Consider the following 57,671-nt stretch of genomic DNA (forward strand, 5'->3'; position numbering starts at 1 on the left):
AAATTGCCCATACTTTATATTTAGTTGGAGATGCTGGAAATGCCGACGAGGAACAAGCACAACAAACTCTTGAACTTTTGCGCAAAAGGCTCCAAAACTCAGATAAAAACGCAACACTTTTATTTTTGGGAGATAATATTTATCCATATGGATTTCCTAGTAAAAAAGATCCGGATGCTACTGCTCTTGCAGAAAAAAAACTAACAAATCAGCTAAAATTAACTAAAGGTTACAACGGAAAAACAATTTTTATCCCTGGTAATCACGATTGGTATAGCGGAATTGAAGGAATGGAACGTCAATCTAAATTTATAACAACATACTTAAACAATAAAAAAGCGTTCTTACCACAAAAAGCCTGTGCTATCGAACAATTAAAAATAAATAACCAAACCACTTTAATAGCAATAGACAGTCAATGGTTTCTAGAAGACTGGGACGACAACCCTACTATAAATGACAATTGCGATATTAAAACTCGTGAAGCATTCTTTGAAGAATTGGAAAGCCTTTTAAATAAAAACAGAGAAAAAACTGTTCTTATAGCAATTCACCATCCTTTAATGAGCAATGGTACACATGGAGGTCAATTTTCGTTAGAAAAACAAATATTCCCTTTAGAACAAAAGATCCCACTCCCTGTTATTGGTTCTGTAATAAATTTACTCCGCAAAACATCAGGAGTAAGCCCTCAAGACATACAAAACAAAGTCTACACACAATTTGTAAAAAGAGTAAAAACCCTTTTACAAAGCCAGGATAATGTTATTGTTATTTCTGGTCATGACCATAATTTACAGTACATCAATAAGAACAATATTAAACAAATAATAAGTGGGGCTGGTTCAAAATCTGAAGCAGCAAAAGCTGTGTATCCTAATGATTTTTCATATGGTGGCAATGGATATGCTGCATTAACTCTTTATAAAAACGGAGATGCCAGACTTGCTTTTTATGGCAATGAAAATAAAAAAGAAAAATTACTATTTGATCAAAATATCATCACCGTAAAAGATACCGTGTATCATGAAAACTTACCATCCAAGTTTAATGCAACAACAAAGGCTTCTATTTATTCGAGTGAAATGACTAAAAAAAGTATTTTTCATAAATTTTTATTCGGAAAACATTACAGAAAATATTACAGCATGCCTATTGAAGCCAAAACGCTTTCTTTAGACACTCTTTTTGGCGGTATAACTCCAAAGCGTGAAGGTGGAGGACATCAATCAAAATCATTACGAATTGTATCTAAAGATGGAAAAGAATATGTGCTGCGTGCCTTGAAAAAAAGTGCTTCACGTTTTCTTCAATCTGTTGCATTTAAAGATCAATTTATTCAAGATCAATTTGATGCTACATATGCCGAGAACTTTTTACTAGACTTTTATACAACTTCTCATCCATATACTCCATTTGCTGTAGGTAATCTGGCAGATAAAGTTGGAATATCACATACCAATCCTGTTTTATATTATATTCCTAAACAAGAAATTCTTAAAGGATATAATTATAATTTCGGAGATGAATTGTACATGGTAGAAGAACGTCCATCTAGCAGCCAGATAAGTTTAAAAACTTTCGGAAAACCGCTAAACATAATCAGTACTGATGATGTAATGAAAAATCTTCATAAAGATGAAAAATATACCATTGATGAAAAAGAATACATAAAAGCCCGATTGTTTGACATGCTTATTGGTGATTGGGACAGACATAGTGATCAATGGCGTTGGGGTGAATATCGCGAGGGAAACAAAATAATTTACAAGCCAATTCCCAGAGATCGAGATCAAGCATTTACAAAATACGATGGTGCATTGCTTTCACTTTTAATGCATATGCCCGCATTACGTCATATGCAATCTTTTAAAGAGGACATAAAAAATGTAAAATGGTTCAACCGTGAACCTTACCCTCAGGATATTGCTTTCTTAAAAACTGCCCATGAAAAAGACTGGATTGATCAAGCCAAATACATACAAGAAAATCTAACTGATGCAGACATAGATGCTTCCTTTAATAATTTACCAAAAGAAGTACAAGATGAAACTCTTAAAGATATTAAACGCAAATTAAAACTACGAAAAAAGAAACTCCAAAAATATGCTACAGAGTATTATAAAGTGTTACAGAAAACAGTTTTAATAGTTGGCACAGATAAAAAAGATAAATTTATAATTACACATAAAGAAAAAAACAAACTTGATGTCGAGGTATATCGCATCAAGAAAAATGGTGAAGAATTAATTTACAAAAAAAACTTTACGAGGGGTAAAACAAAAAACATTTGGGTTTACGGACTAGATGATGATGACGTTTTTGAAGTAAAAGGAGATTTTAATTCTCGAATAAACATTCGTTTAATAGGTGGTCAAAATAATGATTCGTATATAATTAGCAACGGAAAAAGAGTGAAAATTTATGATTTTAAATCCAAAAAAAACACTTACGATTTAGACTCTAAAACAAAAAAAGTACTTACAGATGATTATCAAACCAATCTTTATGATTATAAAAAAGTAAAATACAATGCTTTCTCAGGCCTACCATTTGGAGGCTATAATCCTGATGATGGTGTGAAATTGGGTATCATTGCCAATTACACAGTAAACAAATTTAACCAGAATCCATATACTCAAAAACACATATTAAAAGCTAATTACTTTTTTGCAACTGATGGATATGAACTTATTTACGACGGGCATTTTCCAAAAATTATGGGCAAATGGGATTTTGATGTACAATCAATTTTAACCAGTCCAAATTTTACGATAAACTATTTTGGCTATGGTAATGAGACTGTAAACAATGATAAGGATTTAGGGATGAATTATAACCGTGTTCGTATGCGTGCTATAAAAATAGCCCCCTCTATTAAAAAAATAGGGAAATACGGAAGTGAAATTAATTTCGCTACATCTTTTGAGAAAATTAGAATTGAAGAAACTTTAGGTCGATTTATAAACACGCCTGATGAAGTCACTCCTACTATTTTTAAAAGTCAACAATACGCTGGTGCTACAGTAAAATATAGTTTTGAGAATTACGACCTACCATCATTCCCATCAATGGGATTTGGATTTTCAATAGCTGGAATCTGGAAAATAAATCTGGACGATAGCAAACAAAATTTCCCAACATTAGAAAGTAAAATTAATTTCAATCACAAAATTGATTCAAATGGTAAATTGGTTTTTGCAACTATAATCAAATCAAAAATACTTTTTAATAATAATTTCGATTTTTTCCAAGGCGCAACATTAGGCGGTGATTATGATTTAAGAGGCTATCGAAATCAACGTTTCTTAGGAAACCAATCTTTTTATCAAAGTAGCGATGTCCGTTGGAATTTAGGAAAAATAAGAAAAAGTATCTTACCAATGTCTTATGGAATTCTTGGCGGATTTGATTATGGTCGTGTTTGGACTACTGGAGAAATCTCAGACAAATGGCACCAATCTATTGGCGGAGGCTTATGGCTCAATGGATTAGATATTATCACTGCCAGACTTACTTATTTTAAAAGTATCGACGAAGAAGCTAGAATTGCATTTGGTATAGGATTTGGGTTTTAATTATTTTTTAAAACTAAACTCATATACTTTACCACCAACTTTTTTCGTCTTTTCATCAGCTATAAATAATGTTTTATTGTCTTTAAAAACAACGGCTTCTTTTTGAGAAAAATGATCAAGATCAATCTCCGTTTGTGTTCCTTTATGAAAATCATCTCCTTTAAAACCTTGGAAAAGTATAATTTTATCGTGACATAAAACAACTACTTTTTTCATGTCTGGACTAATTGCAGCACTAGTAATTGCACAATGATTGTAATTACTACATGTTTTAAACGTACCTATTAAGGTAGCTTTTTGTGTTCCTGCTGCATTTGGTATTTTATAAATAGAAGCTGTACCGTCAAAGTTTTTACTTCTGTTTTTAGTAAATAAATAGAAATTATTTTTAAATTCAAAGAAACCTTCAACATCATAAAACATTTGAGTTTTCTTAGGAGGAAAATCTTTTTGTTCAGGATATGCAAATGAAATTTTATAACTAGAAACAGCATTTTCTTTTCCTAAATCTGATTTATCTATTCTATAAATACATAAATCTTTGCGCATGTTATCATTATTTCCAAAATCGCCAACGTATAAATTACCCGCTTTGTCTTTGGTAATATCTTCCCAATCTATATTTGTAGCATTTGTAATTGTTACTGTTTTGGTAATTTCACCCTGAGTATTTAATCCATAAATTTTATTAGCATTACCACTATCTTCTAAAGCCCAAAGCATATCTGTTTCAGGAAAATAGGCGATTCCAGAAACTTCTTTTAATTTTTTAGGCAATGGGTATAATGTTTTCAATACACTGGAATCTTGCTGGCAAGCCAACAAAATAAATGCAACAATAAGTGAGATATAATTTTTCATACAATAAATTTAAGATTCTATATCAAGTTCGTGTTTTTGAAATTTCTAGTAATAAAACCAAATGCAGCCGACATAATATGCCCCATTGATTTTGCGTTTTTAAAATTCAAATCATTAGTATAACGGTATAATTCCATTTTTAGTTGATTTAAATTTGCTTCTGTTGAAATAGTATCTTCACTCATAATATGCAATAATTTTTTAATTCTGTTATCCGCAGAGTGAATACGTTTTGCCAAGATTGCACGCTCCTCATCTTTATATTGCACAATCGAACGATCTTCTAGTTTATCTTTAATCAATTCAATCATTGGATAATTTTCTTTAAAAAACTGTGGCCTATATACTTTAAAATTCCCTTCGTAACATTGCTGATCAAAATCGATTGGACGAATTTTATATACTACTTGATCAAAATCATGAATTGGAACAATTACATAATTATATGCCCGCATATCACCTAAAAGCCTAATCATACAGCGTTCATTGAATTTTACAAATTCTTTAGCAATTTGAGATTTTTCTGTTTCGGTACAATTTTTAAGTAATGTACTCATGAAAATATCACCCGGAATACCAATTATATGCTCTTCGATTAAAGTATCCTTATACACTAAAAAGTTTATTTTATCAGGAGATAGTATTTCTTCTAATTCAAGACCATAAATTCGAGAAGCATCCGCCTTTTTAATATAAAAATGAACATAATTATCATTTAAAATATTTCGAACTTTAATTCTGAATGGTTTTGAATTACCGAACGTACAATAATCAATGGCATCAACATTCAAGAATTGGATAATATCCGTATTACCATCAGAATGCAAAAGTGAATAGATTTTCTTTAGATTCAAATCAATTTCATTTCTCTCAAATTCATTATAATAAACACGGATCCATAAAGTATCTTTATCATTTTTATCATACACATTTATAGCACCTGAAAAACGCAATAAATCATCATAAAAAACGGAAACTTTTGAGATTCGTTCAAACCGTTCTAAATAATCCAATAACATATTTGTCAATGGATATGATGGTTTTTTAAAAAACATTAAAGATTCACTCATTTTGAATATATTTGATGCAAATTTACATTAAATATAAATATTTAGTAACAAAAACTAAACTGAAACGTCTTACTAAAAACTAAAACTGCAAATAATTTGGAAACAATACTCACAATACAAAACCTCCATAAAAGATATGGACGAGTTCAGGCCCTTAAAGATATTTCTTTCGAAATAAAAAAAGGTCGTGTTTATGGAATTCTTGGCCCAAACGGAAGCGGAAAATCTACAACATTAGGCATAGTTTTAAATGTAGTAAATAAAACTTCTGGACGATACAGCTGGTTTGGTGGAAAAATACAAACGCATGACGCATTAAAAAAAGTAGGCGCTATCATCGAAAGACCTAACTTTTACCCCTATATGACTGCTGAAGAAAATCTTAAATTGGTTTGTAAAATCAAGAATATCGATTATTCTAAAATAAACGAAAAATTAGAATTAGTAGGTTTAAACGAACGAAAAAACAGTAGGTTTAGTACTTTTTCATTAGGAATGAAACAACGCTTAGCCATTGCATCAGCCTTATTGAATGACCCCGAAATATTAATTCTTGATGAACCAACAAATGGTTTAGATCCACAAGGAATTCATCAGATTCGTGATATCATAAAAAAAATAGCCTCTCAAGGAACAACTATATTACTTGCCTCGCATTTATTAGATGAAGTAGAAAAAGTATGTACCGATGTTGTCGTTTTAAGAAAAGGAGAAATTTTATATTCTGGTCCTGTTGGTGGTATGTCAGCAAATGAAGGCTTCTTTGAAATACAAGCCGATGATACCGAAAAATTAATTACTGTAGCAGAGACACATCCAGCAGTAGATCGGATTGTAAAAGAAAAAGAAATGATTTTAGTTTATTTAAAAAACGATTTAAATGCAGCAGATTTAAACCGATTTTTATTTTCGCAAAACATTACATTAAACCATTTAGTAAAACGTAAAAATAGTTTAGAAGAACAATTTCTAGAACTAACCAATAACACTGCTATAAAAAACAAATAAATCATGAACAGACTTCTATCTATAGAACTACAAAAAATTTGGAAAAATAAAGCCAGCCGTGTATTAACGTTAACTTACTTTATTCTTCTTTCATTTATTGCATTAATTGCCTCAATAAAATTTGACTTAGGGGTTTTTAAATTTCATTTAGCAGAAATGGGGATTTTTAATTTTCCTTTCATTTGGCATTTCAATACCTATATCGCAGCTTGGTTAAAGTTTTTCTTAGCAATAGTAATTGTATCTATGATGGCAAACGAATATAGTTATGGTACTTTAAAACAAAACCTTATTGACGGCTTAAGCAAAAAAGAATTTATTTTATCGAAGTTCTATACTGTAATTTTATTCTCTTTTTGCTCTACTATATTTGTATTTGTAATGAGCTTAATCTTAGGATTGTGCTTTTCTTCTTATACCGAAATTGGAATTATTTTTTCGGGTATGGAATATCTTTTTGCCTTTTTCATAAAACTAATAGGATTCTTTTCTTTTTGCTTATTTTTAGGAATATTGGTAAAACGCTCCGCATTTGCATTGGGATTCTTACTGGTTTGGAGTATCCTAGAAGGTTTTATAAAAACAATTTTTGCATTCATACTTTTTCCAGAAAATAAAATTGCTGATTATTTTATCCGATTACTCCCTTTAGAAGCTATGTCTAATTTAATTGTTGAACCTTTTACAAGATTATCAGTAATAAAGAATATTGGAGTACAAATGGGAGTTGAAAACATAAAAAACTATAATGTTGATTACATTTCAGTTGTAATTGTTTTGATCTGGACATTCCTTTTCATTTTCTTTTCATATAAATTGCTAAAAAGTCGAGATCTATAGTATATTTGTTTATACTTTTTTTTAGTAAATAATGAAATCATCAAAAATAATCATCACGGCAATTTTTATAATTTATCTTGGAATAAAAGCCAATGCACAATATATAATTATTGACGATACCCGAAATCCACAAAATTTAATAGAAAAAGTATTAGTTAATAGTTCCTGTGCTACAGTATCCAACCCACAAATAACTGGTGACGAACATTCACCTGGACAAAAAAGTTTTGCTTATTTTAATGCTGGCACAAGTGATTTCCCTTTTAAAGAAGGTGTCGTACTTAGTACCTGGACCAGTAACAACTCGATTGGTCCTTTAAAAAAAGATGATCGCGGTGGTGGAAGCAGCTCCTGGTTGGGTGATTCAGATTTAGATCAGATATTAGGCATAACATCTGTAAATGCTACTGTTTTAGAATTTGATTTTAGACCATTAACAAATTTCATTAGCTTCAATTATATTTTCGCATCTAATGAATACCAAAAAGCATATCCGTGCGAATACTCTGACGGATTTGCTTTTCTTATAAAAGAAAAAGATAGCGGTGAACCATATAAAAATTTAGCCGTATTACCAAACAGCAATCTACCAGTTTCATCTATGACTGTTCGTCCAAAAATTGATCCAATTCCAAACAATATAGGTGGTATGGATCCTGGATGTCCAGCAGCAAATGAAATTTATTTTAACGGATTTAACATCGTTGGATCCGGAGCTACGAATTACGCAGGACAAACTATTGTGATGAAATCTGAAACCAATGTAGTTGCTGGAAAATTGTATCATATAAAATTAATAGTAGCCGATGATAGAAATTTATATTATGATTCTGCTATTTTCCTTGAAGCTGGAAGCTTTACTTCAAAATTAGACTTAGGGGAAGACCGAGAATCAACCACAAATAATCCGCTATGTTATGGAGACGAATTAGTATTAGATACAAAGTTATATTCGCCAGTAGGGTCTAATTACATCTATGAATGGTATAAAGACGGCACCAAAGACAATGCAGCAACTGAACCTACATACACCGTTAAAGAAACTGGAACCTACAAAGTAAATGTTATAATGGCTCCTTCAGCCTGTTCTGCTTCTGATGAAATAAAAATTGAATATTCCCAAGAAATTACAGCAACAAACACTACGTTATTTCAATGTGAAATAGACCCAGCCACTACTCCTACATTTAATTTAACTAAAGCGGATCTAAAAATAAAGAACAACAACCCAGATTTAAGCATCATATATTACAAATCATTAGCAGATGCTCAAGCTAAGTTAAATCCAATTTCCAACCCTAAAAACTATACTAAAAATTCACCTACAGAAATTATTCATGCGAGAGTAGAAAATAAAAATGGCTGTGCTAAATATGCTGAACTTCAATTAAAAATATCAAATAATACTATCCCACCACAAAATCCTATCGAAGTTTGTGATGAAGATAAAGATGGATTATATGAATTTAATTTAAAAACTGAAGTCACTCCACAACTCACAAACGGGCTACCTCCAGGATTGCTAGTAAATTATTATCTAAACCAAAACGATGCAATTACTGAGTCGAATCCTTTACCTAATAATTTCAAAAATACAACAGCATTTAATCAAACAATATATGCTCAAATTATTAATGGTCCAGACTGTTACGCTGTAACTCCAATTGAATTAGCAATCAATGTATTTAACCCTCCTAATTTTGATGCTGAAACTATATTTTTATGTAAAGATGCAACAATTGATTTATCTGTCGCCACAGGATTTGAAAGTTACAACTGGAGTACAGGATCAACCTCAAATACAATTTCTGTAAATAGCGTAGGAAATTATTCTATTACAGTATCTGATATAAATGGTTGCGAAAAAACCAAGAAATTTAATGTTGTAGCCTCAGATCTAGCTATAATTACTGGAACTAAGATTAAAGATTTTGCTGCTAATGAAAATTCAATTTTAGTAGAATATACTGGAATTGGAAATTATGAATTTTCATTAGACGGAATAAACTATCAAGACAATCCTTTATTTAAAGGCATTTCTGCTGGTATTTACAAAGCCTATGCAAGAGATAAGAATGGTTGCGGAACGACTATATCATCCGATTTTTACGTTCTTGACTACCCTAGATTCTTCACCCCTAACGGAGATGGATATAATGACACTTGGAGAATCAAAAATCTAGACGATATGCCAGATTACACTATCTCTATTTTTGATCGTTATGGGAAGCTAATAAAACAAATGAACTCCACAAGTACAGGATGGGATGGTAATTACACCGGTCACGAACTACCTTCAGATGATTACTGGTTTACTTTGATATTTGAAAATGGAAAAGAAGTAAAAGGACACTTCAGCTTAAAAAGATAATCTATCTACAAAAAGTCATTAAACATTCTGAAACTTGTCTTTAGTTTCAAAATACATAAAACAATAATTATCTAAAAATTACGAGCATAAAAAAAGCCACTCACAATGTGAATGGCTTTTTTAGTACTATATATTCTGATTAGATTTTAAATCTTTTTCTATCAGTCTCTGTCAAATAGATTTTTCTCAAACGAATAGATTTTGGAGTTACCTCTACATATTCATCTTTTTGAATGTACTCTAACGCTTCCTCTAATGAGAAAATAATTGGAGGGATGATTCTTGCTTTTTCATCATTTCCAGATGAACGAACGTTAGATTGTTTTTTCTCTTTAGTTACGTTTACACACATATCGTCAGCACGAGAGTTTTCTCCAATTACCTGACCTTCGTAAATTTCAGCATTTGGTTCAACAAAAAACTTACCACGATCTTGTAATTTATCGATAGAGTAAGGAATAGCTTTTCCTTTTTCCATAGATATCAATGAACCTTTGTTACGTCCAGAAATTTCTCCTTTGTAAGGCTCATATCCTATAAAACGGTGAGCCATAATAGCTTCACCAGCAGTAGCAGTAAGCAATTGATTTCTTAAACCAATAATTCCACGTGATGGAATATTGAATTTTATAATCATACGCTCACCCTTAGTCTCCATACTCAACATTTCACCTTTACGAACTGTTACGAACTCAACTGCTCTACCTGAAAGATTTTCTGGTAAATCGATTGTTAATTCTTCAATTGGCTCACATTTTTTACCATCAATTTCTTTGATAATAACTTGTGGTTGTCCGATTTGTAACTCATATCCTTCTCTTCTCATTGTTTCAATAAGAACAGATAAGTGAAGTACTCCACGACCAAAAACCATGAATTTATCAGCAGAATCAGTTTCACCTAACTTCATTGCTAAGTTTTTCTCTAATTCTTTTGTCAATCTTTCTCTAATATGACGAGAAGTTACAAATTTACCCTCTTTACCAAAGAAAGGAGAGTCATTAATTGTAAACAACATACTCATAGTAGGCTCATCGATATCAATTGTTTTTAAAGCTTCTGGATTTTCAAAATCAGCGATAGTATCTCCAATTTCAAATCCTTCTACTCCAATAATCGCACAGATATCACCTGCAATAACTTCTTCTACTTTTTTACGACCAAGTCCTTCAAAAGTATGTAATTCTTTAATTCTTGTTTTTATAACTTTACCATCTCTTTTTACCAAAGAAATTGCCATACCTTCTTTTAAAATTCCTCTTTCAAGACGACCAATAGCGATACGACCTGTAAATGCTGAGAAATCTAAAGATGTAATCAACATTTGTGGAGTTCCTTCAGAAACTTTTGGAGCAGGAACATTAGCAATTACCATATCTAGTAAAGGCTCTATGTTTTCTGTTTGATTTCTGAAATCATCAGACATCCAGTTGTTTTTAGCTGATCCATAAACAGTTGGAAAATCCAATTGCTCTTCTGAAGCACCTAATTCAAACATTAAGTCAAAAACTTTTTCATGTACTTCTTCTGGAGTACAATTTTCTTTATCAACTTTATTTATAACTACGCATGGCTTAAGACCTAAGTCAATTGCCTTTTGCAATACAAAACGAGTTTGTGGCATTGGTCCTTCAAAAGCATCTACTAGCAAACATACACCATCGGCCATGTTTAGTACACGTTCTACTTCACCACCAAAATCGGCGTGACCAGGAGTATCAATAATATTGATTTTAGTTCCTTTATATTGAACCGAAACGTTCTTAGAAGTAATAGTAATACCCCTCTCACGCTCTAAATCATTATTATCAAGAATTAAATCACCTGTGTTTTCGTTGTCACGAAATAACTGACAGTGATACATAATTTTATCAACCAAAGTGGTTTTACCGTGATCGACGTGGGCAATAATTGCAATATTTCTAATAGATTCCATCTGAGATTTTTAATGGGTGCAAAGGTACACTTTTTTTTAATATAAAAACTATTTAGGGAATAGTTTACATATTCTTAACTGATTACGTACGAAAACTAGCTTTATTTCAAAGCTTTCAAATATCTTATAATTGATGTTTAATAATTTGGTAATTATTAATTATATTTGAGTAATGAAAAACAAAACCAATCAAATTACATTAATTTACTTTGTCATTTCTCTATTTCTGGCAATCATTTGCCACAAATACCTGCTTAACAACATCTCAAATACTCAATACTACTATTTCAGTTTTATAAAAGACCTTATTTTCATTATTTTAACAGGGCTACTCTACAGATACATACTATCAAAAAACGACGCCAGAAACATCACTGTATTCGAAAAACTAAAAAAATCGAACGATGAAATTAAAGAATCGAACGAGAAATACAACATAGTTGCAAAAGCAACCAGTGACACAATTTGGGACTGGAAAATTCAAGAAGACAACATTACTTGGAACAAAGGAATCGAAAATGTTTTCGGATACAAACAAGAAGACGTTGGCGACAGCTCGAGATGGTGGTTTGAAAAAATCCATCCTGAAGATAGCATCAGAATGTCAGTAAAACTATATTCATTTATAGAACAAAAAACAGAAAAATGGCAAGATCAATATCGCTTTAGATGTGCTGACACTACTTATAAATACATTCTTCACCGTAGCTTTCTCTTAAAAGATGAAAACGGAAGAGCTATAAGAATGATTGGTGCCATACAAGATATTACCAAACAAAAAGAAGAAGAGCAACGATTAAAACTACTTGAAACCGTAATTACTCAATCACGAGACTCCATCCTAATTACTGAAGCCGACTCACATGATGGTAAAATTCCTAAAATCGTATACGTGAATCCATCATTTTCAAAAATGTCTGGATATCAATCTGAAGAGATAGTAGGCAAATCACCTAACATCTTTAAAGGACCAAAATCCGACTCTAGCGAACTTCGAAAACTAATAAAAGCTATAAAAAACAAAGAAGAGTGTTCAATAGAAACCATTAGCTACACCAAAAATAAAGAGGAATATTGGGTTCGCTATTCAATGATTCCTATTTTTAATTCCGAAAACGAGGTTTCTCACTGGATATCGATACAAAGAGACATAACCGAAGAGAAAAAACTAGAAAAAGAAAAAGAGCATCTTATTAGAGAATTAACTCAAAACAACAAAGACTTAAAACAATTCTCCTACATAACCTCTCACAACCTTAGATCACCTTTATCAAACCTAACAGGATTATTAAATCTCATAGAAGACATTCCGATAGAAAATGAAGAACTAAAAGAAATATTAAACGGATTCAATAAGTCAACTCACCTACTAAACGAAACTATTAATGATTTAATAAAAGTTATCATAATTAAAGACAACCCATCAATACAAAAAGAAGAAGTTTTACTAAACGAAGTTTTCGAGAATATATTCAATCAGTTAAGCTTTCAAATTGAATTACATAAACCAATAATAAAAATAAATTTAGAAAAAGTAACAATATTAAACATCAACAAAGCCTACCTAGAAAGCATATTATTAAATCTATTAACCAATTCTATTAAATACAGATCTAAAGACCGTAAATTAAAAATCACCATTTCAGCCAATCAAAGTGAAGATACCACAATACTAACCTTTAAAGACAACGGAATCGGAATTGACCTTGAAAGGAACAGAGATAAAGTCTTCGGACTTTACCAAAGATTCCACAATTACCCTGACAGCAAAGGTCTTGGATTATATCTAGTAAAATCTCAAGTAGAAACAATGGGAGGAACAATCAGTATAGACAGCGAGGTTAACAAAGGAACATCATTTACTCTAATATTTAAAAACAAATAAAATGTTTGATCAAATTTTATGCATAGACGACGACCCCATAGCACTAATGTTATGTAAAAAAGTAATCACAAAAGCTGAGTTTTCTAAAGAAATAATAACTGCACAAAACGGAGAAGAAGCTTTACTATACTTCAACTCCCTTAAATATAACACTAAACCCACAGATCTTAACAATAAAAAACCACGACTTATCTTCTTAGACTTAAACATGCCCGTAATGGGTGGCTGGGAATTCTTAGATCACTTCTCTACATCTAACTACTCCGATTTCAACACTACTAACATAATCATATTATCCTCTACAATTGACCCAGAAGACTTAGAAAAGGCAAAAAACTACCCAATGATACTTGACTTCCTCTCAAAACCAATCACTCTACAAATGCTTGAATACATAAAAAACAAAATGAGTATTTAACATAAAAAACTCCTTGAATAATTAAAAGTAATTACCTAAGGAGTTTTTTTTAAGCATAAAAAAAAAGCCCTCTAAAAGAGAACTTTTTAATATATTTTAAGCAAATTGTATGATTACAATTTAGCTACATGTTTCGTTAATTTAGATTTTAAATTAGACGCTTTGTTATCATGAATGATATTGTTTTTCGCTAATTTATCAATCATAGAAATTACAGTTGATAATTTTGAAGTAGCATCTTGTTTATCAATAGCTATTCTTAATGCTTTAATAGCATTACGAGTAGTTTTGTGCTGATATCTGTTAAGAACTCTTCTTTTTTCGTTACTTCTGATTCTTTTTAATGCTGACTTATGATTTGCCATTTTTTTTTAATTTTAGATGTAATAATTATAAATACTAGTTAAAAAAGAAAAGCCTCCCACAATTGTAAAACAATCACTTTAGCTTTAACTAATAAAACAAAAACCGAGACACCAGTTTCTATTTTACAAAACTTATTCACAACTAATTTTAGTAGTCCGTAAGGGAATCGAACCCCTGTTACCAGGACGAAATCCTGAAGTCCTAACCCCTAGACGAACGGACCAGAATCTTCTAAGTTTTTTCAATTTAATAAAAATTGAATTTGTAGCCCGTAGCGGAATCGAACCGCTCTTACATGGATGAAAACCATGCGTCCTAACCGATAGACGAACGGGCCATTTTATTATTCAATCTTCAAATAACTTTTAACACGCAAAAAAAGTAGTAGCCCGTAGCGGAATCGAACCGCTCTTACATGGATGAAAACCATGCGTCCTAACCGATAGACGAACGGGCCTGCTTCCCTAATGCGGATGCAAAGATACACCTATTTTTTAGTTGCACAATAGCTAAAGCAAAAAAAAGCAAAAAAATTAATATGCCTTCGCAAAAAGCACTCTTCTAGTAGAAGAATTACCAGTAAAGACACAGCTTCCCACCTCTTCTACTCCATCCAAAGGAATACATCTAATAGTTGCTTTCGTCAAGTCCTTAATCTTCTCTTCTGTAGCCGCAGTTCCATCCCAATGTGCTGATACAAAACCACCTTTATTCTCTAAAACCTCTTTAAATTCTTCAAAATTATTTACTTCAGTAATATGCGAATTACGATAATCTAATGCTTTATTATACAAATCAACTTGAATTTGAGCCAATAAATCATTTACATAAGTAACAATTCCTTCTTTTGAAACTACCTCTTTTGTTAATGTATCTCTTCTTGCAATTTCAAAAGTTCCGTTTTCTAAATCCTTAGGGCCTACTGCAATTCTAATCGGCACTCCTTTTAATTCATACTCATTAAACTTAAATCCTGGTTTCTGTGTCGTTCTGTCATCATATTTTACAGCTATATTCAGCTTTCTCAATTGAGAAACCAATTCATTAACCACTACCGAAATTTCAGTCAACTGCTCATCTGTTTTATGAATAGGAACAATCACCACTTGTATAGGAGCCAAATTTGGAGGCAGAACCAATCCCTTATCATCAGAGTGTGTCATTACTAAAGCACCCATTAATCGAGTAGATACTCCCCAAGAAGTTCCCCAAACATATTCTTGTTTTCCTTCTGCATTAGCAAACTTCACATCAAATGCTTTCGCAAAGTTCTGACCTAAAAAATGTGATGTTCCTGCTTGCAATGCTTTTCCATCCTGCATCAATGCTTCGATACAATATGTCTCTTCAGCACCTGCAAATCGCTCTGATTCTGTCTTAAGCCCTTTCACAACCGGAATTGCCATAAAACCCTCGGCAAACTCTGCGTACACATTCATCATTTTCTCAGACTCCTCAATCGCTTCACTTCTTGTAGCATGAGCAGTATGCCCTTCTTGCCATAAAAATTCAGCCGTTCTCAAAAATAGTCGAGTTCTCATTTCCCAACGAACAACATTTGCCCATTGATTAATTAACAAAGGTAAATCACGGTATGATTGCACCCATCCTTTATAAGTAGACCATATAATAGCTTCACTCGTTGGACGAACAATTAGCTCTTCCTCTAACTTAGCATTAGGATCTACCATTAACTTTCCAGGTTTATCTGGATCATTCTTTAATCTATAATGCGTTACAATCGCACACTCTTTTGCAAATCCTTCGGCATTTTTTTCCTCAGCCTCAAACATGCTTTTAGGAACAAATAAAGGGAAATAGGCATTTTGATGTCCTGTTTCTTTAAATTTTCGATCTAATTCAGCTTGCATTTTTTCCCAAATAGCATATCCGTACGGCTTAATAACCATACATCCTCTAACTCCTGAATTCTCGGCTAAATCCGCTTTTACAACCAGCTCGTTATACCATTTTGAATAATCTTCTGATCTTGTAGTAAGGTTCTTACTCATATTGAATAGTTTGGCACAAATTTTGTTTAACTTAATTTAACTAAATAGTTCCACAAAACTAACTATTTTTGTATTGTCCAACAATAAAAAACCCACAGATATGAAAACTAATATTTTTTTCCAAAAAAACACAGCGCTTTTTTCAATTACAGGTTTACTGTGTTTACTAGTGACTTCGTGTGGTTCTTATCAAAATAGCTCCTATTACGACAATGATGGAATATACGGAGCATCATCTAACAATTATACTGAAAGAGTCACAACAACTGGCACCAACAATCAATATAAAGAATATTTCAGCTCTTTACAAAACAATGACGAACCTACTGAAATCTTCACAAATGTTGATAATTACGGTTCTTACAATGAATCTGATGACAGTATAGCAAACTCAAGCATTAGCTATGCTGGCTGGGGAAGTAATGTTCAAGATGTATCTGTAAATATATACCCTAATACTTGGGGATTATCTTTTGGCCTAGGATTGGGCTATCCTTATTACGGAGGATATGGTTACGGATATGGCTACGGATGGAATTACCCTTATTATGGCGGCGGATTAGGATGGGGCTACCCTTCATACTATCCTTACTACGGCTACAGACCTTATTACGGATACCGTAACAACTACAACTACTCATACAATGCTGGCCGAAGAGGGGCTATGTATGACAATGGCATCAATCGTAACAACTATTATTCTAATAGAAGCTACTCTACTAGAAATTCGGATTACTCTGTGAACAGAAGAGGCAGCACAAACAGCAACTACACAGACAGAAGAAGTAATTCTCAAAACTCAAACTTCACTAACAGAAGAGGAAGTAGCAACACTAATTATACAGATTACAGAAGAAACGACTCTTATAATACAACTAGTAGAAACAACGGTAATTCTAATTACACTAGGAGAGATCAATCTTCAAACAGCACTTACACACCAACACGAAGAAATCAATCATCGGGTTCACAAAACAACACTTATACCCCAACACGTAGAGACAACAGCAACAACAACACTGCACCTACTAGATCTTACAACCCAAGCAGCTCAAACAGCGCACCTACTAGATCTTACACACCTAGTTCATCAGGTCGTTCATACGATGCCGGTGGTGGCGGAAGAACTTCTGGCGGTGGCGGTGGAGGAAGATCTTCTGGCGGAGGAAGAAGATAAAACATTCCATCTTCTTTTAAATAAATTAAAACTTATCTGAACTATAATTATGAAAAAGTATATATTTCTAATCCTTACCGGACTATCTATTAGTGCAATACAAGCTCAAGACATCACTGATGCAATGCGCTATTCACAAGACAACCTGAATGGAACGGCTCGTTTCCGCGCTATGGGAGGTGCATTTGGAGCACTGGGTGGTGATTTATCTTCACTGAATATTAACCCAGCTGGTTCTGCAATATTCGCAAACAATCAATTTGGCGTAACATTAAGCAATTACAACACTAAGAATAATTCTAATTATTTTGGAACAAAATCCAAAGATAGCGACAACTCATTCATATTGAATCAAGCTGGTGGAGTTATGGTTTTTAAAGATCCTAACCCAAGCAGCAACTGGAAAAAATTATCTGTAGCTGTTAATTACGAAAACACCAACAATTATAATAATGATGTTTTCTCTATGGGAGTAAATCCAACAAACTCTATAGATCAATATTTTTTAAGCTATGCAAATACCGGCAATGGTGGCGCACCAGTACCCCAAGAATTTGTTAATGACCCAAATAGAACAATAAGCAGCTTATATCGCCACCTAGGCAATAGTTTACCAAGCTTTCAATATCCTGGTTTAAGCGGTCACTCAGCTCAACAAGCAATGTTAGGATACCAAGGATTTATAGTTGAACCAACAGATGAAACCAACCCAAACAGTTCATACTACTCACTTGTTCCTGCTGGAGGAAATTATTATCAGGAAAATGAGATTCACACTAATGGCTATAATGGAAAATTATCTTTTAATGCCGCTACATCTTATAAAGACAAATTATTTATAGGAATAAATTTGAATTCTCATTTTGCAGATTACACTAGAAACACTAGTTTTTACGAAGACAATGCTAACAACACAAGTGCAGTTGACCAAATAAACAGATTACGTTTTGACAATCAATTATACACTTACGGAAATGGTTTTTCTTTTCAAGTCGGTGCTATTGCAAAAATAACTAATCAGGTACGACTGGGACTTGCATACGAATCAAATACCTGGTACAAGCTTTATGATGAAACTACACAAAAATTAGTAACCGTGAGAAGCAACAACGTTGGAGAATTAGGTCCTACTATAGTTGATCCACAAATTATTAATGAATACAAATCATACAAACTGCAAACTCCTGGAAAATGGACTGCCAGTTTTGCATACATTTTTGGAAAAACTGGATTATTAAGCGTAGATTATGCTATAAAAGATTATGGCAACACGAAATTTAAACCAACTAATGATAGCCACTTTAGAGGTGTAAACAACATAATGAGTAATGAACTAACTAGCAGTAGCGAAGTACGAGTTGGTGCCGAATACAAGATCAAACTACTTAGCCTAAGAGCCGGTTATAGATATGAACAAAGCCCTTATAAAAACAGCACTACCGTTGGCGATTTAAATGGTTACTCAGGAGGTTTAGGATATAATTTTGGCGCAACCAAAGTAGATCTAGCTTACTCTTATGCCAAAAGAAACTCTCAACAAGCATTCTTTAATCAAGGATTTACAGATGGGGCTAATATTAATACAAAATTTAACAATGTTTCATTGACTATGTTATTTGAATTATAATTAAATACTAACACACCTATATAAATCCGTCTGGTTCTTTAGCAAGACGGATTTTTTTTAACCTTATGTTGTTAGCCATCAAAAGGAGCACATCCTTTTTATGACTGTAGCCAGATAGAAAAAGATACAATACGCATCCAGTAAATACCCTCAAGACAGACAACACCAACTTCAGAAAAAAGGAGGAATCATGGTGTTTCTAGGAATAAAAAATGTAATTTTGCACTCCAATTTATAAAAGTATGAGAACCAAGTCTTTAAAAAAGAATAAAATCAACGTAATCACTCTTGGGTGTTCGAAAAATGTATATGATAGTGAAGTACTTATGGGTCAACTTCGCGCTAACGGAAAAGAAGTAACACATGAAGCTCCTGCTGCCGAAGAAGGCAATATTATTGTTATAAATACCTGTGGTTTTATTGACAATGCTAAAGCAGAGTCAGTAAACATGATTTTAGAGTATGCCGACAAAAAAGAAAAAGGATTAGTAGATAAAGTTTTTGTGACAGGATGCCTGTCTGAACGATATAGACCTGATTTAGAAAAAGAAATCCCAAATGTAGATCAGTTTTTCGGAACTACTGAGTTACCTCAATTATTAAAAGCATTAGGAGCCGATTATAAACATGAATTATTAGGAGAGCGTTTAACAACTACTCCAAAAAATTACGCTTATTTAAAAATTGCAGAAGGTTGTGATAGACCTTGTAGTTTTTGTGCAATTCCGCTTATGCGTGGAAAACACGTTTCGCAAACCATTGAAAAATTAGTAAAAGAAGCTGAAGGCTTAGCTAAAAATGGTGTGAAAGAATTAATCTTGATTGCTCAGGACCTAACTTACTACGGTCTTGACATATACAAGAAAAGAAATTTAGCCGAATTACTTGAGGCTTTAGTAAAAGTAGAAGGTATTGAATGGATTCGTTTACATTACGCCTTCCCTACTGGTTTCCCAATGGACGTTCTTGAAGTTATGAAACGTGAACCTAAGATTTGTAATTATATTGATATTCCGTTACAACACATTTCGGATTCGATATTAAAATCAATGCGTCGTGGTACAACTCAGGAAAAAACAACTCAATTACTAAAAGATTTCCGCAAAGCTGTTCCTGGAATGGCAATCAGAACTACGCTGATTGTAGGTTACCCAGGAGAAACACAAGAGGACTTCAATATCCTTAAAGATTTTGTTCAAGAAATGAAGTTTGATAGAATGGGCTGCTTTGCTTATTCACACGAAGAGAATACACATGCCTATTTACTAGAAGACGATGTTCCTGACCAAGTAAAACAAGATCGTGCTAACGAAATCATGGAATTACAATCTCAAATTTCATGGGATTTAAACCAAGAAAAAATAGGACAAACCTTTAAATGCATTATCGACAGGAAAGAAGGCGCCCATTTTGTGGGAAGAACTGAATTTGACAGCCCTGATGTAGATAACGAAGTATTAATTGACGCATCTAAACATTACGTAAAAACTGGAGAATTTGTTAATATTAAAATAATAGAAGCTACAGAATTTGATTTATACGGTGAACCTGTTTAAATTTACAATACATTTTTTGATTTTTTATTCTAAAATATAAGATATGAAAACAATTCAAGCAGCAATAGTATTTGCATTTATGTTATTTTTTGCCAACCCAGTTTGTGCACAATACGGAAATGGATATGGAAATGGCTACGGTAATGGATATGGTGGTGGTGGCTACGGAGGAGGCAGAATGAGCCAAGGTATGGGTGGTATTGGTCCATCTGCCAATACATCTAAACCAAAGGAAGTTCCTGTTGAAGAAACTGTTTCCAAAATAATGGAGAACATGAAGCCTGAACTTAATCTTGATGCACTTCAAGAAATTGCAATATCAAATGTTTTTATAGAAAGTATTAAAGAACAAGGAATACTTTTGAAAAATGAAAGTAGTAGCCAAGATGAAAAAGTAAAACAAATTCAAGCACTTTCAGAAGTTACAAACAAAAGAGTATCTGATTTTTTAAACAAAGATCAAAAAGAAAAATACACTCTTTATATGGAGCAGCTAAAAAATCAAAGTGGCTCTAAAAAATCGAAGAAAAAGAAAAAGTAAATATTTTCACGAAACATAAAACATTTTTTAAAATATGAAAAAGTATTTTTACTGTTTGGCCATAGTGATTACAATTGCTTCTTGCTCAACGAACCCATATAAATCGAGCGAAAAAGTATACGACCAGCAACTTAAATCTCTTGAAGATAAAATAACCAGTAAAGAAGCACAGCCTATACCACCACCTAGTACTACTATAAGTATAGACACCTCTTACGCTAATCAGTTACATATTTACAAGGATTCACTTTCGAAAACTGGATCTACAGCTTTAGAAAACGGCATTAATACACAATGGATAGGTACCGTAAACTTTAATTTACGTAAGCCTAACTTCATCATTATACATCACACCGCACAAGACTCTTTACAGCAAACTGTAAATACATTTACTAAAACAAAAACACAAGTAAGTGCTCATTACATTATATCTAGAGATGGTAAAGTTGTTCAAATGCTAAATGATTATCTACGTGCTTGGCATGCTGGTAATTCTACTTGGGGAAAAAACACTGATCTTAATTCATCTTCATTAGGTATCGAACTTGATAACAACGGAATAGAACCTTTCTCTGAAACACAAATGAACAGTTTAATCGCGCTTTTAACGAGATTAAAGAAAGAATACAATGTACCATCACAAAACATCCTAGGTCATGCCGATATTGCTCCGGGAAGAAAGCAAGACCCAAGCAAATTATTCCCATGGAAAACACTTGCAGGACTAGGATTTGGAATTTGGCAAGATGAGATACTTGAGGAAGCGCCATTTGATTTTAAAATTGAGCCTGCTTTGCGAATTATTGGATACAATACTAAAAATCTCACAGCTGCAATTACAGCTTTTAAACTACACTATATTCAAACTGAAGTTGATGGAGTCTTAGATAGAAAAACAATAAACACTATTTATTCTATTTATAAAAAACAATAAAGAGTCACCAAATAAACTTCATATCATATAAACACACGCTTTAGACAATTCTAAAGCGTGTGTTTGTTTTTGCTACAGAAATGATTTAAAAAAAACTGCCAAAACATTTTAATGCTTTGACAGTTCAAAAAAAAAATATCAATCTTAATATCTTAAAAAGAATAGGTAGCAGCAACTAATCCAAAGACCATCTTGCCGGTTGGAACAGAATTACGGTCAAGAAAAATATCTTCAGAAGCACTATCTAATCTTATCTCTGGAATTATCGTCATATTTCCAACTTTGTAATTAAGAGATACAGTATTTGCAAAAACACTTGAACCTGCAACTGCACCTAAGCTAGCTGCAGCGTCTTTTGCATCAAAATATTCTATTCTATAAGCTAATCCAAGATTATCTTTAAATTTATAATAAGCATATCCAACTAATGAAAACCATTCTCCATCAAGATTACTATCATAATCATTTGTTGTTTTAGCATAAGTAGCATTAATTCCTAAAGAAAATAAATCATTAACTGCCTTAGTTCCCGCAAAATCAAATTGTATTTTATTATCACCTGTCGGTACAACCTTAGTTTCAGGGGTAGGATTTGTACTTCCTGATGTAAAATTTAAATAAGCACTTCCTGTATCAGCAATATAAGCCAACTGCCCTACATATGTTTTTTGACTAGACCCCGCTTCCATTGCAGATTTAAAATCAGTAGGATTAGTAATCCCCAACATAGCACTAAATTTTCCAGTTGTATATTGTGCCTTTACTCCTGTATTAAAGAAAGGTCCAAATGAAAACGCATACGACATACTATAATTTTTATTATCAACGGCATCTAATAATTCATATCCAATATGTGTTCCAAAACTACCTACTGTTACAGAGAAATTATCTGATAAATCATATTTAAGAAATAACTGCTTAATTAAAAAAGAAGCCTCATTATTATTATACTCATTATAAGAGAACTCTGTTGCCCTTTTCCCAAATCCTAAATCTACAAAAGCAGAGGCTTTTCCAAATTTATGCGAAGCTTCAATAGATCCCATCCCTAATTCGAACGAGTCTTGTGAATTTGTAAAACTAGTTAAACCGTTTTGTTGTTTAGAAAAATCATATTTATAATAAACGTCTGCTGAACCTCCAAATACTGTCGCTGGGGCTGTCGTTTCTTTATTTTCTTGGGCAAAAGCAAAAGAACTCGTTAACATCAAAGCTAAAATATGTATTACTTTTTTCATGTGTAAATGGTTTTAGTTAGTAATTAGTTTGGTTATTTTTTTATGAATGCCATTTATATTCTATATAATATCAAAGAACTGCAGTAATAATTTATACCAATATATAGCCTTGGTAAAACATTTTTATGAGGCGAATTTATTAACTTTTATATTAGATAATCTTATAAAATTTATTTTTTTGGCTTATTTCAGAAAGAATTATGGATTACAAAAATTACAATAGCTAAATATCATTATATTATATTTCAAAGGCATGTTTTTAAAAAATTTAACAACTGGGCAAATACATAAATTTAAAAAAAATAAAAAATAAAACACAGACTAATTAAAAAAAAGGGGCTAACATGAAAATAATCACCAAAAAATATCACACACCCCCATTAAAAAATACATATATATAAAACATAAACTAAAACAAGAAAAACAACTATAAAACAAAAATAAAATTAAAAAGAAACTAAAGTGTTTATAAATTCGTACAAAAAACATTTCAAAAAAACAATGATCCCTTTTAATAACTGGTTAAAACAAATAAAACGCAACTAGCTTTAAAAGAAAAAAACTATCTGTTTTTAGTTTAACACTTCCAAACTAAAAAAGCGCACCACAACTAATAACGCACTGAAGCTTCTAAAAAACTACGTATTCTAAAATGAAGATTATACTTTACCAGAGCAGGTTAAAAAAGGAATATACCCTATAGAAAGGAACCACCAGAAAGAAATACCATCAAATATTACAGACGCAAAAAAAAGCCCCAATCCGAATTCGGATTGGGGCTTAATAAATTTATTTAAAACTTACTATTTCTTTGCCAAAGCTGCACTCATTTCCATAGAAATTGCAGAACGCTCCATCTTTAACTTTCCAGACATAGTTTCGATAACTACAGTTGTTTCCGCAAGTTCTGATACTTTTCCGTGAAGACCACTTTTTGTTATAATTCTATCACCTATTTTTAGGCTACTTTCAAATTCTTTTTCATTTTTCGCACGTTTTTGTTGCGGTCTAATCATAAAGAAATAGATCACTACAAACATTAATAGAAAAGGTGCAAATTGAGTTAATTGTTCCATAATTTAAATTCAGTTTTTATTTAATAATTATTACATTAAACCTCGACCAGCTTTAATCAATTTTTTGCTAGCCTCTAGTTCTTTAACAAGATTGTCTAAAATCCCGTTGATAAAAATACTACTTTTTGGCGTAGAATACTCTTTTGCGATTTCTAAATATTCGTTAAGAGTTACTTTTACAGGAATTGAAGGGAATTTTAAAAACTCACAAATTGCCATTTTTAAAATAATAGTATCTATCTCAGCTATACGATCACTATCCCAATTTGGCGTTTTATCCACATATTCTTTAGCAAATTCCAATTCATTTAAAACAGTTCTTCTAAACAAGTCTTTTACAAAATCTCTATCCTCATTGTCTTTATACAATTTTGGAACTCTAAAATTATCATCTTCTCCAGCCGTAATAGCTTTTAATTGTTTGATAATATGTGTGTTTACTACAGGAATATCATCTACCCAAGTAAGTTTATCATCTTCTAGATACTCATATAGTTTTTCATTAGGAACTATCACTTCAGTAAATAAATCAACAATAAACTGTTTGTCTTCTTCAAACGTATTTACCGCATTACTCATGTATTTCGAATACTGCTTACTTGCTTTAATATCATTAAGAAGTAATAAAATATAATCGTCATTTAATGTCCAATTATTGATTTTACGATTTTCTAATGCTATACTTAGCGAATTATTTTCAGCCAAAATCTGGAAAATAGCATTCTTAACAAATTTTTCATTTGGATTACGCTCTTGAGGAGTTGCAAGATGTTTTTTGCTTGATAAGTGTAAATAGATTGTCTCTTTTTTACAAATTTCGATTAACGAAGAAACCATCACAAGATATAAATCCTGAATATTATCAATACTATAAAAAAGAAATTTTTCTTCTTTTTCAAGATTATCAGAACCGTTTTGATGCATCGCATAAATGGACTGCATTACTTTAACGCGTATGTGTCTTCTATTTACCACCTTGTAAGAACATTTAAAAATTAGTTTGCAAAAATAAGAATTTCATGCCTGATAATAAAATTTATATTTAGTTTATTTGAGAATAATTTCTAGCCTCTATTACCATTTTCGGGTGTAAAAAAAGAGCCTGATTTTACAATGCAAAAAAAAGTCTCAGCTTTCAGGCTCAGTTAAAATTAAGGACTGAGGTTGAAAGCTGAGACTAAGACTAAACTGCTTTTCTATCTTTTACTATTCTCGATTTTTCTCAAATCAATACGATTTTGAGCAATCGTTAACGCAGCATGATGTGTTGTCATTCCGTTTTTAATAGCATAATCAAAAATTTCAAGCGTTGTATTGTAAATATTTTCTGTTTTACGCATGATCTCTGCTTTGTCATAATGTTCTAATTCTGCATAAACATTAATAATTCCACCTGCATTAATCAAGAAGTCTGGAGCATAAAGAATCCCTCTTTCCTTTAGTATAGCACCATGAATATTTTCGTTTGCTAATTGATTATTTGCTGCACCAGCAATGACCTTAGCTTTTATTTTATTTACAGTTGCATCATTTAATACTGCTCCCATTGCACATGGCGCATAAACATCTACATCTGCACTGTATAAATCATCTCCTGCAAAAATTGTAGCGCCGTATTTTGCAGCCACTTCGTATAATTTTTCTTCGTTAATATCTGTAATAGTAACTATCGCTCCTTCTTTAGTTAAATATTCAACCAAAGCCTCACCTACGTGACCAATTCCTTGTACTAATACTTTTTTACCATCCAAGTTATCTGAACCAAACTGTTGTTTAACAGCTGCTTTCATTCCTAAAAACACACCGTAAGCTGTAACTGGTGACGGATTACCTGAACCACCTCTTTCTTCAGAAATTCCGGTAACATAAGGAGTAACATCTCTTACGATATCCATATCTCTAGTTTCCATCCCAACATCTTCAGCAGTAATGTATCTTCCACTTAAAGAATGTACAAATTCTCCAAACTTGCGCATCAATTCAGGTGTTTTTTGAGTTTTAGCATCACCAATAATAACGGCTTTACCTCCACCAATATTCAATCCTGTAATAGCAGATTTATATGTCATACCTCTAGAAAGACGTAAAACATCGTTTAATGCTTCCCATTCGTTTGCATAATTAAACATCCTTGTCCCTCCTAAAGCAGGTCCCATAACTGAATTATGAATACCAATAATTGCTTTTAAACCTGTATCTTTGTCATTACAAAATACAATTTGTTCGTGATCGTCAAACGATAGTTGACCAAAAACGGGATCCATTTTTTGAAGTTCCTTTCCTGTTGCAAAAGCTGCATTCATAGCAAATAATTTTTGTTAGTTAAAATTACGAATTTGTCAAAAAGACATTTCAAATTTATGCAAAAAATATACATATAGCATTTTTTTAATTAAAAAATAACAATCCAGTAATTAAATATTTTCAATAAACATATTAAGCAATATCCAAAATTGACAATATTTATCAAAATAAGCTTATCTCAACACAGAATATTACAAAAAAATGAAAGAATTACGTTATTTAAACAAATATTTTATTAAATACAAATACAGTTTTTCCTTAGGGATTTTTATAACAATAATCGCACAAATATTTTCGCTATTTACTCCAAAACTGATAAGTAAATCATTAAGTGCTATTGAAAAGTTCGATAAGCTACCAAAAGCTGAAAAAGCATCAGAGGTAGTATTATCTTTTTACAGAGAAGAACTCGTACACAATGTTTTACTAATTATTGCTACAACTATTGTTGCAGGCTTCCTTACTTTTTTAATGAGACAAACTTTAATTGTAATGTCTCGTCATATTGAATTTGACTTGAAAAATGAAGTTTTTCAACAATACGAAAAGCTTTCTCAAAACTTTTACAAACAAAATCGCACTGGAGATCTAATGAACCGTATTAGTGAAGATGTTTCTAAGGTGCGTATGTATGTAGGTCCAGCGGTAATGTATACCATTAACACTTTTATTCGATTTGCTATCGTAATTATATATATGTATAATGTTTCACCACTTTTAACTTTATATACCATATTACCATTACCTATATTATCATATTGCATTTTTAAATTAAGTACCGAGATAAATAAACGAAGTACTGTTTTTCAACAATATCTATCAAAAGTCTCGAGTTTTACACAAGAGATATTTTCAGGAATCCGAGTCATTAAGGCATATTCGTTAGAAAATCAACATCAAAATAATATGATTGATCTAGCTAATGAAAGCAAAAGCAAAAGCTTAAACCTAGCCAAAGTTCAATCCTTATTTGGCCCACTCATGATTGCCCTAATCGGGATTAGTAATCTTGTAGTAATTTATTTTGGAGGTGTAATGTATATTAATGGCAGCATCAAAAGCTTAGGAACGATAGCTGAATTTATTCTTTATGTAAACATGCTTACCTGGCCAGTTGCTTCTTTGGGCTGGGTCTCATCGATGGTACAAGAAGCCGAAGCATCACAAAAAAGGCTAAATGAGTTCTTAAAAATCGAACCTGAAATTAAAAACAACAATCCAAACCATTCTACTATCGACGGAACCATTTCTTTTAAAAATGTGACCTATACTTACGAAGACACCAAGATAACTGCTCTTAACGACATAACATTTACTGTGAAAAAAGGTGAAACCTTGGCTATTTTAGGTAAAACTGGTTCTGGAAAATCAACTATATTATCTTTAATTTCTCGTTTGTATGATGTCTCGAAAGGGCAAATTACTATAGATAGCAATGAAATAAATCAATTAAACCTCAACGATTTACGCAACAATATAGGTATTGTACCTCAAGATGCTTTCTTATTCTCAGACAGCATTAAAAACAACATTAAGTTTGGCAACCAAAATGCAACTGACGAAGAGGTTATTGAAGCTGCAAAAAATGCTGTCGTACACGACAACATCATTGGCTTTAATAAACAGTATGACACCATATTAGGAGAAAGAGGAATCACTCTTTCGGGCGGACAAAAACAGCGTGTTTCTATCGCCAGAGCAATCATAAAAAACCCTGCTATTTTACTTTTTGATGACTGCTTATCTGCTGTAGATACCGAAACTGAAGAAACTATTTTAAATAACTTATTTGAAATTTGCAAAGATAAAACCACTATAATCGTGAGCCATCGTGTATCATCTGCAAAAAATGCAGATAGAATTATTATACTTGAAGAAGGAAAAATTATCCAACAAGGTTCTCATAATCAATTGATAAATCAAGAAGGGTATTATTCAGCATTATACATAAAACAACTTTCCGAAAAAGAATCACTTTAATTGTTGTATAATAGATATTTTTTTAAGATTTTTGATTGCTATTAAATAAAAAATCGACAGAACGGATTATGAGAGAAAATGACATGTTAGAAAAAGAAGAGATTTTTTCTAAAGTACTACGAGCAGGAAGAAGAACCTATTTCTTTGATGTAAGAGCTACAAAAGCAGACGATTATTACATCACGATTACCGAAAGCAAAAAATTCACAGAAGAAGATGGCTCTTTCCATTTTAAGAAACATAAGATTTACTTGTATAAAGAAGATTTTAGTTCTTTTGCTGAAATTTTAGGAGAAATGACTTCTTATGTTTTAAACCACAAAGGAGAGGAAGTAATCTCTGAAAGACATCAGAAAGATTTCAAGAAAGAATACAGCTCTGATAAAGAAGAGCATGTATCTCACAGGTCGAGTTTTACAGATATTGATTTTGACGATATCTAATCAATTTACTATTAAGAAGTAGAAAGTCCAAAATCTAGTCGATTTTTGGGCTTTTTTTATCTCTTAAATTTCAAAATATCAACAATGAAAGTAAATTTATTAATATTACCTGGTTTAGGAAATTCTGGTGACAAACACTGGCAAACTTATTGGCATGAGAAATTTAAAAATTCAATTCGTTTAGTTCAAGACAATTGGGACGAACCTATTCGTGAGGAATGGATTAAAAGACTAAACGAAGAAATCTCTAAACTAGACAAACCAACTATTTTGGTTGCCCATAGCCTAGCTGTCTCTCTGGTACTACACTGGACAATCTCTAATAGCAACAAAAATATCATCGGAGCATTATTAGTCGCCCCGGCTGATGTAGACTCACCTCAACACACTCCTGAATGCATAAGAAATTTTTCGCCAATGCCAATTGTTAAATTGCCATTTCCTTCAATAGTTATAGCTAGTCAAAATGATCCCTATGCATCCTTTGAAAGAAAAGAATATTTTGCAAAAATGTGGGGAAGTGACTTTGTAAATGTTGGACAAAAAGGACATATCAACTCCGATTCAGACTTAAAATACTGGGAGGAAGGCCAATTAATACTGAAACAATTGATTATGAAGATTGGCATGATTTAATAATTCCCCCCGATAACTTTCTATATCAGTCAAAGTATTCAGCAGTTACGTAAGCTATAAACTACTGCCAATAAATAATTACCCAATTCGCAATCCGTTTTCAATTTTAAAATCTGGTGCTAATAAAATAACATCTCCTTCTTCACCTACTGCTCCAATTACAAGACATTCGCTCATAAATCTTCCTATTTGCTTTTTAGGAAAATTAACGACTCCAACAATCTGTCTATTTTTTAATTCTTCTTTAGTATATCGTTTGGTAATTTGCGCTGATGATTTACGAATTCCGATTACTGCTCCAAAATCTATTATGAGCTGATAAGCTGGCTTACGAGCCTCGAGAAAATCATCTACTTCTACAATTGTTCCCACTCTCATTTCTACCCTTTCAAATTCTGACCAAGTTAAATCCATTTATCTGTTTTACTAAATTATTATTTTACGACCTATTAATATTGTAAGCATTATGACTAATTATATAACGTATATTTTTTTATAGGTTTTACTTTTACTTATACAGAAGTAATTTAACACCCTTTAATTAAAAAAATAAAAAATGGAAAATCTTCAAATTAATACCAGCCAATCTCTAAGAGATTCTAATTTTAACTTAATGCAACCGTCTACAGACAAATATATAGAAACTGCACCAAATGTAAAACTGTATGTAAAAGATTACGGTCAAGGAAAACCTGTCATTCTTATTCATGGCTGGCCACTTTCTAATGAAATGTGGGAATACCAAATAGACTTCCTTGTTCAGAATAATTATAGAGTAATTACTTATGACCGTCGTGGATTTGGTAAATCTTCTCAACCCTGGGACGGATATGACTATGATAGCTTAACTGATGACTTAAAAGAAATTATCGAACAACTAGAATTAGAAGATGTGACGCTGGTAGGCTTTTCTATGGGTGGTGGTGAAGTAGTGCGTTATTTTAGCCGTCATGGCGGAAAAAGAGTTATTAAAGCAGCTTTAATTTCTTCGATTATCCCTTTTTTATTAAAAACTGACGATAATCCCGAAGGCCATCCAAAAGAAAAAAGTGAGACTACAGCAACCGCTATTAAAGAGGACAGAATAGAATTTTTGGATAATTTTGGAAAAACGTTTTTTGGAGTTACAATCATTAACCGCCCATTAAGTACTGTTTTATTAGAATATTACAGAACGTTATGCTCTTTTGCTTCTCCAAGAGCTACATTAAAATGTGCTGAATCGTTTTCAACAACCGATTTTAGAGACGAACTTGATAGCATAAATGTACCAACTTTAATTATTCATGGTGATGCAGATAAGATAGTTCCCATCGAACTTACATCAAAAAAAGCAGCTGAAATAATACGCAACAATACTTATATCATTTATGAGGGCGAACCACATGGCTTATTTTACACGGAAAGAGACAGACTAAATTCAGATTTACTGAATTTTTTAAACTCATAAATCACTTATAAATATCCAAAGAGCGATATCATTTTAAATAAAAGCTTCTTTGGGTATTTTTTTACACTTATACTCTCTTATGCAGATTTTTAAAGTTAAATTTGAATAATTAATTTTTCTATAAAATGGCAAAAACACTTTCAAACATGCTACCTCTTGGTACTTTGGCTCCGCAATTTAAACTAAAAGATACTAATTCTAATTTTGAATATTCTTATAACGACATAAAAGGAACAAAAGGAACTCTTGTTATGTTTATATGCAATCATTGTCCATATGTACTGCATGTAATAGAAGAAATTGTTATGATTGCAAACGATTATCGTGTACAAGGAATAGGAATCGTAGCTATTTCAAGTAATGATGTGACTAAATATCCTGAGGATAGCCCCGCGTACATGACGGAATTTGCCTTTACACATAAAATGGATTTTCCTTATCTATACGATGAAGACCAAGAAGTAGCTAAATCTTTTGATGCAGCATGTACACCTGATTTTTTCTTATTTGACAATCAGGACAAATTATTTTACCGCGGACAACTAGATGATTCAAGACCTGGAAACGGAATTACTCTTAGCGGAAGTGATTTAAGAAATGCTATTGATTCCCTAATTTACAACCGAAACATCAAAAAACCGCAGAAACCAAGCATGGGTTGCAATATTAAATGGAAATAAAGACCAATCATTAAAAAACTTTGATTAACTTTGCAAATCATAATAAATCATCCTCATGTTGAGCAACATACAATTGACGATCATTACGTTGTTGTTTTCTTGTAAAAGAAAACCACGTGTCGTTGTATTAAATTCGCACACCAAGGCCTTCGTAAATTAGACCTCCGTCTATTTCAATTTTTCTTTCAGGCGGAGGATTACATTTTAAAATTTAGTTATTTATTTTATTTACAAAAGATTCTTTCTTTGCGTTAAAAATTTCTACGCATTTTACAATTTCATAAATTTCGCATTTACAAATAAACATTAATCTGTATTTTAATTCAAAACAAATACAAGGATTTTGAGATTGCCTAAAACAAAAATCTCATTCAAATAAAAAAACACAATAGATATGAAACCAACACCCACTTTCTGTACAACAGATTATCAACTCTTGAGAGAATTAATATTAAAGAGTAAAAACGCTACAAACTCTAAAGAAGTTGGACAACTTGCTCAAGAATTAGATCGAGCTATTATTAGCAAAGGAGACATCTTAGACAATTCAATTGTAAGAATCAATTCGCAGGTCACCATTGAAGATGTAAAGGCTAAGAAACAAATGAAAATTCAAATCGTTCTACCTTCAAATGCTAACGTAAAAGAAGGAAAAATTTCTATTCTAGCACCTTTAAGTGTTGCTATAATTGGCTTTAAAGAAAATGATGAAGTTGACTGGGAATTACCTGCTGGAATAAAAACTTTAAAAATAATTGCTGTATCTAATCCATTACCTGTAAGCAATCAATAATTTTTTAAACACCTCACTTGTGAAGGTGTTTTTTTTATGTCTTATTTAAAATAAAAAACTATTTAGTGCTCTTACCAAATAATTTGCATACCCAGATAGAATAGATTCTTTTTACAATTGAGAAGATATATAATCTGAGATCAAAGCCATTTGTGCATCATCAAGATACGCTTTTTTTTGTATACGTACCAAGATAGGTTTCCAGTCTTCTTTTGTAAAATTAGTTGTTTTAAACAATTTATACTTACCCCAATTATTACCACAAAGACTTTGCCCTGAAGCTACCGCTGGAGTAACTTCTGTAGCTTATACCGTTTCTGTTACTCTCCTACTTTAGTCGTTTCCTTTTTTACAGCGCACGAAAACACTATTATTGCCAAAGCTACTATGGTTAGGGATTTTTATTTTTTTTGAGTTAATATAAAAAAATCCCAAAACTTACGCTTTGGGATCCAACCATATAAAATATAATTTTATATGTTTATATATTACTTAACGTCCATTAATTCAACGTCAAAAATTAAATTTGCGTTTGGTGGAATCACTCCTCCTGCTCCAGACGGACCATATCCTAAATGAGATGGAATTACGAAACGTGCCTTGTCTCCAACTTTCAACAAAGCAATTCCTTCATCCCAACCTTCAATAACCTGACCTTGACCTAATCTAAATTCGATTGGTTTTTTTCTTGGATAAGAAGAATCAAATACTTTACCGTTGTCTAACGAACCTTCGTAATGAACTGCAACTGTTTTTCCGCTTTCAGCTTTTTTACCATCACCTCTTTGGATAAATTGGTAACGTAAACCGCTTTCTGTTTTTTCAAAACCTGCCGCAAGTTTTTCTATAGCTGCTTCTGCCTCTGCTTTCATAGCAGCATCACGTTTGTTACGTTCTCCTTTAAAAGTGATAAAAGCTTCAATAGCATTCCATTTTTCAGCTTCTTCTCCTACTCTCATGATTTCAACACTAGTTAAATCATCTCCTTGAGCAATTGAATCAACAATATCCTGTCCTTCTACAACGTGACCAAAAACGGTATGTTTTCCGTCTAACCAACCTGTTGGAACATGTGTAATGTAAAATTGAGAACCATTACTTGCTGGCCCTGAATTTGCCATTGCTAAAACTCCCGGTTTATCATGTTTTAAACTTGGGTGAAATTCATCATCAAAACTGTAACCAGGACCACCTGTTCCTGTTCCTTGTGGGCATCCACCTTGAATCATAAAATCAGGAATTACACGGTGAAATTTTAATCCATCGTAATATTTATTTCCCTGTGGTTTGATTTTATTTTCTAAATTTCCTTCTGCTAATCCAACGAAGTTACCAACTGTTCCAGGTGTTAAATCGTGAGCTAATTTTACTAAAATCGAACCTTTAGTGGTATTGAATTTAGCGTATATTCCGTTTTCCATTGTATATATTTTTTATTGATGTGCAAATTTACGAATTAATTCTATATCATTTTGCGTGAAAAATACAAGTATCTTTAATAACTGGGTTTTCAAGATTGATAACCGATATTTTAGTATCCTCGTCAAATTTGTTGGTTCTCTTTACAATTTTCGCATAGGGAATTCCCTTGAGAAATATGGTATCGTTTCTAAGAAGTGTATTTTCATTAAATACTATAACGTCTCCCAATCCGCAAGGCTCTCCACATTTCCAAAAATACCCTTTTATCTGCTCATCAGTAAGCGTCTTTTTGCAGCTTAAACACAACTGGCTTACTAAAAGAAAACTAACAAGAACTATTATCTTTTTCATCGTAAAACATTATCCTTTTGAATTCGTTTTTTTATATGTTAACCCATAAACTGTTAATGCCAATAATGCCAAAATAGCACATCCTATACTTACAGCATGCCATCCTCCTAGTTTCCATAAAAACAATCCGTAAGCTGAACCTGCCGCTGTTCCTAAAAAACTAAATGACATAAATACTGTATTTAATCTATTCCTAGCTTCTGGTAATAAGGAATAAACTCTAGTCTGATTAGAAATATGAACTCCTTGAATTCCTATATCAATACAAACTATTCCGATAATGATCCCTACTATACTATTTCCTGAAAAGTAGAAAACAATAAAACTAATTAGCATCATTAAACAACCGTACCCTACTGCTATTCTTGAATTTCCTTTATCTCCTAGCCTTCCTACTAAAGGGGCTGCTAAAGCTCCTGTAGCTCCAACTATTCCAAAAAGACCAATTGTTGAACTAGTAAAATGAAAAGGGGCATCTGATAGTAATAATACCATTGTTGTCCAGAAAGCTCCAAACTGTGCAAAACAAAATGCGTTAATTAAGGTAGCCTCTCTTAATAATGGCTGTGTTTTTATAAGTGTAAAAAGCGACTGTAATAATTGTCCATATGAACCATGAAATACTGGTTTATTATACGGGAATTGTTTTTGCATAACAAAAAACATAAGTAAACATATTCCGGCTGCAATCCAGAACATAGATCTCCAACCCCAAATATCTCCTATAATTCCGCTTAAAGTTCTTGATAATAAAATTCCGACAAGTAAACCGCTCATAATTGTTCCTACAACTTTACCACGCTCACTAGGATCACTCAAAGAAGCTGCCAAAGGCAAAATTAACTGAGGAACTATAGAGGTAATTCCGATAAGAAGCGATGCGATTTCTAACACTAAAAAACTTTGGGCTGTAGCCGCAATAACCAAGGCAACTACTGTTGCAAGTGTTGTAATCAAAATTTGTTTTTTACGCTCTATTTTATCTCCAAGCGGTACCATAAAGAAAAGACCGATAGCATAACCTGCTTGAGTAAGATAAGTTATTGTTCCCGCATCAGCTTCGGGGATTTTAAATTCATTGGCAATTAAAACAATTAAAGGCTGACAATAATAAAGGTTTGCAACTATAAGTCCAGTGCAAACTGCCATAAACATGACACTAGTTTTGGATAAATTCATTTTGCAAAAATACTACTCTAATCTTTAACAAAACTTTAAAAAAAGCATAAAATTCCCAAAATACTATTCCTTCACAGCGTAATCTTCTAAAATTCAAAAAACTAAATCAGTTCTTTTTCAATGAATTTGCAACTAGTTTTTACTGATTCAATAGCATTTGGTTTATAGTTTGTTTCTTGTTCTACAAAGAAATGTTTCATGCCCGAAAGTTTCGCTTCTGCAAAAATAGATTTGAAATCAATAACACCCGAACCAATCTCCGTATTTAATGTCGCATTACTTTTATCCATGTCTTTTACATGCCACATTGTAAAACGTCCTGGGTTTTGTTTAAACAATTGTATTGGGTCAATTTTAGAATACGCCATCCAATATAAATCCATTTCAAAATAGACTAGATTTTTATCGGTTTCTTTTAACAGAATTTCATAACCTGCTATATCTCCATATTTCTTAAACTCAAAATCATGATTGTGATACGCTAATTTTAAACCTGCAGCTTTACACATATCTCCTGCTTTATTTAATAACGAAGCTATTTTTTTATAATCGTCGGCACTTTTTCTTATGCTTTCGTGGAGCCAAGGAATAGTAATGTATTCATTCTTTAAAATTTTAGCTGCTTTTATTGCAGCTTCAAGTTCTGTAGTATTTCCGTCAGACAAAAACATTCCTAATTCGTAATGACCACTCACTGCTTTTAATCCATTTGTGTCTAACAATTTCTTTAACTCCTGAGGTGACAATCCCCAAAACTTATCTTTAATAGAAAATCCATACAATTCTACTTCAGTATATCCTGCAAGTGCTACTTTCTCTAAAGTTCCTTTTACATCTTTGGGCAATTCATCTCTTAAAGTGTACAACTGCAAGCCAATTGTTTTTTTATTAGAAGCAAATGCCAATGACGGAATTAAACAAACCGTAGCCGCTACTATACTTGTATTGATTATAAAGTTTCTTCTTGATAATTTCATATTCTACATTTACAATCAACTAATTTTTATAGTAATAATTTTTGCCTCCTTCTTGCACTTCTATTTTAACAATTTGATCATACGGTATAACATTCCGTAATCCCGGCATGAACCTGGATTTCCCTCCCTTTAAAGTATCATTTTCCAATATTACAGTATCAAAATAAAAATATTTACGTTTTCCATTTAGCAATGTCACTCTCATTTCTAGTGACGCTGAATTTCGTATTTTCATCTCTTTACCCTTCTTATCATAAACAGTCAAATATTCTATATTATTTGATGAATATTTAAAATCTTTATAAAGGAGCGGATTATTAACTATCACTTCCTTACTCTTATCATTTTTTGTAAATTGATCCTTAAAACTTTCTGGCGGTATTGTATATATCGTACAAGAAAGCATTAACAATAATATTCCAACACTAAGCACCTTCAATTTCATTTTGTGATTCATTTAAAACAATCTTTACTTTTTCATAAAATCTTCGCGAATCGGACTAAAAACATCTGTTAGAAGTCCGCTTTCTAAACAAACAACACCGTGTATGGCGTGTGGCGGAATATAAAAACTATCTCCTCCTTTTAATATTTTTGTTTCATTATCAATTGTTACTTCAAATTTTCCGCTTGCTACATACGTAACTTGCGAATGATAATGTTCGTGTAAAACTCCAATACCTCCTTTTTCAAATTGAACATTCACCAACATTACTCTGTCATCGTATGCCATTATTTTACGCTTGATTCCTTCTTCTACAACTTCCCACTCTATTTCATCATTAAAGAGAAATTTTTCGCTTGCTCCAAAACTTTGCATATTATCTATATTTTTAATTCAACTCTTCTACTTGCTTTTCAAAACTCTTAATGAACGCCAGAATATTCATCAACGTGTTTTCATCAATAATATTTCCATCAGAATCTATTTTCCCTCTAATTCCTTGTATCAAAAGTTGAGTGTCATTATCAAATTTAGCTTCAACTGTTTTCATTATCAGGCTTAATTGTTCTTGTCCCATTTCTCCCGAAGCCGAAGCAGTTATTAAACCTACTTTTTTATTAGAAAAAACCGTTGTCGAAACACACCATTCTAATACATTCTTTAAACTAACTAGTAAACAAAAAAACATATTCCGGCGTACAAATTAGTACTTCTGTTACAATTTTATTTCTAAAACTAACTACAGCATCTGGTAGATTTTCATTATCCAAGTCTAGATTAAAATGATGAATACTTGCTAAATCCTCAAATATCTCTACCTCAAAATTCTTACTTATATATTCTGAAATAAATTTCAGAATATTGAAATTACTCGAATTATTTCTTGTACTTCAAGATATAGCAAAGTTTTTTTCTTTGTATCATCCATTGTTTTATTCTTTAATCTAATGACAAAGCAAATTTTACTGCTGCATCTGAATGGATTTTTGTTGTATCAAAAACCGGAACTGAAACATCATCCTGACTTATAAGCATTGGTATTTCGGTACAACCAAGAATAATTCCTTCGGCTCCATTTTCGATTAATTTATTAATTACCATAATATAAGCTCTTTTGGTCTGCTCATTGATTATTCCTCTTCCTAATTCTTCTTTTAATGTTTTCTGAATATAATCTCGTTCGTCCTGAAGAAAAGGAACAATTGTTTCGATATTATATTCGGCAAGTTTGTCTTTGTAAAAATCCATTTCCATCGTGAATTTTGTTCCCAACAATCCCACTTTTTTTAATCCTTTCTTATTTATTTCTTTTGCTGTAGCTGTTGCAATATGAATAATAGGCAGTGAGATTTCTTTTTCGACTCTTTCTACCACCGCATGTGCTGTATTAGCACATAAAACTATTGCTTCAGCTCCACTTTTCTCGAGGCTTTTACAGGCATTAGTTATTAGTTCGAATGTTACATCCCAGTTATTGGCTGTATTATTTCTTTGGAAATCATCAAAATTCAGAGAATAAATAATACACTCTGCAAAATTAAGCCCTCCCAATTTTTCATTTATTCCTTCATTTATAAAACGATAATAGTCTATTGTCGAAACCCAACTAATACCTCCAACAAGCCCAATTTTTTTCATAACTAAGTTTTTTTTACTGATTTTGAGCTTTCCGTTAAAGCAAAACGGTTTCAAACGATTATAGAATAAGTCTGTAACTCCAATCGTTTGAAACCGTTATTGTAAAAGTATTTTTTTATCCTTTAATAGCTAAATTATCTCTCGTATTTTTTTGAACTGCAATTGCTCCAAATATCCCTAATAAAAATGCAAAAGCATAAAATCCTTTTTCGCTAGGCAAAATCGTAGCATTCCAAAGCCCAACCGCTAATAAAGCAATTGACAGAATTGTTCCAAACCAGCAAATTCCATAATAAATATTAGTGACAGGAAATCCTTCTAGTCTGTCTCTTACACTTTTTTGCAATGAAATTACAGCGAACAATCCAAACATTAAGACTGTAAAATAATACCCTATTTCATTTAACAACATTTCGGCTCTAGAAAGCCCTACTAGATAACCTACAATTCCTACTCCCATCGCAATCCAAGATGCTGCAATAAATGCAATCGACGTTTTTTGTACCATTTTTTAATTCAATTTTAGTTTAATTTATTTTACTGAATACTTTTATTATTTACCACTGTTTTCTTTTTATTTATTTTCATATTTCGAGAAAATTGCTGAATCTATTGGTGTCCAAAAACAACACTTTTGTCCGCTTACTTTTAATGCGTTGTTTGCCCAAGTATTACAAGTATGAAGTAAACTATAGCATCCGGTTCCTTCATAAAAAGCATCTCTTTTACCGTAATTCTGATCTGTTTTGATGTGCATCAATCGCCCGTTTTTATCTTTTTTGAAACTATTTTTTATGTAATCAACCAAACGAGTATATTGCTCCTTACTGATTGTAATTTTTTTACAGCTTTCGTTTTCTTTTATATTCGAAAAATAGGTAGCATGTATTGCTGTATTGTTTAATCCAGATGCCGCTTTAAGTGCCGTTGAGACTTTTAGATCTGACCAGTTTGGAGTTTCTAGATAAAATCCTTTGTCTCCCCATCCCATCGCCAGATATTGATATGTTGTATCTTTAGAAATCGTGTTCTCATACTTTACCTCTTTGCTCCAGTCCATAAATTCATTACGGGTTGGAACTACAATGTCTGTATGAACACCATTTGTCATGATATAAATAGTGACTTCTTCTTTGGTGTTTGGTTCTCTTTCGACTGTAATTCTAGAAATAGAATATGCGAGAACGATATACAGTAAAATAAACGCTATAAACACAACCAATATCCTACCAATAATCGTAAGGGCTTTCTTCAATGTGATTTATTCGGTTAGTTAATTTTTTGCTAAAATAGTAGTATTTTATTTAATAAAAAATAAATTCTTCTAAAATTTACTTGTTAATTTTAGGGCTTTTAGCAAAAAAAGGCCAAAACTTATTTTTTATAAATATTTTTTAATGCTGCTTTAGTTGCATTAAGTCGAATTGCTATAAAATCATCTTGATTGGTTTCTTTAGTTGGCTCTATATTTGTTGCAAAAAAGTAAACTCCATCTTTATTTTCAAGATAACCTACAAACCAACCATTTTTGATTCCGTTACTATTAGACAAACCTGTTTTTCCTCTTAGGATATAATCATTAGTTTTTTCAACTTCCATGATATCTTTCATTAACGATTCGGTTCTTTTGGAAATAGGCAATTCAGACAAATACAATCTTTTTAAGAAATCAATTTGCTGGAACTGAGAAATTCTAGATTTTCCTTCTAACCAAAAATTATCAATGGTCAATGTATCAAAAACCATTGTGTTATAATCCAATTTTTTTAGATATTCTTTCATTCGTTTCACTCCAACTTTCCTTGCGATTTTCTGGTAACAAGGAACGCAAGAAACTCGAAATGCTTGTTTGAGTGTTAAATCTTGCTCCCAGGCTTTCATCCATCGTTTTTCTCCATCCCACTTAAAAACTGTCGAATCACTTTTTACAACTCCTGTCTCGAGTGCAATAATAGTATTCGGAATTTTAAATGTCGATGCCGGAATGTTTCCTTTTTTTGCCCAAGCAAAATCATTGGAATAAAAAGTGTTTTTACTACTATCGTAAACTAATATTGATCCTTTTACTTTTAAACTATCAAGGATTTCGTCAAATTCAGCAACAATTATTTCTTTGTCTTTCCCTATTTCTTTTTTAGTTTCTTTTTTTTTTGATTGACAACTTACGTTTAGGTTTATCAATATAAAAAGAAATCCGATTAGTGCTGGAGTTTTCATTTTTAACTGTTTTATTTTTAATTAGATCATTTGTTAGCTAAAGTTTTCTTGGCACAAACGCCTATATTCTTTTACCCATTGTAATTCATCAACGTTATTTTATCATTCGTTATTTCAATATCCAGTAAATGATCTTTATAAAAATCATCACCTCCTGAAATGGAACAAAAAACTTCCCCTGAATCGTCTATTATTATTTCCGCTCTATATACTTCTAACGTATCGTACCAATCTTTATTTGCTCTATCTTCATTACATTCGTTATTATAAAAATCGATTAGTTCGATCTGACAATTACTCAACCAATTAATATAGTCGAAAATTTTATCTAAATAATTTTCAATGTGTTCGCTGGGGAGATAAACTGAAACCTTTCCCTTTTCAGTTAATTTATTAAATACTACAATACTTTTATTGGCTATTTTAAATTTATTTTTATTGTCCTTTGATTTAACAAAATCACTCAATTCTAGTTTTGGCTGCTCTTTTTTTTCACGATATTTTCTAACATCTTTTATTATGAAGTTATCTTTGTGTGATTTGGCTTTTCCTTCCATTACATACAACTTTGTTGCCTCTTTTCTATTGGTTAAATCGGCAACTGTTTTAAAAACCTCATAAGCTGATTCATGAAATCCTAACAAACTATAAATATTAGAAAAAACTATATCATCCTGTTTTGTTCTATTTGTACTTTCTAATTCGTAAAGCAAGTCATAAAGTTCCTCGATACTTTTTGTTGAAGCTTCAGATTTTCTAAACGCTGTAGATAGTTCTATATAATCTTTTGTATAATCTCTGTCCATTTTTATTTTCAATATAATATATAGAGTGTTTTTATTTAACCGAAAATACAATTAAAAACAATATATCCTTTCAAAAATCATAATTCTTGACAGATCTAGCCCTGATGAAAGCGGCATCCTTTTTCTGGCTCTTTTTGCCAGAAAAAGATATAGCGGACAGCAGGAAATAGCTCCTTATGTAAATTATTAATGGTTTACTGTTGGTTAAAAAAATTAATTAGTTAATGATGATTTAATTGATAGTATATGTGATGTTGATATGATTCATTAAATTCTTCAATTTTCAAATCTTTAAATTTCTAAAATATTTACTTTGTATCTTTGCAGCCTAGAACCTTTTGAATAAAAAAAATGCGCATAGATATTATTACTGTTTTACCTGAGTTATTGCGAAGCCCGTTTGAAGCTTCGATTATGAAACGTGCTATTGACAAAGGTATTGTCGAGGTTCATTTTCATAATTTACGCGACTATACAACCAATAAACAGAAGAGTGTTGATGATTATCCTTTTGGCGGTGGCGCTGGAATGGTAATGACGGTTCAGCCTATTGATGCTTGCATTACGCATTTGAAAAGCGAAAGAACATACGATGAGATTATATATATGTCACCTGACGGGGAAACGCTAAACCAAAAAATGGCTAACACGATGTCGATGTATGAAAACATTATCATTTTGTGTGGTCATTATAAAGGTGTAGATCAGCGTGTGCGCGATCATTTTATTACTAAAGAAATTTCGATTGGCGATTATGTTTTATCCGGAGGAGAATTAGGAGCTTTAGTTTTATCTGATGCTTTGATTCGTTTGATTCCTGGTGTTTTAAGTGATGAAACTTCCGCTTTAACAGATAGTTTTCAAGATAATTTATTGTCTGGTCCTATATATACCCGCCCAGCTGATTATAAGGGATGGAAAGTCCCTGATGTTTTAACCAGCGGTCACTTTGCCAAAATTGACAAATGGAGAGAAGATATGGCATATGAGCATACAAAAAACAGACGCCCTGACTTGCTGGAAGAAAAATAAGTTTTTAGTATTCAGTCTCAGTTTACAAACTGGTGTATTAAAAATTAAGAGTAAATACCCTAAACTAAATACTGCAACTGACTATCTACAAACTAATAATGAGCACTGTAACTAAAAACTAGTACTAAAAACTAGTACCAATAAAAAAAGTTGTAAATTAAAACTAAAGTTGTATTTTTGCACCCAAATTAGACCAACCTCTGGCGAAATCCGTGTATGTTGCTCTATTACAAAACCATAATTAAAGATATCATGGCAGATTTAATGAAATTCGTTCAAAACGAATTTGTTGCAAAAAAAGATTTTCCTGTTTTCGGAGCTGGAGATACTATCACAGTTTACTACGAAATTAGAGAGGGTGAAAAAACAAGAACTCAGTTTTTTAAAGGAGTTGTTATTCAAAGAAGAGGTTCTGGTAACACAGAGACTTTTACTATTCGTAAAATGTCTGGTGCTATTGGTGTAGAGCGTATCTTCCCAGTTAACTTGCCAGCTTTACAAAAAGTTGAAGTTAACAAAAGAGGAGCTGTACGTAGAGCTAGAATTTTCTACTTCAGAGAACTTACTGGTAAAAAAGCTAAGATTAGAGACAGAAGAAGATAATTTTTTATCTCTTTACAATAAAGATCCCGATTCATTAATTATGAATCGGGATTTTTTTTGTTCTAAACAAAATATCAAAACAGTAGTTCTTTGGCTTGAAAACCATTGATTTGTTAATTATAACTACTTAAAATAGCAATCTGTTAATTTAAGGAATTCTAAAAAAAACGCAACCGTTTTCGGACTGTTTTCCTTATATTTGCTTCGCTCATTTTGAGCTAATCACACCTTTTACATCGTCATTTTTTTTGACGATACGATTATATTAAAAAAGAAAAAAAATGACACAGAATTCAAAAATTGTTTACACCTTAACTGATGAGGCGCCATTATTAGCGACTTATTCTTTCTTGCCTATTGTACAAGAATTTACTGCTACAGCGGGTATTGCTATTGAAACTAGAGACATTTCGTTAGTGTCTCGAATTTTATCTAATTTCCCAGAGTACTTGACCGATTCTCAAAAAACAAGGGACGCCTTGGCTGAGTTAGGACAACTTGCTACTAAACCGGAAGCAAACATTATTAAGTTACCAAACATATCGGCTTCGGTTCCGCAATTAAAAGCTGCCATTGCCGAATTACAATCTCACGGATATAAAATTCCAAATTTCCCTGAAGATCCACAAAACGATACCGAAAAAGAAATTAAAGCTAAATACGCTAAAGTATTAGGTTCTGCAGTAAACCCAGTTTTACGTGAAGGGAACTCTGATCGTAGAGCGCCAAGAGCGGTGAAGAATTTTGCAAAAGCAAATCCACACTCAATGGGAGCTTGGTCACCTGACTCAAAAACCCATGTTGCATCTATGCCAAATGGTGACTTTTACGGAAGTGAAAAATCACTTACTGTTCCTAATGCTACTGATGTAAAAATTGAATTTGTTGCTAAAGACGGAACTTCTACTATTTTAAAAGAAAATACTCCTCTAAAAGCAGGAGAAATTATTGATAGTGCTGTATTAAACTTAAATGCTTTAAAAAGTTTTGTTGCTACGGCTATCGAAGAAGCAAAAAAAGAAAACATATTACTTTCAGTTCACCTGAAAGCTACAATGATGAAAGTTTCTGATCCAATTATTTTTGGTGCAATTGTAGAAGTTTACTTTAAAGATGTATTCGAAAAATATGCTACTTTATTTAGCGAACTAAATATTGATACAAGAAATGGATTGGGTGATGTTTATGCTAAAATTGCAGGAACACCTCAACAAGCCGAAGTTGAAGCAGCCTTAGATGCAGCTATAGCTAAAGGCCCAGCACTTGCAATGGTAAACTCTGATAAAGGGATTACAAACTTACACGTTCCTTCAGATGTAATTGTTGATGCTTCTATGCCTGCAATGATACGTACTTCTGGACAGATGTACAATAAAGAGGGTAAACAACAAGATACTCTTGCTATTATTCCAGATCGTGCTTATGCAGGTGTTTATACAGCTACAATCGATTTTTGTAAAAAACATGGTGCTTTTGACCCAACTACAATGGGAAGCGTACCAAACGTAGGCTTAATGGCTCAAAAAGCAGAAGAATACGGGTCTCATGACAAAACTTTCCAAGTAAAAGGTGATGGTGTTGTTCGTGTTGTTGATGCTAACGGAACTGTACTAATGGAACAAGCTGTTGAAGATAAAGATATCTTTAGAATGTGTCAGGCAAAAGACGCTCCTATTCAAGACTGGGTAAAACTAGCTGTAAACAGAGCTCGTTTATCTAATACACCAGCCGTTTTTTGGTTAGACGAAAACAGAGCGCATGATAGAGAATTAATCGAAAAAGTAAAAACATACCTTAAAGATTACGATACTACCGGTTTAGATATTCGTATCATGAATCCAATTGACGCTACAAACTTTACTCTTGAAAGAATAATTAAAGGATTAGATACTATCTCTGTAACTGGAAACGTATTGCGTGATTACCTTACAGATTTGTTCCCAATTCTTGAAGTTGGAACTTCTGCTAAAATGCTTTCTATCGTTCCTTTAATGAATGGTGGTGGATTGTTTGAAACTGGTGCTGGAGGTTCTGCGCCTAAACACGTTGAGCAATTTACACAAGAAGGATATTTACGTTGGGATTCATTAGGTGAATTTTTGGCTCTTGGCGCTTCTTTAGAGCATTTAGGTCAAACTTTAAACAACTCTAAAGCAATTGTTCTTGCTGAAACTCTAGATGAGGCAAATGACAAATTCCTTGCAAACGATAAATCTCCAGCTCGTAAAATTGGACAAATAGACAACCGTGGTTCTCACTTTTATTTAGCGTTCTATTGGGCTCAAGCTTTGGCTGCTCAAAATAAAGATGCTGAATTAAAAGCAATCTTCACTCCTATCGCTGCTGAATTTGCTGAAAATGAAGCTAAAATAAATACTGAATTAATTGCTGCTCAAGGAAAACCTCAAGATATTGGTGGTTATTACCAACCAAATCCTGAATTAACTAGCAAAGCAATGCGTCCAAGCCCAACATTTAATTCAATTTTAGCTAAAATAGCTTAATGTTAAATTTATGAAGACACACTACACAGTGCCTCTCTACAAATCAATATCTAAAAGACAACCCGAAATGGTTGTCTTTTTTTTAACTCACATTTAACATTAATTTTGTAATAATTCTTGCCTTATAACGTCTTATAAAGTAATTCAAAATTTAAACAATGATTTCAAAAAAAGTTAGCACATTACTTATTGTAATTCTCGTTTCTTTTTCTTCAATTGCGCAAGAAAAATTTACCCTTAGCGGTATTATTTCGGACTCTAAAAATAATGAAACCCTCATCGGAGTCAACATATACATCCCTTCATTAAAAATGGGTACTACAACCAATGAATATGGCTTTTACTCCATTACAGCTCCAAAAGGAGAACATCAGATAGAAATAAGCTACGTCGGATATCAAACTTTTGAACAAACCATTTCTTTGACAAAAAATATTAAAAGCAATTTTTCACTAAAAGAAGGTGGCGAAGAACTCCAAGAAGTAGTTATCACTGATAATAGAGGAAGAGCCAATACACGTACTCCTGAAATGAGTGTAAACAAACTTTCTATTACATCCATAAAAAAAATGCCTGTTGTTATGGGAGAAGTTGATGTTTTAAAATCAATTTTGTTACTTCCTGGTGTAACTAATGCTGGTGAAGGAGCATCTGGATTTAACGTACGTGGAGGTGGTGCCGATCAAAATTTAATACTTCTTGATGAAGCCACTATTTTTAATTCTTCACACGTTTTTGGATTCTTCTCTGTATTTAACCCAGATGCCATTAAAGATTTAAAACTATATAAAGGAGGAATTCCTGCTCGTTACGGCGGTAGAGCATCCTCTGTTTTGGATATATATCAAAAAGATGGAAATAGTAAAGATTTCCATATGAATGGTGGAATCGGATTAATTTCAAGCCGCCTTCTTGCTGAAGGCCCGCTAGTAAAAGATAAAGGATCATTCTTAATTGGAGGTAGAGCTTCTTATGGACATCTATTTTTAAAACTAACTGAAGACATGAAAGACAACTCTGTTTATTTTTATGACTTAAATGCTAAATTTAGTTATAAATTAAACGACAACAACAGTTTGTATTTATCAGGTTATTTTGGGCGTGATGTATTTAGCATAGCCAACAGCTTTGCAAATACTTACGGAAATACTACTTTAAACTTACGTTGGAATCATTTATTTTCTGATAAACTTTTTACAAATCTATCTTTAATTTACAGCGATTATTATTACGGTTTAGATTTAGATTTAGTAGGATTCAAATGGGATTCTGGCATCAAGAATTACAATATCAAATACGATTTCAAGAATTATATTTCAGACAAATTCAAACTAAATTATGGTATAAATGCTATTTACTATGATTTTAACCCAGGAACTATTAAACCTACAGGTGACGAAGTTAGAATTAATCCAGAGCAATTAGACAAAAAATATGCCTTTGAACCTGCTATATATATTGAAGCTGAAAATCAAATTGCAAAAAAACTAACACTTTCATATGGACTTCGTTTTAGTATGTTTTCTCGTTTAGGTTCCTCAACAGTTAACTTATATGAGAATAACAATCCTGTTGTTTTTGATCCTGTCCGTCAGATTTATGAAAAAGCAACTCCAATAGGAACTCAATATTATAGCAAAAACAAATCTATCTATGATTATAAAAATTTAGAACCTCGTTTTTCAATTGGATATCAAATTAGCGAAGACCAAGCTGTTAAAGCTAGTTATAACAGAATGGCACAGTATTTACAATTAATCTCAAACACCTCGTCTCCTACTCCACTCGATGTCTGGATGCCAAGCGACCAGTTTATTAAACCTCAACTTGCAGATCAGGTTGCTCTAGGTTATTTCAGAAACTTCCAAGATGGAGATTACTCACTTGAAGCTGAAACGTATTATAAAAAAATTAGAAACAGACTTGATTATATTGATGGTGCAGATTTAATAGCAAACAACGCTATTGAGCAAGTACTTTTAAATGGCCGTATGCGTTCTTATGGTCTAGAACTAATGCTTAAGAAGAATACAGGAAAACTAACCGGATGGGTTTCGTATACTTTATCAAAATCTGAACAGCAAACTCCAGGAAGGACTCCTGAAGAAACAGGAATTAATAACGGACAATGGTACAATTCAGTTTACGACAAACTACATAATTTAGCTGTAACGGCTGCTTATTCACTAAATGACAAATGGTCTTTTGGTGCTAATTTCGCATTACAGTCAGGACAGCCAGTAACTTATCCAACTGGATACTACGAATATCTTGGTGTTAAAGTTCCTCACTATCGTTCACGAAATGAAAATAGATTACCAGCTTATCATCACTTAGATATTTCAGCAACATTAACTCCTAGATCAAACAAGGACAGAAACTGGAAAGGCGAATGGGTATTTAGTATTTACAATCTTTACAATAGACATAATGCAGCTTCAATTAATTTTAGACAAAATGAAGATACAGGATACAATGAAGCCATAAAAACATCTATTTTCGGAATGGTTCCTGCAGTAAGCTATAATTTTAAATTTTAATTCACTTCTCTCAAAAGAGAAATAAAAATATATTCATATGAAAAAAATAAGCCTATTCATTCTATTTTTTACATCCCTATTTTTTGCAAGTTGCGAAGAAGTTGTAGAAGTTGATTTAAAAACAGAACCACCAAAATTGGTAGTAGAAGCAGTCATTAATTGGACAAAAGGAACAACAGGAAACCAGCAAATGATAAAATTAACTACAACAGCCGATTATTACAACCACATAATTCCAGTTGTTTCAGGAGCTACAGTATCTATAAAAAACAGCACTAATAAAATATTCTCCTTTATAGAAGTTCCACAAACGGGACAATACGTTTGTACAAATTTTGAGCCTGTTATTAACGAAACCTATGTTTTAACCATTATTAGTGGAGGAAATACTTATACAGCAACCGAAACCTTAAAATCGGTAGCGCCAATTACAAGAATAGAACAAAAAAATGATGGTGGTATTATGAAAGATGAAGTAGAAGTAAAAGCATATTATAATGATCCTGCTAATGAAACAAACTATTATTTATACCACTACACGTACTCTAATAAAATACTATCAAGTTATTCGGCTGTTGAAGATAGATTCTTTAACGGAAACGGATTTTTCAGCACTTCAAATAATGATGATTTAAAACCGGGTGATAAAGTTGAAATAAGTCATATTGGTATTTCTAAAAGTTATTACAATTACATGAATATCTTAATAAGTATTGCTGGCGATAATAGTGGCGGACCATTTCAATCTCCTCCTGCGACAGTAAGAGGTAATGTTATAAATACAACAAATGCAAGTGACTATCCTTTAGGTTATTTTTCCCTTGGAGAAATAGAAACTAAAAAATATACAATCGAGTAATATTAAAAATGGAACCTAGAATAGAAATCTTAACCGAAAAGAAAATCGTTGGAAAACGAATTACAACCTCTTTTACTGTCAATAAAACAAAAGAACTTTGGCAAGGTTTTATGCCAAACCGAAAAGAAATAAAAAACAATATTGGTTCAGAGCTATATTCTATCGAAGTATATCCCGAATCACATTTTGTCAATTTCAACCCAAACAATGAATTCGAAAAATGGGCAGGTATTGAAGTAGAAGACTTTCTTTCGGTTCCGGCCGACATGGAAACGATTGTAATTTCAACTGGATTATATGCCGTTTTTATTCATAAAGGACCCGCAAGCAATGGAAATGAAACATATCAATATATTTTCACCTATTGGTTACCTAGATCCGAATACTCTTTAGAAAATAGACCTCATTTTGCCATAATGGGCGAAAAATACAAACATGAAGATCCAACATCCCAAGAGGAAATTTGGATTCCGATTAAGCACAAAAAATAACTCTCCGAAAATGCTCTCCTAACTGAGAGCATTTTTTTTATGTCAAACTAAAAAAAACACCGACTCTCAACATATGTAAATGTGTAAAAAATAGAATTAAATGACCTTTGTGAAATAATTAATTCAAAAAAATGAAAGCATGAAACATGTACTGCTTACCTTATTTTCTCTATTTGCATTTAATGCAAAAGCACAAAATTTCAAAAACCCAGAATCTCTATTCGACCCAACACCTTATGGTTTTAGCCACGCATCATCGGTTGCTGTGTCTGGCGAACTTGTTTTCATTTCCGGACAAAGCGGTGGCTTAGGTAAAGAGCATCTTTTAAACGAAAGCTTTCGAGAACAAACACAAGTAGCATTAAAAAATATTGTAACAGTTTTGGATAATTATAACCTAAAACCAGAAAATGTTATGAAAATTACGATTCTAATAGTAGATCATTCGCAAGAAAAATTAAAAATATGGAATGAAGAAATTAATAAAGTATGGAAAAACAAACCATTCCCTGCAAGCACATTAATTCCAGTTCCTAGATTAGCCATCGACGGAATGTTAATAGAAGTCGATGCAATCGCTTTTAAAGCAAAAAAATAAAACATTAAACCATTTAGGGATTAAGCTTAATTAAGAATACGTTTAAGATTGCGGTAATTTGCATGCAGATTTAAAACCTCTTATCTACTTCATATCCCGATAGCTATCTGAAGTGGATAAAAACTTTATTTGCTTAATCCCTTAATAGTTGAAAAACATTTACTTTTTACTTTCGTACATTTACAGCACATTTTAAATCTTAACTATAAATGTCCTCACACCATATCGTACGCGACGACCAAGAACCAGCATTAATCATTGCAAACGGAGCTGCCTGCAATCCCGAATTATTAGGACAATTATTAGAATGGTCTCCTTTGGTAATCGTATTAGATTCGGCAATAGAACGAGTAGTCGATTTAGGCATAAAAGTCGATGTGTTACTAGGTGACTTCGATCGTGGATTCGACCCCGAAATATACAAAACTACACAATATCCAATCGAGATTGTACATACTCCAGATCAGGACAAAACCGATTTAGAAAAAGCATTCGATTATTTAATCGAACGAAAAATACCCGCTGTAAATGTAATTTGGGCAACCGGAAAAAGAGCCGACCATACTATTACAAACATAACCAACATTGTTCGCTATCGAAATTTATTGAAAATTGTAATCCTCGATGACCATTCCAAAATATTTTTATTACCAAACAAATTCGAAAAATGGTATACTGCCAACACACCCATTTCACTTATCCCTATTGGAGTAGTAAACGGAATTTTTTCAGATAATTTGGTATACCCTTTACTTAACGACATCCTTTCAATAGGCTATCGCACTGGGAGCAGTAATGCCGTTGCAAAAGATGGAATCATTACAATTACCCACACCGATGGCGATTTATTGCTAATGGAGTGTATGGATTAATTCTTTTTTCAGGAGCTATTTCCCGCTTTCGCCTCAATCTTTTTGGGCAAGAAAAGCCCAAAAAGGATACCAGCTCAATCGGGGCTAAACCAAATAATTTCATAATACTAATATAACTTATTTCCAAATTAGGAATGCGTACCTTTGCACGGAAATTAAGAATAATGAAAGCTACAAATAACGCCGATAAAACAAGTCTACATCCTAGAAACCCACATCGTTCCCGCTACGATTTTGAACAACTAATCACAGATTGTTCTGAATTAAAGAAACACGTGGCTATAAACGAGCACGGAATCGAAACGATTGACTTTAGCAATCCCGAAGCAGTAAAAGCACTTAATAAAGCCTTATTAATTCATTATTACGACATACAAAACTGGGACATCCCTAAGGATTATCTTTGCCCTCCAATTCCTGGAAGAGCCGATTACATTCATTACCTAGCCGATTTATTAGCCACAACAAATAATGGTGTTGTTCCAGAAGGCGAAGCGGTATTAGGTTTAGACATTGGCGTAGGCGCCAATTGTATTTATCCAATATTAGGAAATGCAGCCTATGGATGGAGTTTCGTAGGAACAGATATCGACGAAGAAGCAATCGAAAACTGCAGTAAGATTATCGAAGCCAATCCTAAACTAATTGACGTTATTAGTTTACAACAACAAACAGAGTCACGTTTTATATTCAAAAATATAATTACACCCGAAGATAAATTTACATTCACGATTTGCAATCCACCTTTTCATTCTTCGTCAGAAGAAGCTAATAAAAGTGCCGTACGAAAAGTGACAAATCTAAATCCAAAAGCAAATAGAAAAGCAGCACCCGTTTTAAACTTCGGAGGTCATAATGCCGAATTATGGTGCGATGGTGGAGAAATTGGGTTTATAACGCAAATGATTTACGAAAGTGCCAAATATCCAATGCAATGTTTATGGTTTACTACATTAGTATCCAAAAGAGAAAACTTATCAAGTATCTATAAAACACTAAACAAAGTAAATGCTTCAATTGTAAAAACAATCGATATGGCGCAAGGTCAGAAAACGAGCCGCATTGTAGCATGGTCTTTCCTTACCGAAGCACAACAAGCCAAATGGAAACTTTCAGAATCATAATTTCTATTTTTGTTTTGTAACTTTACAATCCCAACAATTCTAATATAAATAAATGAATTTTCAAGTAGCCTCAGATTATAGTCCAAAAGGAGATCAACCGCAAGCAATTGAAAAATTAACCCAAGGTATAATTGATGGCGAAAAATACCAAACGCTACTTGGAGTAACAGGGTCAGGAAAAACATTTACAGTAGCCAATGTAATACAGGAAGTACAGAGACCAACATTGGTTTTGGCACACAATAAAACATTGGCAGCACAATTATATTCAGAATTCAAACAATTTTTCCCAGACAACGCCGTAGAATATTTCGTTTCATACTATGATTACTATCAGCCAGAGGCTTTTATGCCAGTAACGGGAGTTTTTATAGAGAAAGATTTATCTATTAACGAAGAGTTAGAGAAAATGCGTTTAAGCACAACATCTTCCCTACTTTCAGGACGACGTGATATATTGGTGGTAGCCTCCGTTTCTTGTTTATACGGTATCGGAAACCCTGTAGAATTCCAGAAGAATGTAATTACTATAGAAAAAGATCAGGTTATTTCGAGAACCAAATTATTGCATAGTCTGGTACAAAGTTTATATTCAAGAACCGAAGCAGATTTTAATCCGGGAAGTTTTAGAATAAAAGGAGATACTGTTGAGGTATATCCTAGTTATGCAGATGACGGATACAGAATTCATTTTTTTGGAGATGAAATCGAAGAAATTGAATCCTTTGATATAAAAACTTCTCAGGTAATCGAGAAATTTAATAAACTTACTATTTACCCTGCCAATATGTTTGTAACATCACCAGATGTACTACAAGGGGCAATATGGCAAATACAACAAGACTTGGTAAAGCAAGTAGACTATTTTAAAGAAATAGGAAAACATCTTGAAGCCAAACGACTAGAAGAACGCACTAATTTTGATTTAGAAATGATTCGCGAACTCGGTTATTGCTCAGGTATTGAAAACTATTCTCGCTATCTTGATGGAAGAGAAGCAGGAACAAGACCATTCTGTTTACTTGATTATTTCCCAAATGATTATTTAATGGTAGTCGATGAAAGTCACGTAACCTTATCACAAGTACATGCTATGTATGGAGGAGATAGAAGCCGTAAAGAAAACCTTGTTGAATATGGTTTCCGTTTACCCGCTGCAATGGATAATCGCCCTTTAAAGTTTGAAGAATTTGAAGCCATGCAAAATCAAGTAATTTATGTATCGGCTACTCCAGCAGATTATGAATTACAAAAAACAGATGGTGTATATGTAGAGCAGGTAATTCGTCCAACCGGATTATTAGACCCAATTATAGAAGTACGCCCAAGTTTAAATCAAATTGATGATTTAATCGAAGAAATTCAGATACGATGCGAATTAGACGAACGTGTTTTGATTACAACTTTAACAAAAAGAATGGCCGAAGAATTAGCCAAATATTTAACCAAAGTTAATATTCGTTGTCGCTATATACACTCTGATGTAGATACTCTAGAACGTATTGAAATCATGCAGGATTTACGAAAAGGAATTTTTGATGTTTTAATTGGAGTAAACTTACTACGCGAAGGTTTAGATTTACCAGAAGTTTCGCTAGTAGCAATTCTCGATGCTGATAAAGAAGGCTTTTTGCGTAGTCATAGATCATTAACGCAAACTATTGGTCGTGCAGCGAGAAACCTCAACGGAAAAGCAATTATGTATGCTGACAAAATCACAGCAAGCATGCAAAAAACTATTGACGAAACCAATTATCGCCGTACAAAACAAATTAATTTTAATCTCGAACACAATCAGGTTCCACAAGCATTAAATAAGAAAATCGACAGTGCATTTACCAAAAATCCATTGGTGGAATATGAATTAGGCCATACTTTGAGTGAAGCTGCTGAGCCAGACACAGCATACCTTTCTAAAGCTGAATTAGAGAAAATGATTCGCGAGAAACGCAAATCAATGGAAAAGGCCGCAAAAGAACTAGACTTTCTTCAGGCAGCAAAATTACGTGATGATATTAAAAAACTACAAGAACAATTGACTTAATTGTGTTGCTCCTGAAAAATCTTCAATAACACCTCAGGATCAATCATTGCGTTTGGCGCATTCTTCATTAAATTAAGAATACGCTTAGTGGCTATAGGATTCAATCCCATATCAATAGCAATTTGTTGTATTGCAGCCGCTTCTTTAACATGCAATATACCATCACAATGCATAATTAAAGCCAGCCTGTAAAATTGCTGAATACGCTTAAACTCAGACTTAATCACCGACGTAGGGACTTCTTGGTGAAACAAATCCTTAAAAGTCACTTTGTCAATACGTAATTCATTAGCAACCAATGACAAAAAATCATACTCTCTCTTATGTAATTCTCCATCAACAGTTGAAAAAGATATTAGCTCTAAAAGTAAATTTATTTTTTCTGTATTAGTATTCATCAAATTCATATTTTTAGCTAAAATATTGTTTTTAAATTTAAAATACAAAAACAGCTGCTATGCAATTAATTATCAAAGCATACGATCTTAAATTAAAACATACTTTTAGGATTTCAAGAAAAACAATTGATTTTCAACCTACGGTAATTGTCGAATTAAAAAAAGATGGCTATTCAGGTTTTGGTGAAGCAACATCCAATCCGTATTATAATATCACTATCCCGATACTAGAAAATGATATCGAAAAAATTCGCCATATAATAGAAGCTGTCAAGAATGAAACTCCGGAAGAATTTTGGGCAAAAATAAATCCATTATTACAAGAAAATAAATTTGCGCTATGTGCCTTAGATAATGCATACAATGATTGGTATGCAAGAAAAAATGGCAAGAAACTATATCAATTATGGAATTATACTATCGAAAATAATCCACTAACCAATTACACTATCGGAATTGATTCTATCGAAAAAATGGTTTCAAAAATGAAAGAACTTCCATGGCCGATTTATAAAATAAAGTTAGGAACTCCAGAAGATATTGCCATTGTAACCGAATTAAGAAAACACAGTAATGCTGTTTTTAGGATTGACGCCAATTGTGGTTGGAATGTAGAGGAAACTATTAAAAATGCCATTGAACTAAAAAAACTAGGAGTCGAATTTCTAGAACAACCACTTAAAGCAGATGACTGGGAAGGACATCGAGAAGTTTTTAAACATTCCGTTTTACCTATTGTGGCTGACGAAAGTTGTATTATAGAAAGTGATATTGCAAAATGTCACAATCATTTTCACGGTGTAAATATAAAATTAATGAAATGTGGCGGTATCACTCCCGGACGACGAATGTTACAGGGAGCAAAACAATTGGGATTAAAAACAATGATAGGCTGCATGACTGAATCTACAGTTGGAATTTCTGCAATTGCTCATTTATTACCAGAACTCGATTATGTAGATATGGATGGTCCCTTGCTATTAGAAAAAGATATTGCAAGTGGTGTTATCATCCAAAATGGAGCCATAAAATACGCCAAAGGTAATGGAACAGGAGTTATCTTGTATTAATCACAATTTCAATATAAGGAAAGTAACAATTCAATTACTTTTAAAACGTACCTTTGTAAAAAATTAAACGATGACAAATAACGATATCCTAAAAAAACTACGCGTAGCCTTAATGCTCCGTGACGACCAAATAGTTGAAATATTAGAATTGGTAGATTTTAGAATTTCAAAATCAGAGTTGGGTGCTTTTTTCAGAGCCGAAGACCATGAAAACTATATGGAATGTGGCGATCAGGTATTGCGTAACTTCTTAAACGGATTGGTAATTCATTTAAGAGGAACAAAAGAAAATCCTAAAAACCCCACTGATGTTTTAGCGAAACACAAAGCTGAAATACCTGCTAAAGATAGCGCAAAGGAAAGGCCAGAGTTTAAAGCTAAATCAAAAGATGAGGAAAGATCAAGAGGAGATCAAGCACCATCTAAATCTGGAACGGCTACAAAAAAACCTTTCAAAAAGAACAACAATAAATCTACTCCAAAAATACAAGTAGTTGAAAAAGTAAAATTCAACTTCGGTAAAAACAAAAAATCCTAAGTTCACACTTAGGATTTTTTTTTACTAGATATGTTAAAGTAAAACCATTATTGTGTTTTCAATCTCAATTCTGAATTCTTTTTGAATTTGAATCTGTATTTTTGTATAAATTTAGATTTTATAACATGAAAAAAATTATTTTATTTTTAGCACTTGTATTCGTTACTCAAATAAATGCGCAAGAACGTCCAAAACTAGTAGTTGGAATTGTTGTGGATCAAATGAAGATGGAATATCTCTATCGTTTCTCAGATGATTTTACAGCAAATGGATTCAAAAGGCTTATGAATAACGGATATACGTTTCAAAACATGCATTACAACTACATGCCTACCTACACTGCACCAGGTCATGCATCTATTTACACAGGAACAACTCCTGCAACACATGGAATTGTAAGTAACGAATGGTTTAGCCGAAAATTAGGAAAACAGATGTATTGCACTGATGATGCTAATGTAGTAACAGTAGGTGATGGTACTAAAGAAGAAGGCGAAATGTCTCCAAAAAACTTATTAAGCACAACTATTACTGACGAGTTAAGAATGGCAACCAATTTTAAAGGAAAAGTAATTGGAATGAGTCTTAAAGATCGTGGTGCAATTTTGCCAGCAGGACACTTTGCAAATTGGGCTTTTTGGTACAGCAAAACAGGATCATTTATTTCAAGTACATTCTATGGAGATAAATTACCTGATTGGGTAACTCAATTTAATAGCGAAAAACACTATTTACCATACATAAACAAAGGTTGGGATTTATATAAACCAGTTGCAACTTACAACAAAAGTTTACCAGACAACAATCCATACGAAGGAAAATTATACAATAGTGAAGCTCCAGTTTTTCCATACAATTTAAAAGATATGTATGATAAAAATGATGCTGGAATTATCCGTTCTACTCCATTTGGAAATGATTTATTAGCTGAGTTTGCTATGAAAGCAATCGAAAAAGAAGAATTAGGGAAAGACAACATTACTGACTTCTTAACGGTTAGTTTCTCTTCTACAGATTACGTTGGACATTTATTAGGACCACGTTCTATGGAGTTGCAAGACACTTATTTACGACTAGATCAAACCATTGCCGACTTCTTAACTTATCTTGACAAAACTGTTGGTAAAGATAATTACTTACTTTTCTTAACGGCTGATCATGCTGGAGCTGAGAATGTAAATTA

The 57,671-nt window shown here is 32.5% G+C and carries 54 protein-coding genes and 3 tRNA genes (2 of these 57 running past the window's edge); 30 read left to right on the forward strand and 27 right to left on the reverse strand.

The window, feature by feature from the left end; all coding sequences use genetic code 11:
- A protein-coding gene (locus IUY40_RS05240; RefSeq protein WP_195735812.1) for a metallophosphoesterase crosses the window boundary here: on the forward strand, positions 1-3,578 show its 3' portion. 157 nt of this gene lie to the left of the window's left edge; only the last 3,578 of its 3,735 coding nucleotides appear in the window; the start codon falls outside the window, past its left edge; its stop codon occupies positions 3,576-3,578.
- Here IUY40_RS05240 and IUY40_RS05245 read toward each other — a convergent pair whose 3' ends face one another.
- Both IUY40_RS05245 and IUY40_RS05250 read right to left on the reverse strand, forming a co-directional pair.
- A complete protein-coding gene (locus tag IUY40_RS05245) occupies positions 3,579-4,439 on the reverse strand; it encodes a hypothetical protein (protein ID WP_195735813.1) in 861 nt (286 codons plus the stop codon). It lies immediately after the preceding gene.
- 17 nt (positions 4,440-4,456) lie between these two features.
- A complete protein-coding gene (locus IUY40_RS05250; protein ID WP_195735814.1) occupies positions 4,457-5,509 on the reverse strand; it encodes a hypothetical protein in 1,053 nt (350 codons plus the stop codon).
- Between the two features lie 96 nt (positions 5,510-5,605).
- Here IUY40_RS05250 and IUY40_RS05255 point away from each other — a divergent pair, with 96 nt between their 5' ends.
- From IUY40_RS05255 to IUY40_RS05265, 3 genes are read left to right on the forward strand one after another with little or no spacing between them, the layout of a single operon-like run.
- The gene (locus tag IUY40_RS05255; protein WP_195735815.1) at positions 5,606-6,517 is read left to right on the forward strand and encodes an ATP-binding cassette domain-containing protein; all 912 of its coding nucleotides are present in this window, start codon (positions 5,606-5,608) and stop codon (positions 6,515-6,517) included.
- A 3-nt stretch (positions 6,518-6,520) separates the two neighbouring features.
- Positions 6,521-7,357, forward strand: a complete 837-nt coding sequence (locus IUY40_RS05260; protein ID WP_195735816.1) for an ABC transporter permease — start codon at positions 6,521-6,523, stop codon at positions 7,355-7,357.
- Between the two features lie 31 nt (positions 7,358-7,388).
- Positions 7,389-9,728, forward strand: coding sequence for a choice-of-anchor L domain-containing protein (locus tag IUY40_RS05265; RefSeq protein WP_195735817.1), 2,340 nt, complete (start codon positions 7,389-7,391; stop codon positions 9,726-9,728).
- 139 nt (positions 9,729-9,867) lie between these two features.
- Here IUY40_RS05265 and typA read toward each other — a convergent pair whose 3' ends face one another.
- Complete coding sequence (gene typA / locus IUY40_RS05270) at positions 9,868-11,664, reverse strand: translational GTPase TypA (RefSeq protein ID WP_195735818.1); 1,797 nt, start codon at positions 11,662-11,664, stop codon at positions 9,868-9,870.
- Between the two features lie 172 nt (positions 11,665-11,836).
- Here typA and IUY40_RS05275 point away from each other — a divergent pair, with 172 nt between their 5' ends.
- Positions 11,837-13,549, forward strand: coding sequence for a PAS domain-containing sensor histidine kinase (locus IUY40_RS05275; protein ID WP_195735819.1), 1,713 nt, complete (start codon positions 11,837-11,839; stop codon positions 13,547-13,549).
- A 1-nt stretch (position 13,550) separates the two neighbouring features.
- Complete coding sequence (locus IUY40_RS05280; RefSeq protein ID WP_195735820.1) at positions 13,551-13,967, forward strand: response regulator; 417 nt, start codon at positions 13,551-13,553, stop codon at positions 13,965-13,967.
- 113 nt (positions 13,968-14,080) lie between these two features.
- Here IUY40_RS05280 and rpsT read toward each other — a convergent pair whose 3' ends face one another.
- The 5 genes from rpsT to proS form a co-directional block, all read right to left on the reverse strand.
- Positions 14,081-14,332, reverse strand: coding sequence for a 30S ribosomal protein S20 (rpsT, locus tag IUY40_RS05285; RefSeq protein ID WP_195735821.1), 252 nt, complete (start codon positions 14,330-14,332; stop codon positions 14,081-14,083).
- A 152-nt stretch (positions 14,333-14,484) separates the two neighbouring features.
- Positions 14,485-14,556 (reverse strand) — tRNA-Glu (locus IUY40_RS05290).
- A 42-nt stretch (positions 14,557-14,598) separates the two neighbouring features.
- Positions 14,599-14,670: transfer RNA gene (locus tag IUY40_RS05295), tRNA-Glu, on the reverse strand.
- A 48-nt stretch (positions 14,671-14,718) separates the two neighbouring features.
- Positions 14,719-14,790 (reverse strand) — tRNA-Glu (locus IUY40_RS05300).
- Positions 14,791-14,866: 76 nt separating this feature from the next.
- On the reverse strand, positions 14,867-16,345 hold the full coding sequence (proS, locus tag IUY40_RS05305) for a proline--tRNA ligase (RefSeq protein ID WP_195735822.1): 1,479 nt from the start codon (positions 16,343-16,345) through the stop codon (positions 14,867-14,869).
- 100 nt (positions 16,346-16,445) lie between these two features.
- Here proS and IUY40_RS05310 point away from each other — a divergent pair, with 100 nt between their 5' ends.
- From IUY40_RS05310 to IUY40_RS05330, 5 genes are all read left to right on the forward strand, one after another.
- Positions 16,446-17,522, forward strand: coding sequence for a hypothetical protein (locus IUY40_RS05310; protein ID WP_195735823.1), 1,077 nt, complete (start codon positions 16,446-16,448; stop codon positions 17,520-17,522).
- Positions 17,523-17,571: 49 nt separating this feature from the next.
- Complete coding sequence (locus tag IUY40_RS05315; protein WP_195735824.1) at positions 17,572-19,149, forward strand: outer membrane protein transport protein; 1,578 nt, start codon at positions 17,572-17,574, stop codon at positions 19,147-19,149.
- Positions 19,150-19,391: 242 nt separating this feature from the next.
- Positions 19,392-20,705, forward strand: coding sequence for a 30S ribosomal protein S12 methylthiotransferase RimO (rimO, locus tag IUY40_RS05320; RefSeq protein WP_195735825.1), 1,314 nt, complete (start codon positions 19,392-19,394; stop codon positions 20,703-20,705).
- Between the two features lie 43 nt (positions 20,706-20,748).
- Complete coding sequence (locus IUY40_RS05325; RefSeq protein ID WP_195735826.1) at positions 20,749-21,246, forward strand: hypothetical protein; 498 nt, start codon at positions 20,749-20,751, stop codon at positions 21,244-21,246.
- Between the two features lie 34 nt (positions 21,247-21,280).
- Positions 21,281-22,180 carry an N-acetylmuramoyl-L-alanine amidase gene (locus IUY40_RS05330; protein ID WP_195735827.1) on the forward strand — a complete coding sequence of 300 codons (900 nt, stop codon included), beginning with the start codon at positions 21,281-21,283 and terminating at the stop codon, positions 22,178-22,180.
- Between the two features lie 152 nt (positions 22,181-22,332).
- On the opposite strand, the gene IUY40_RS05335 is transcribed toward IUY40_RS05330, so the two are convergent.
- From IUY40_RS05335 to IUY40_RS05350, 4 genes are all read right to left on the reverse strand, one after another.
- On the reverse strand, positions 22,333-23,418 hold the full coding sequence (locus tag IUY40_RS05335; protein WP_195735828.1) for an outer membrane beta-barrel protein: 1,086 nt from the start codon (positions 23,416-23,418) through the stop codon (positions 22,333-22,335).
- Positions 23,419-24,221: 803 nt separating this feature from the next.
- Entirely contained in the window at positions 24,222-24,494 is a 273-nt protein-coding gene (gene yajC / locus IUY40_RS05340; RefSeq protein WP_195735829.1) for a preprotein translocase subunit YajC, read from the reverse strand.
- 30 nt (positions 24,495-24,524) lie between these two features.
- On the reverse strand, positions 24,525-25,436 hold the full coding sequence (gene nusB / locus IUY40_RS05345; protein WP_195735830.1) for a transcription antitermination factor NusB: 912 nt from the start codon (positions 25,434-25,436) through the stop codon (positions 24,525-24,527).
- 254 nt (positions 25,437-25,690) lie between these two features.
- The gene (locus tag IUY40_RS05350; protein WP_195735831.1) at positions 25,691-26,797 is read right to left on the reverse strand and encodes an amino acid dehydrogenase; all 1,107 of its coding nucleotides are present in this window, start codon (positions 26,795-26,797) and stop codon (positions 25,691-25,693) included.
- Positions 26,798-26,999: 202 nt separating this feature from the next.
- On the opposite strand from IUY40_RS05350, the gene IUY40_RS05355 reads away from it, so the two are divergent.
- The 3 genes from IUY40_RS05355 (at position 27,000) to IUY40_RS05365 (ending at position 29,857) form a co-directional block, all read left to right on the forward strand.
- Positions 27,000-28,778, forward strand: a complete 1,779-nt coding sequence (locus IUY40_RS05355) for an ABC transporter ATP-binding protein (RefSeq protein ID WP_195735832.1) — start codon at positions 27,000-27,002, stop codon at positions 28,776-28,778.
- Between the two features lie 68 nt (positions 28,779-28,846).
- Positions 28,847-29,221 carry a PUR family DNA/RNA-binding protein gene (locus tag IUY40_RS05360; RefSeq protein WP_195735833.1) on the forward strand — a complete coding sequence of 125 codons (375 nt, stop codon included), beginning with the start codon at positions 28,847-28,849 and terminating at the stop codon, positions 29,219-29,221.
- A gap of 84 nt (positions 29,222-29,305) precedes the next feature.
- Entirely contained in the window at positions 29,306-29,857 is a 552-nt protein-coding gene (locus tag IUY40_RS05365) for an alpha/beta hydrolase (RefSeq protein WP_195735834.1), read from the forward strand.
- 78 nt (positions 29,858-29,935) lie between these two features.
- Here IUY40_RS05365 and IUY40_RS05370 read toward each other — a convergent pair whose 3' ends face one another.
- Positions 29,936-30,271, reverse strand: coding sequence for a tRNA-binding protein (locus IUY40_RS05370; RefSeq protein WP_195735835.1), 336 nt, complete (start codon positions 30,269-30,271; stop codon positions 29,936-29,938).
- A gap of 142 nt (positions 30,272-30,413) precedes the next feature.
- Between IUY40_RS05370 and IUY40_RS05375 the strand changes: the two genes are divergently transcribed.
- The 3 genes from IUY40_RS05375 to IUY40_RS05385 all read left to right on the forward strand — a co-directional run bounded on the left by IUY40_RS05375 (position 30,414) and on the right by IUY40_RS05385 (position 32,780).
- Positions 30,414-31,307, forward strand: coding sequence for an alpha/beta hydrolase (locus IUY40_RS05375; protein WP_195735836.1), 894 nt, complete (start codon positions 30,414-30,416; stop codon positions 31,305-31,307).
- A gap of 125 nt (positions 31,308-31,432) precedes the next feature.
- Complete coding sequence (locus IUY40_RS05380; protein ID WP_195735837.1) at positions 31,433-31,987, forward strand: thioredoxin family protein; 555 nt, start codon at positions 31,433-31,435, stop codon at positions 31,985-31,987.
- A 394-nt stretch (positions 31,988-32,381) separates the two neighbouring features.
- A complete protein-coding gene (locus tag IUY40_RS05385; protein WP_195735838.1) occupies positions 32,382-32,780 on the forward strand; it encodes a GreA/GreB family elongation factor in 399 nt (132 codons plus the stop codon).
- Positions 32,781-33,268: 488 nt separating this feature from the next.
- Here the strand turns inward: IUY40_RS05385 and IUY40_RS05390 are convergent, their stop codons facing one another.
- From IUY40_RS05390 to IUY40_RS05445, 13 genes are all read right to left on the reverse strand, one after another.
- Entirely contained in the window at positions 33,269-34,201 is a 933-nt protein-coding gene (locus IUY40_RS05390) for a peptidylprolyl isomerase (RefSeq protein WP_195735839.1), read from the reverse strand.
- Between the two features lie 46 nt (positions 34,202-34,247).
- Positions 34,248-34,553 (reverse strand): hypothetical protein, encoded by a 306-nt coding sequence (locus IUY40_RS05395; RefSeq protein ID WP_195735840.1) that lies wholly within the window; start codon positions 34,551-34,553, stop codon positions 34,248-34,250.
- A 9-nt stretch (positions 34,554-34,562) separates the two neighbouring features.
- Positions 34,563-35,732 (reverse strand): MFS transporter, encoded by a 1,170-nt coding sequence (locus IUY40_RS05400; RefSeq protein ID WP_195735841.1) that lies wholly within the window; start codon positions 35,730-35,732, stop codon positions 34,563-34,565.
- 101 nt (positions 35,733-35,833) lie between these two features.
- A complete protein-coding gene (locus IUY40_RS05405; protein ID WP_195735842.1) occupies positions 35,834-36,709 on the reverse strand; it encodes a sugar phosphate isomerase/epimerase in 876 nt (291 codons plus the stop codon).
- A gap of 19 nt (positions 36,710-36,728) precedes the next feature.
- On the reverse strand, positions 36,729-37,166 hold the full coding sequence (locus tag IUY40_RS05410) for a hypothetical protein (protein WP_195735843.1): 438 nt from the start codon (positions 37,164-37,166) through the stop codon (positions 36,729-36,731).
- A gap of 12 nt (positions 37,167-37,178) precedes the next feature.
- Positions 37,179-37,529, reverse strand: a complete 351-nt coding sequence (locus IUY40_RS05415) for a cupin domain-containing protein (protein WP_195735844.1) — start codon at positions 37,527-37,529, stop codon at positions 37,179-37,181.
- A 13-nt stretch (positions 37,530-37,542) separates the two neighbouring features.
- Positions 37,543-37,842: a hypothetical protein gene (locus IUY40_RS19425; RefSeq protein WP_229335379.1), complete on the reverse strand. Its 300-nt coding sequence runs from the start codon at positions 37,840-37,842 to the stop codon at positions 37,543-37,545.
- Complete coding sequence (locus IUY40_RS19685; protein WP_347343915.1) at positions 37,820-38,014, reverse strand: hypothetical protein; 195 nt, start codon at positions 38,012-38,014, stop codon at positions 37,820-37,822. Before IUY40_RS19685 ends, IUY40_RS19425 begins: the two co-directional genes overlap by 23 nt.
- Before the next feature lie 79 nt (positions 38,015-38,093).
- Positions 38,094-38,792, reverse strand: coding sequence for an aspartate/glutamate racemase family protein (locus tag IUY40_RS05425; RefSeq protein ID WP_195735845.1), 699 nt, complete (start codon positions 38,790-38,792; stop codon positions 38,094-38,096).
- A 115-nt stretch (positions 38,793-38,907) separates the two neighbouring features.
- A complete protein-coding gene (gene yiaA / locus IUY40_RS05430) occupies positions 38,908-39,300 on the reverse strand; it encodes an inner membrane protein YiaA (RefSeq protein WP_195735846.1) in 393 nt (130 codons plus the stop codon).
- A 66-nt stretch (positions 39,301-39,366) separates the two neighbouring features.
- Entirely contained in the window at positions 39,367-40,047 is a 681-nt protein-coding gene (locus IUY40_RS05435; protein WP_195735847.1) for a TIGR02117 family protein, read from the reverse strand.
- Positions 40,048-40,166: 119 nt separating this feature from the next.
- Entirely contained in the window at positions 40,167-41,009 is an 843-nt protein-coding gene (blaOXA, locus tag IUY40_RS05440) for a class D beta-lactamase (protein ID WP_195735848.1), read from the reverse strand.
- A 71-nt stretch (positions 41,010-41,080) separates the two neighbouring features.
- A complete protein-coding gene (locus IUY40_RS05445; protein ID WP_195735849.1) occupies positions 41,081-41,815 on the reverse strand; it encodes a hypothetical protein in 735 nt (244 codons plus the stop codon).
- A gap of 351 nt (positions 41,816-42,166) precedes the next feature.
- Between IUY40_RS05445 and trmD the strand changes: the two genes are divergently transcribed.
- From trmD to uvrB, 10 genes are all read left to right on the forward strand, one after another.
- Positions 42,167-42,847 (forward strand): tRNA (guanosine(37)-N1)-methyltransferase TrmD, encoded by a 681-nt coding sequence (gene trmD / locus IUY40_RS05450; RefSeq protein WP_195735850.1) that lies wholly within the window; start codon positions 42,167-42,169, stop codon positions 42,845-42,847.
- A 252-nt stretch (positions 42,848-43,099) separates the two neighbouring features.
- Positions 43,100-43,450: a 50S ribosomal protein L19 gene (gene rplS, locus IUY40_RS05455; protein WP_195735851.1), complete on the forward strand. Its 351-nt coding sequence runs from the start codon at positions 43,100-43,102 to the stop codon at positions 43,448-43,450.
- 281 nt (positions 43,451-43,731) lie between these two features.
- The gene (locus IUY40_RS05460) at positions 43,732-45,954 is read left to right on the forward strand and encodes an NADP-dependent isocitrate dehydrogenase (RefSeq protein ID WP_195735852.1); all 2,223 of its coding nucleotides are present in this window, start codon (positions 43,732-43,734) and stop codon (positions 45,952-45,954) included.
- Positions 45,955-46,112: 158 nt separating this feature from the next.
- Complete coding sequence (locus IUY40_RS05465) at positions 46,113-48,494, forward strand: TonB-dependent receptor (protein ID WP_195735853.1); 2,382 nt, start codon at positions 46,113-46,115, stop codon at positions 48,492-48,494.
- 37 nt (positions 48,495-48,531) lie between these two features.
- On the forward strand, positions 48,532-49,353 hold the full coding sequence (locus IUY40_RS05470) for a DUF4249 domain-containing protein (RefSeq protein ID WP_195735854.1): 822 nt from the start codon (positions 48,532-48,534) through the stop codon (positions 49,351-49,353).
- Between the two features lie 8 nt (positions 49,354-49,361).
- Entirely contained in the window at positions 49,362-49,844 is a 483-nt protein-coding gene (locus IUY40_RS05475; protein WP_195735855.1) for a GyrI-like domain-containing protein, read from the forward strand.
- Between the two features lie 139 nt (positions 49,845-49,983).
- Entirely contained in the window at positions 49,984-50,442 is a 459-nt protein-coding gene (locus tag IUY40_RS05480; protein ID WP_195735856.1) for a RidA family protein, read from the forward strand.
- A 209-nt stretch (positions 50,443-50,651) separates the two neighbouring features.
- Positions 50,652-51,314 carry a thiamine diphosphokinase gene (locus tag IUY40_RS05485; RefSeq protein ID WP_195735857.1) on the forward strand — a complete coding sequence of 221 codons (663 nt, stop codon included), beginning with the start codon at positions 50,652-50,654 and terminating at the stop codon, positions 51,312-51,314.
- Between the two features lie 164 nt (positions 51,315-51,478).
- The gene (gene rlmF, locus IUY40_RS05490; protein ID WP_195735858.1) at positions 51,479-52,438 is read left to right on the forward strand and encodes a 23S rRNA (adenine(1618)-N(6))-methyltransferase RlmF; all 960 of its coding nucleotides are present in this window, start codon (positions 51,479-51,481) and stop codon (positions 52,436-52,438) included.
- Between the two features lie 52 nt (positions 52,439-52,490).
- Entirely contained in the window at positions 52,491-54,482 is a 1,992-nt protein-coding gene (gene uvrB / locus IUY40_RS05495) for an excinuclease ABC subunit UvrB (RefSeq protein ID WP_195735859.1), read from the forward strand.
- Here the strand turns inward: uvrB and IUY40_RS05500 are convergent.
- Entirely contained in the window at positions 54,479-54,880 is a 402-nt protein-coding gene (locus tag IUY40_RS05500; RefSeq protein ID WP_195735860.1) for an excinuclease ABC subunit B, read from the reverse strand. The genes uvrB and IUY40_RS05500 overlap by 4 nt on opposite strands.
- Positions 54,881-54,939: 59 nt before the next feature.
- Here IUY40_RS05500 and IUY40_RS05505 point away from each other — a divergent pair, with 59 nt between their 5' ends.
- The 3 genes from IUY40_RS05505 to pafA form a co-directional block, all read left to right on the forward strand.
- A complete protein-coding gene (locus IUY40_RS05505) occupies positions 54,940-55,950 on the forward strand; it encodes a dipeptide epimerase (RefSeq protein WP_195735861.1) in 1,011 nt (336 codons plus the stop codon).
- A 70-nt stretch (positions 55,951-56,020) separates the two neighbouring features.
- Positions 56,021-56,488: a DUF1456 family protein gene (locus IUY40_RS05510; protein WP_195735862.1), complete on the forward strand. Its 468-nt coding sequence runs from the start codon at positions 56,021-56,023 to the stop codon at positions 56,486-56,488.
- A gap of 125 nt (positions 56,489-56,613) precedes the next feature.
- Positions 56,614-57,671: the 5' portion of an alkaline phosphatase PafA gene (pafA, locus tag IUY40_RS05515; protein ID WP_195735863.1), read on the forward strand. Its footprint extends 559 nt past the window's final position; only the first 1,058 of its 1,617 coding nucleotides appear in the window; the start codon lies at positions 56,614-56,616; its stop codon lies beyond the right edge, outside the window.

The sequence above is a fragment of the Flavobacterium sp. ALJ2 genome (assembly GCF_015594725.1).
Lineage (GTDB): Bacteria > Bacteroidota > Bacteroidia > Flavobacteriales > Flavobacteriaceae > Flavobacterium.

Coding starts and splice junctions, on each gene's coding strand:
- IUY40_RS05245 (WP_195735813.1), bottom strand. CDS start 4,439: ATGAAAAATTATATCTCACTTATTGTTGCATTTATTTTGTTGGCTTGC.
- IUY40_RS05250 (WP_195735814.1), bottom strand. CDS start 5,509: ATGAGTGAATCTTTAATGTTTTTTAAAAAACCATCATATCCATTGACA.
- IUY40_RS05260 (WP_195735816.1), top strand. CDS start 6,521: ATGAACAGACTTCTATCTATAGAACTACAAAAAATTTGGAAAAATAAA.
- IUY40_RS05265 (WP_195735817.1), top strand. CDS start 7,389: ATGAAATCATCAAAAATAATCATCACGGCAATTTTTATAATTTATCTT.
- typA (WP_195735818.1), bottom strand. CDS start 11,664: ATGGAATCTATTAGAAATATTGCAATTATTGCCCACGTCGATCACGGT.
- IUY40_RS05275 (WP_195735819.1), top strand. CDS start 11,837: ATGAAAAACAAAACCAATCAAATTACATTAATTTACTTTGTCATTTCT.
- IUY40_RS05280 (WP_195735820.1), top strand. CDS start 13,551: ATGTTTGATCAAATTTTATGCATAGACGACGACCCCATAGCACTAATG.
- rpsT (WP_195735821.1), bottom strand. CDS start 14,332: ATGGCAAATCATAAGTCAGCATTAAAAAGAATCAGAAGTAACGAAAAA.
- proS (WP_195735822.1), bottom strand. CDS start 16,345: ATGAGTAAGAACCTTACTACAAGATCAGAAGATTATTCAAAATGGTAT.
- IUY40_RS05310 (WP_195735823.1), top strand. CDS start 16,446: ATGAAAACTAATATTTTTTTCCAAAAAAACACAGCGCTTTTTTCAATT.
- IUY40_RS05315 (WP_195735824.1), top strand. CDS start 17,572: ATGAAAAAGTATATATTTCTAATCCTTACCGGACTATCTATTAGTGCA.
- rimO (WP_195735825.1), top strand. CDS start 19,392: ATGAGAACCAAGTCTTTAAAAAAGAATAAAATCAACGTAATCACTCTT.
- IUY40_RS05325 (WP_195735826.1), top strand. CDS start 20,749: ATGAAAACAATTCAAGCAGCAATAGTATTTGCATTTATGTTATTTTTT.
- IUY40_RS05330 (WP_195735827.1), top strand. CDS start 21,281: ATGAAAAAGTATTTTTACTGTTTGGCCATAGTGATTACAATTGCTTCT.
- IUY40_RS05335 (WP_195735828.1), bottom strand. CDS start 23,418: ATGAAAAAAGTAATACATATTTTAGCTTTGATGTTAACGAGTTCTTTT.
- yajC (WP_195735829.1), bottom strand. CDS start 24,494: ATGGAACAATTAACTCAATTTGCACCTTTTCTATTAATGTTTGTAGTG.
- nusB (WP_195735830.1), bottom strand. CDS start 25,436: ATGCAGTCCATTTATGCGATGCATCAAAACGGTTCTGATAATCTTGAA.
- IUY40_RS05350 (WP_195735831.1), bottom strand. CDS start 26,797: ATGAATGCAGCTTTTGCAACAGGAAAGGAACTTCAAAAAATGGATCCC.
- IUY40_RS05355 (WP_195735832.1), top strand. CDS start 27,000: ATGAAAGAATTACGTTATTTAAACAAATATTTTATTAAATACAAATAC.
- IUY40_RS05360 (WP_195735833.1), top strand. CDS start 28,847: ATGAGAGAAAATGACATGTTAGAAAAAGAAGAGATTTTTTCTAAAGTA.
- IUY40_RS05365 (WP_195735834.1), top strand. CDS start 29,306: ATGAAAGTAAATTTATTAATATTACCTGGTTTAGGAAATTCTGGTGAC.
- IUY40_RS05370 (WP_195735835.1), bottom strand. CDS start 30,271: ATGGATTTAACTTGGTCAGAATTTGAAAGGGTAGAAATGAGAGTGGGA.
- IUY40_RS05375 (WP_195735836.1), top strand. CDS start 30,414: ATGGAAAATCTTCAAATTAATACCAGCCAATCTCTAAGAGATTCTAAT.
- IUY40_RS05380 (WP_195735837.1), top strand. CDS start 31,433: ATGGCAAAAACACTTTCAAACATGCTACCTCTTGGTACTTTGGCTCCG.
- IUY40_RS05385 (WP_195735838.1), top strand. CDS start 32,382: ATGAAACCAACACCCACTTTCTGTACAACAGATTATCAACTCTTGAGA.
- IUY40_RS05390 (WP_195735839.1), bottom strand. CDS start 34,201: ATGGAAAACGGAATATACGCTAAATTCAATACCACTAAAGGTTCGATT.
- IUY40_RS05395 (WP_195735840.1), bottom strand. CDS start 34,553: ATGAAAAAGATAATAGTTCTTGTTAGTTTTCTTTTAGTAAGCCAGTTG.
- IUY40_RS05400 (WP_195735841.1), bottom strand. CDS start 35,732: ATGAATTTATCCAAAACTAGTGTCATGTTTATGGCAGTTTGCACTGGA.
- IUY40_RS05405 (WP_195735842.1), bottom strand. CDS start 36,709: ATGAAATTATCAAGAAGAAACTTTATAATCAATACAAGTATAGTAGCG.
- IUY40_RS05410 (WP_195735843.1), bottom strand. CDS start 37,166: ATGAATCACAAAATGAAATTGAAGGTGCTTAGTGTTGGAATATTATTG.
- IUY40_RS05415 (WP_195735844.1), bottom strand. CDS start 37,529: ATGCAAAGTTTTGGAGCAAGCGAAAAATTTCTCTTTAATGATGAAATA.
- IUY40_RS19425 (WP_229335379.1), bottom strand. CDS start 37,842: ATGTTTTTTTGTTTACTAGTTAGTTTAAAGAATGTATTAGAATGGTGT.
- IUY40_RS05425 (WP_195735845.1), bottom strand. CDS start 38,792: ATGAAAAAAATTGGGCTTGTTGGAGGTATTAGTTGGGTTTCGACAATA.
- yiaA (WP_195735846.1), bottom strand. CDS start 39,300: ATGGTACAAAAAACGTCGATTGCATTTATTGCAGCATCTTGGATTGCG.
- blaOXA (WP_195735848.1), bottom strand. CDS start 41,009: ATGAAAACTCCAGCACTAATCGGATTTCTTTTTATATTGATAAACCTA.
- IUY40_RS05445 (WP_195735849.1), bottom strand. CDS start 41,815: ATGGACAGAGATTATACAAAAGATTATATAGAACTATCTACAGCGTTT.
- trmD (WP_195735850.1), top strand. CDS start 42,167: ATGCGCATAGATATTATTACTGTTTTACCTGAGTTATTGCGAAGCCCG.
- rplS (WP_195735851.1), top strand. CDS start 43,100: ATGGCAGATTTAATGAAATTCGTTCAAAACGAATTTGTTGCAAAAAAA.
- IUY40_RS05460 (WP_195735852.1), top strand. CDS start 43,732: ATGACACAGAATTCAAAAATTGTTTACACCTTAACTGATGAGGCGCCA.
- IUY40_RS05465 (WP_195735853.1), top strand. CDS start 46,113: ATGATTTCAAAAAAAGTTAGCACATTACTTATTGTAATTCTCGTTTCT.
- IUY40_RS05470 (WP_195735854.1), top strand. CDS start 48,532: ATGAAAAAAATAAGCCTATTCATTCTATTTTTTACATCCCTATTTTTT.
- IUY40_RS05475 (WP_195735855.1), top strand. CDS start 49,362: ATGGAACCTAGAATAGAAATCTTAACCGAAAAGAAAATCGTTGGAAAA.
- IUY40_RS05480 (WP_195735856.1), top strand. CDS start 49,984: ATGAAACATGTACTGCTTACCTTATTTTCTCTATTTGCATTTAATGCA.
- IUY40_RS05485 (WP_195735857.1), top strand. CDS start 50,652: ATGTCCTCACACCATATCGTACGCGACGACCAAGAACCAGCATTAATC.
- rlmF (WP_195735858.1), top strand. CDS start 51,479: ATGAAAGCTACAAATAACGCCGATAAAACAAGTCTACATCCTAGAAAC.
- uvrB (WP_195735859.1), top strand. CDS start 52,491: ATGAATTTTCAAGTAGCCTCAGATTATAGTCCAAAAGGAGATCAACCG.
- IUY40_RS05500 (WP_195735860.1), bottom strand. CDS start 54,880: ATGAATACTAATACAGAAAAAATAAATTTACTTTTAGAGCTAATATCT.
- IUY40_RS05505 (WP_195735861.1), top strand. CDS start 54,940: ATGCAATTAATTATCAAAGCATACGATCTTAAATTAAAACATACTTTT.
- IUY40_RS05510 (WP_195735862.1), top strand. CDS start 56,021: ATGACAAATAACGATATCCTAAAAAAACTACGCGTAGCCTTAATGCTC.